Genomic DNA, 44,968 nt, shown 5'->3' on the forward strand with positions numbered 1-44,968 from the left:
TTTCCTGGTGGTGATGGCGATGTGGACCCACACTCATCCATCCCGAACTGAGTGGTGAAACGCATTTGCGGCGACGATAGTTGGAGGGTAGCCTCCTGTCAAAATAGCTAACCGCCAGGGTATCATTAGAAAGAAAGCTCTCTAACGTTTTGTTTAGAGAGCTTTTTGACTTAAGTCTTCAAAAAAATTCTTGTTTCTTCAATATGCATTCATTTGAGTGCGATCGAAAAATCGTTAAGTCGCACTCAAATTATTTTTTGGATAGCTAGTGTGTTGCGAAGTTGTTAGTCGATACTGGTTTCGCGATCGTCCTCTAGCTTCACGCGAATCGTATGAGAGAAATTATCGCCTCTTGGATCGCCGAAGTAAAACTCTAGTGAATCACTTGAGAGCCGTTCTAAAGATTTCAACATTGCTCTTAGATGGGGGGTGCTAGCGCCTGTATCTTCGTAGAGCTTCCCAGATAGAGAATTAACTCGTTTCCAAGTTGTGTAGAGTTTGACGATCGCAGTTTCTAATTGTGCAGCTTGATTTACGAGTTCTGCGGCAGAATTCAAACAACCGAGTCGCATTGCTTCATCTAAAGCATTTTCAATGTCGATCGATTCGTCGTTTAATGCTTGAACTTGTGGGGCTGCTTCAAGATAGCGAGACAAAGATCTGGCTTCTCCAGTGGCTTGCTTTAAGGTGTCGAGATCTGGCTGTTCCGCGATCGCTTGGCGGATTGATGATTGATGGGCTTCGGGAAGCTTTTCTAAATGTTTCACTAAAGGTGCAACATACCGAGTCGGGATAGTTTGATCGACAACTTTTTCGCGAATCTCTTCAGGTAATAAGTCTGAACTCATCGCTGTCCAGTCATCTGAGAGTTGTCGGACTTCTCGACGAGTAATGCGATCTCCCCGTTTGACGGCATCGCCTACAAGCTGCTGAACTTCTGGTTCTGCTTGCGCTGTTTCTACAAAGGCTTGTTTGCTGAAGTGATTGATGTCTTCAGGTTCAATATGTCCGCCTTCTAAGAGAGTATCTGCACTATCTGCAAGCTCGATGAGCCTGTAGGCTTGAGTTTTACTAATTTCGCGATCGCTTAACCAGTTTAAAAAGCTGCGTCTAGGTTTTTGTTGTTCAGATGAGCTTCGCTGTACGTAGTGTTCGCGAACGGCTCTGAGAATTCGTCCACGCCAAATATCAGTTTGCAAATCGAAGCGATCGCAAACGAGCCAGGCTTGATCAATTTTTTGCTGAAATTCAAGTTCTTCAATGTGATCATTCGTTGGATCGGGAAGATCAAACTTGAATTCAGTGGGTTCTAATGCATCAAGCGTGAGAGGTCTGGGTGAGCGTGGCATTGGGACAATCTAAAAACAGCCGCATCATTATTGCACCTTTATCGGAAGATAGCATTCCAAATTGATCCGATCAGAAAGATTGTTAAACCGCTGAGTGCAAGCACGATCGATAAAAAGACGACAACTAATAGAGCAACAAATAGATAGTCTGCTTTTTCTTGCTGTCTGGATTGAGCTAAATGGGCTTCAATCAAAGCCAAATTTTTAGAATTCGCTTTCCAAGCAAGATCAACAAAATCGCCTGCCATCGGAATGATGCCTAAAAGAGCATCTAAAATCAAATTCCACATCATTCGTGCAAGAGAAGCACGGGGAATGCCCAAACGCGCCGCTTCTACAACGATATAAACTGAGACGAGTGACATTGCGACATCTCCTCCGCCTGGAAGTAATCCAATCAAAGGATCGATGCCGACGCGATACTTCGTTCCAGGAATTGGTAGGGCATTGTCTAGGAGATGCGTTAGCGATCGTAACCGTGCGATCGTGCTTTCTCGATGTTGAGTTTGCATAGATTATAAACAAATTACCTCTAAAATCTTAATCGCGAAAGATCTCGCTAAGATCAAGATTCTAAGTTGGGTAAAAGTTGTGAAAGTCGTTGTGATTGGCGGTGGGGCGGCAGGATTTTTTGGGGCGATTTGTGCAGCGCAGGCAGGAGCAGAGGTGACTTTGCTCGAAGCTGGACAGAATTGTTTGTCAAAAGTCCTCATCTCTGGAGGTGGTCGCTGTAATGTGACGCATTCTTGCTTTGAGCCAGCCTTACTTGTGCAGCATTATCCAAGAGGGGGGAAGGCACTGCGAGGGGCATTTTCACAGTTTCAGCCGAAACATACGATCGCGTGGTTTACCGATCGCAATGTGAAGCTCAAAACAGAAACAGATGGGCGGATTTTTCCGATTACGGATGATGCTCGCACGATCGCAGATTGCTTGTTGAATCAAGCAGCCGATTTAGGAGTAAAAATCTATACGCAATCTCCGGTTAAAGCAGTTGCAAAAGTAGAAGATCAGTTCCTGATTACGCTGCGGTCTGAGCAAGTGTTAACGGCGGATCGGGTGCTGATCGCGACTGGAAGTAATCCAAATGGGTATCAATTTGCACGATCGCTTGGACATTCAATGATTGATCCGGTTCCATCATTGTTTACGTTTAACATTCGAGACGATCGCTTGACGGATCTTGCAGGTGTTTCAGTTGATCCGGTGCGGTTGCGATTACAAGTTGGAGAAGCAAAGTTTGAACAGGCTGGAGCATTGCTGATCACGCATTGGGGAGTCAGTGGGCCTGCCGTGCTTAAACTATCGGCTTGGGCAGCGCGGGAATTGCATGATGCTCGCTATCAAGCAAGATTTTCGATCAATTGGTTGCCGAAGCAGAATCCAGACCAGTTACGCCAAGAGTTGACAGCCGTGAGGAATCAGATTCCTCAGAAAACGATCGCGGCAAATTGTCCGGTCATGCTGCCACGGCGACTATGGGAAAGGCTAACTGAAGCGGTAGGCATTCAGAAAGAGCGACGCTGGGCAGAACTCTCGAATAAGACTTTGAATCAATTGATTCAAGAACTGATGCAGGGTAGCTATCAGATTTCGGGCAAAGGAGTCTTTAAGGAAGAATTTGTGACTTGCGGGGGAGTGAATCTGAAAGAGATTGACTTTAAAACAATGGAGAGTCGTTGCTGCTCAGGGCTTTATTTTGCGGGCGAAGTATTAGATATTGATGGGGTAACAGGTGGCTTTAATTTTCAGAGCGCTTGGACGACGGGTTGGATCGCGGGGAATGCGATCGCAAAAGTTTCAGCTTCGGTGCATCGACCTCAGTAAACTCTACATTTGCTTGGTGATGTTATGTACAGACTGATTTCTGGATTGGTTGCTGGTGCAATTTTGCTGGCTCCAGTGTTGCCAGCGCGTGCTGATTTTGGAATTCGCTCTTCTAGTTCTGGAGTAACAATTGTCACACATCCCTCATTTGGGCAACATCCCCGAGGATTCCGCCGTAGCTACTATCCTTACGGGGGGAGTGGAGTTGTGATTCGCAGTACGATCGATAATTCCTACTACAACTATGGACAACCTAAATATTATTCGCCAGGATTTCCAACGCGGACGGTGATCGTGGCTCCGAAGGTTCGCACGATCATTCTGAATCCGGTGTATCCTAATAATCCCTATCCCAATAATTCCTACCGTCAGGGTTGCGGCAGTGTGATTTATGGTAGCCCGATTTCGTCTCCGATTCCGGTTGATCCCTATACAGGAGTTGCTTGTCGTTAAGCGCGTCCTGTGCAGGAGAGTCCTTCAACGATCGCAGATGAGGTATGACACGAGCCATTCCATTCTGCATCGTTGCCGAGTTCAACGAGATTCTTGAGTGCGGTATAGACGCTTCCGGCAACCATTGTGTCTTTGACTCGTCCGACGATTTGTCCTTTTTCGATTCGATATCCCAGGTCTACGTTGACGGAGAATTCGCCCGAAATTCCGGCTCCTCCACCTAGCATTTGGTCGAGAATCAAGCCATTGTCGATCGAAGCAATTAGCTCGTCTAAAGATTTTTTGCCTGGTTCTACGAGCAAGTTAAATAAGCCAGGAGTTGGATAGCTTCCTAATCCTGAACGAAAGCCGTTTCCGGTGGTTCCACTGCCTAAGCTTTTTCCGGTTGTGAGGTCGGTGTAAAACAGTTGCAGTTCACCGCGATCGATAAAGGTAATCGCTCTCGTCGGGGTTCCTTCGTCGTCAAACGGGCAGCTAAATGGGCCTGCTTTGGGCTGTTGAGAGACTGTAATGCGTTCTGAAGTGACGAGGCTACCGATGCGATCGCTCCAAGGGGATGCGCCTTCGATCACTTGTTTGCCATTTAAGGCGGCTTGGACTGTGCCCCAAAGCATGTCGATCGCTTTTGAGGTGAAGAGAATTGGAACGCGCCCAGTCGGAGGGGTGGTGTTTTCTTTTGCCCACTCTAGGCGTTGTAAAACTTGTTGGGCGATCGCGATTGGGTCGAGTTGATTGCGTTCGGTTTGTCCGTCTGAGACATTGAGAAAGTCGTCGCCTCTGATCCATTCCACTTCTAGAAAGCCGCTGAGGGTGGTGTCGGTGTAGCCGCAGTCTAAGCCGTTGGAGTTGATCAGGCGTGTGGTTTCTGCTTCACAGTCCCAGCCGCTGGAACAGAGTACGTCGGGATAGCGATCGCGAATTTGTGCGATCGCGAGGTTGCCCCATTCGACTAATTGTTCAATGGGAACGGATTGACCGACATCCGGGTAAGACAAGTGTGATTCTGAAGCGAGTTCGACTTCTTCGGGGTCGTTGAGTTGGCTGATGGCGATCGCGCGATCGACGAGGGCTTGAGGTTCAACGGCTCCGTAAGCGACGGCTAAGCCGGGTCGCCCGTCTTTCCAGAGTCGCAGGGCGGTTCCTTCGGCTTCGGTGCTTTCGAGTTGTTTGAGGCGATTGGCTTCAAAAAAGACGGGACGAGAGAGAGATTGGGATTGAAAGACTTCGGCGCACTCAGCTCCGGAGCGTTTGGCGCAGTCTAGGAGTTGTTCGGGTAGGGAATCGATCGACATAGAAATCTAGGGACAAGGAAGGGGATCTGAACCCTTGATCACTGTACGCTAAATTGATTTCTTGTTAGCGATCGGGTTGAAATTTATTGAATCGTGCTTACGGATGAAATCTATGAGTAGACTTCACTACGATGTCTAATCCGAATCACTGTGATGAGTTGTTCTGTTCGGCTGAAATCATATAGCACTCGATAATCTCCGACCCTAAATTTGAAGAAATCAGAAAAATCTCCTGTCAGGGCTTGTGGCTTGATTTGGTCAAAATTGTTCGACAGCCAGTTAATCTTGGTCAGGATGCGTTCTCGAATCGTTTTATCTAGGCAGTCGAGGTCTTCGATTGCGTTTGGTTCAAATTCGACTGTATAGCTCATTGCCAGGTTAGACCAAATCGCTGGGCGACTTCCTCGGCTGGAATTCCCCGCTCACCATTCTCTCTACGTTTGCGAGATTCAAGCAACTGCTGTTTCACTTCGGGTCTTAGCGCTTTGCCTTGATCTGGGTCTTCCAGATATTCTTCTAAGATCTCTTCAATGGTTTCTCGAATCAAGGCTTTCAGTTCGTCAGTGGTTAAGTCTTTCACTTGCATAATTGATATTTCAGCCTGAACTGTTCTCTCATTTTATCTAGGATCGAATGGCTTTTATCATTACAAATCGCTCATGGCGGCGAAGTGGTCTTGTAAGAGTTTGTGGATGAAGCGATAGCGACCGCCGATGCGCTGGAGGAACATTCGCTCTGTAGCATAGTTGAGAAAGCGGGCGTAGTTCCAAGGTGCAAGCCGATTAAACCATAGTACTAAACGAAGAGTAAAGTGCTTAATCAATGGTAAAGATGTGAAGATAAAGAGACAGACTACTAGCAGAGAAGTAAAATAAGTCCATTGGGGGTGCATCCCCTTGAAAGCGAAAAGAAAATAGAGGTAGATAGATTGAAGAAAAGCAAAGAATATTGCTATCTTCAATCTTTCACGTACTCCTTGGTTAGGAACATCTGCCTTTTCAATGGATTCTGAGAAAAGTAGAGAGATAAAACTAATCGGAAGGAATAGAAGAAAGAACAGGAAGCCAAGCGGTATTCTAACCAAATCAAAAAATTTATTTATTGCTTGATTGCCTCTAGATCTAAGCAGCAGCAGATATCCTAGTGCTAATCCTATTAGAAAAAAATGGTGTGTGTAAGGAGAATCAGAGCTTTCCCTAAGGATAAGCTCAACTTTATGGTTGACTTTTCTAAGGTTTATTCTCAAAATTCTGTTGAATCTTCTAAAGTTTAGTAGATAAGATGTAAGTATAAGTAAAACGTGTGTCAGAGTAATGATTGGCGTTAATGGTGTGAAAAAGAATATTGAAAGTAATCTTGACTGCCATTTCAGTGGCTCAATGCAGTCTTCTATAACTGTCTGAATTGAAGGAATTGCTATACGTAGTCTAGATGATAAATCGATAGAGTGCAAAACAGGAAGATGTTTCGGAGACTTCAGTAGAAGGTTACGATTGAATAACAGGCAAAAAAGAACAACAATAGGGGAAATAATTAACCTCGCTGCATCAGCTTTAGATTCAGTTGAAGCGATAAATCCAATTAATGAGCTAAATAATAGAACATTCTGAATACTGGATAAGTTTTTGACATAATTAGGTGATTGTGAATAGGGTAGAAGGCTAATCATAATAATAAGCCCGCTACATAAAGAAGCGACTACAAAAAGAGTTAACCAGTATTGCCATTGCTGTGTCTTTTTCTTAAGCCTATAAGGCTGAATCTCTTCAATCAAAAATTCAGTTTGCGACTCTTCTGCCATGTCTTGTGCTAAAAAAGCTATCCATGATTTCATTTGTCTGGTAGAAGGTTCTCTCCCTAAATCAAACATTTGGCTATTGATACGTTTGCTTACCATTGTGTCAACATAAGAATCAAGCAAGAACTTAACTCGTTCTTGCGTAGAACGTAGCGATTCCCAACTTTGAGTAATCTCATTACGGTACGCTATCAAAGTAATGCTTAATAGTAAGGGTTGGCGAACGAGTTTACGCAGTTCTACATCTGCATTTAAAACCTGCCAAAGAGCAGGACGTTCGATTTTTATTAAATAGCTTTCAATTTGTTCGTCATTCAGTTCTTGCAGATGAATTGCACCGTTAAGATTCAGTTTGTCAGGATGTAGTTCATATTCCTCTTGGCGACTACATACAACAATGTGAGTAGGGCAATATGCACTGTTGAGAAATTCGTTAATTGCCTGTATACAGACAGGTTGAAGTTCGGGTTCAACTTCATCAAGCCCATCAAACAATGGCAAAAACTTCTGAGCTTCTAGCCATCGTTCACTTAGATCAGAACTTATCCTGGCAGAACCCCAACCCCTTATCAGTTTTCTAGTTGCCCAATCTCGAATGCTTTGCTTCGGATCTTTCCAAGACGATAAGTTCAACAAAAACGGCATCGGTTCGCTTGGATCAGCGATCGCTCTCCGAACTAACGCTCTTGCAAGCTCTAATAACGTTGTTGTTTTCCCCGCTCCTGGTTTTCCTAAGATCAACAACTTGCCCGCAATCGTCGGACGATCGAAGACTTCTACGATCGGCATCTCCGGCGAGATCGTTTCGGTGATCTGTCCGCTCTTGATCTCCATATCCCAGAGCCGATGCACCTGTTCTGGTTGTGCCTGCTTGCCGAGATTAATCAAAATTTGATTGTGCAGCGAGGTTGCTAATCGACCCTCAACTTCTTTTTCAAATGCTTTGAGCCACGTCATTTCTCGATCAGGACGTTTTCTCGATCGAGCTTCACCAACATAGACATCCCGCGCATGCTCAATATTGAATTGATCGCGTCCTTGATTGTCATATCTCCGCGCCACAGCTAAGACCCACCCAACTTAGGATTGCCAGTAATGTTCTCAATGTTGAATTGATCTCGCCCTTGATTGATGTACTGGCGCTCCGCAGTATTTTGAGTATTGGTGATCTGACGTGCTAGCTGCTGTAACGTTTGAGCAAAAACCGGATCATCCATTTCATCTTCTAAATAAACAGACAGCTTAGTCAAAGCTTCAGGCGATCGCTCGTTCTCAATTTTGTCGATCGCTTCCTCCGCTTTCGGATGCTTCCCTTTAAACCTTTCCTTAATCACAGACTGTAATTTCTCGATCGTCCCACCGACAGTTTTCTTGGCAACCTCTCCCGCTCCAGATTTGACAAACTCATCGAAAGCAATTTTCGCGATCGCTGCTCCAGTCAAGGTCAAAGCATCCATAAGCTACAGCCAGAAGATTACATTTTTGTTGTAACTAATTCTCCCGCTCCTGTGTGCCAGTTTCCGAAACATTACAGAATTAATCAAATTTGCGGCAACTATTAACGCGATCGCTGTATCACCTAACCTCTTCACCGCAAACAGGTTTGTCATCATTACGAATCGGTTCCCTGTCGTCACGAATGAGATCTCATTCCCCGTGAAAACCGCAGCATTTGCCGTAAATGTGAACCCGTTCGTCACAAATGGGTTAGCTGTCGCGACGAACGGGTTAATTTTTTCGGTAACGCTACGGAGTCACCTCAGATCGACTCGAAAATTCACGACCTCTATCATTAAAACTTTATGAAATTAATATAATCTTTTGCGCGATTCACTCAACCGAATATCCGATCTAGAGAGACAAACTAAAACTATCCTCTAGATTGACAAGGAGCATTTCATCATGCCGCGCTTACAACGCACCTCACGCATCCTCGAAAAAGGACAATTGCGAATCTTGAAGCTCAAAGCCATCGATCCCTATTTCAGCGTCTCTAGCGATCGCAGTGTTGTCACCCTCGAACAACAGATCGACGAATTAAACACCAAACTCAACGAATACAACTCCACCCTTGCCGCACTCGACAGTGCCAAACAAGAAATCGAGCAACTCGAAAAGAACATGGGCAACCTGCTCGATCAACTCCTACAAGGGGTCGCCACAAAATATGGCAATGATAGTCGCGAATATGAAATGGCAGGCGGAACTCGCAAGAGCCAACGGATTCGCAAAAGCGCCCAAACCCGCACCAGAACCACCGCTCTGAAAAAACTCTTAAACGCAGAGAACAATTAGCGCTTCGATCCTCTCTCAGTTAGAGACATTCCTCTCGAATCTGAGATTACTATACCTCTCAAAGTCCCCCAGAATGGGGGATTTAGGGGGCTACACCCACTCCCCACGCAGCGACACCCTAACTCCCTGGCTTCAAGTAATCCAACAATCGATCGCCCGAATCTGCCCGTACTAATCCCACTGCAATATCGGGCAGCATTCTCCGACTTGGAAATACTAAATACCGAGGCTCCCAACGCGGACGAAATTTCTCTTTAAACTGATGCAGTCCCTTAAAGTTATAAAACTGATTCAAATGCTCAAAAAAGTAATGCAATCCCTTCTCCACTCGCTGAGCATCCGAAGCCTCTCCCACTCCCGCTAAAGGCGACAAACTAAAATTAAAACTGTCATACCCTTCCTGCTGAAAATGCTTGAGCATCTCCGCAAATAGAAAATCCATCGTGCCTTTCTCAGCTCGATTCAAATGGCGCATCAAATCCACAGTGACTTCTTTGCGATTGTAGCCAGAGAGTAAGTTAGAAAACGCGATCGCTTCCCCATTTCCATCTTCAACTACCGCAATATGGCACTCTTTCAAATAGTCGGGATTAAACCAGCCGATCGAGAACTGCTTTTCTGATCCTTGCTTGGATTTTAACCATTCATCACTCACAGGTTTTAATCGCGTAATTAATGAATCCGCGATCGGCGGATGATAGACCTGAAGGCGATAACCCGATTTCGAGAGCTTATTAATCGCTGTTCTAAAGTCCTGATTTGCTTTGCCTTTGAGATTAAACGTATGCAAATCAATAATTGCCTCTTCCCCAATCTGCACCCAGCGATATCCTAAAGATTGATAAATGGGCAACGTCTCAGGTAGCACCTCGTAAAACGTGGGAAACCAATCATTCTGATTGCAAAATTCTCGGAAACTCACGATCGCTTCTTGCAAGTCTTCAGGATGCCCAATCGGATCTCCTAACGTAATGGCAGCCCGCCCCTTTGCCACGTAAGCAATCACACTCTTACCAGACGGACTGAAGTAATACGATTTATCAGGCAGCAACGATAACCGAGCGAGTGAAGTCTGACCATACTCATCAATGATTTGACGCGCTTTTTTACGATCGTGCAACGTTGCGGGATCGCCTCGAAGTAACACAGGACGCAACAACATTAACAACGCATACGTCATCGTGACGAGACCCACAGCATAGATCGAATTCGCAAAGAAATCGCCATAGCGTCTCCTCGGTTCCAATCCCGCATTATCTGCTGTAAAGAACATCGCTAGCGTCTGTAAAATCGATTCCCGAAAGCTGAAGTTAATCGGCTGTCCATTGACATTGAAGTAACCATCGAGAATATAAAACCCGATCGTTCCATAAGCCAAAGTAAATAAAATCGCAATAATGAGCGCGCGAATCCCTTGCGCGATCGACGGAGGATCGGACTTCGCAGTATAAGCTTTGCGTAATACAAATAGCTGAATCAATAGAACCGTTGCCAGAATCCCTTCTTCAATATCAAAGCCCTTGATCAAATGGCTCAGAATCGACAAAATCAGCAAACCAACCGTGAGATACCACGCAACTTTTTTGCGTCGCAACAGATTTGCAGCTAGGGTCAACAAAACAAACCCCGCCAAAGCCGCAAACAAATGTCCTCCAGCCCGCACCGAAAACGGAAGAAAATGCTTTAACCAAGCGGTTCGCTCTGGATAGCTCGGCACGATCGCAGACCATAAATTCACCAATCCCATCACACCCGTCAAAATCCCGGCTGACCAAATGCCGATGCGCGTCTTACGATCGACATTGCTGGAGTAGGCTGTATAGCCTGAAGAAGTCTGCTGCATGAGATTAAAAGTGTTGATGTTTTTTTTGCGTATGGATGTGCTGAAACTGTCGTCCAACAAAACTGAGTGAATCGGTGAGATGCTTTCTCCAATAGTTCCAACCGACATCTTGTCCAACAATTCCATGTCCACCAGGAAATACACGAAACTCGTTATAGATTCCTAAGCGATCGAGAACTTTGTGAAAATCGCGAGTGGCATCTAGATACTTCTCATCCCCTTCACCTGCATCTAGATAAGCTCGAATTCTCCGACGCTCAGCTTGAGAAATCTGTGTAACGAACAGTTGAGGACTATTTTCAGCACCACTTTTGTCAATAAAGTATCCGGTATGGCTAAAGAAAATCGTAAATTTGTCTAAGTGTCTTAACCCAATATTAAACGCGCCCCAAGCTCCCGAAGAAAGTCCACCCATCGCCCAATAGTGCGAATCCTCGATCGTCCGAAACTGCACTTTCACTTCGTTCACTAAATCCTCTGCAATATAAGTTGCCACCTTCCCATTCGCGCCATCAAAATAATCCGAATCCCAAAATGGGCTTGTTCCCCGCTGATCATTCCCATCCGGCATAATCATTAAAGCCGCAGGTAGCAATTTCTTTTGGTACAAATTTTTGAGTGTTGCAGTGATCCCGGCTTTGATGTAGTAATCTCGTTCGTCTCCATGTCCGCCATGCAGCAGAAAAATCACAGGATACCGTCGTTTCGGGTGCTTCTCATAACCCGGAGGTAAAACAACTCCGTACTGTCGCTGTTCTGCCATGGCGTTACTATAAAAACTTTTGACCTGAAAATTTATCCCGGCAACTTCTTCAGGTGGAGGCGTATCTAACTGGGGCGCACCTGCGATAAATACATACCAATATCCGACTGCCGCCAGGATCAAAAGCGCGATCGCGCTGATCATCACAGCCGAGATTCGATTTTTTTTGCGTTTGGGCTTGAAGGCTAGCGGCATGGGTAAAAGCAAACACTCACTTTTTGAGCACTGTACTGCGAACGAAACAGGATGAGGCGTATTTGAAATTGCTTTGGCAGGATATAGATGATCCTCTTCCTTCCTCCTGATTTTAATCAGAGCGATTGCGTTATAACACACGGTAGGAGATTGGGGGAAACTCATGTGTGCTACAACTTATCGCGAACGAGCAGATGCCGGAATGGCGACGTTACAGACGTTCTACAATCCTGCAACCGGATTATGGAAGACCACAGGGTGGTGGAATGCTGCCAATGTTTTAGAAACAACAATCGATTACTGCACCTTTACAGATTCGCTAACTTACCGCACAAACATTTTTAATACATTTGAAAAAAACAAACGCAATCGTTTCTTAAATGAGTTCTATGATGATCAGGGCTGGTGGGCGCTGACTTGGATAAAAGCTTTTGACCTAACTGGGGAAGTCCGCTATCTAGAGGCAGCGCGCGTGATCTTTACAGACATGACGAAAGGATGGGATAACACCTGCGGTGGCGGAATTTGGTGGAATAAAGAACATAAATATAAGAATGCGATTTCCAACGAATTATTCCTATCGATCGCGGCTCGATTGTTCCTGAGAACGCGCGATCAAAGATATCTCGACTGGGCACAGCGCACTTGGACTTGGTTTAGTAAAACGGGCATGATCAACGCTCGCCACTTGATTAATGATGGGCTGAATGCTCAATGTCAGAACAATGGTCAGCCGACTTGGACTTATAACCAAGGTGTAATCTTAGGCGGGTTGATTGATTTATATCAATGTACGAACAATCGAGCATTACTAAAAACTGCGGAAGCGATCGCGGATGCTGCGATTCAAAACCTTGCACCAAATGGCGTACTTAAAGAACCTTGTGAACCCAATTGTGGATTAGATGGACCTCAATTCAAAGGTATCTTCATTCGCAATCTTTCTGATCTGTATCGAACCATTCACAAGCTGACTTATCGCGATTTCATTCTGCGCAATGCCGATTCAATCTGGGCAGAAGCGCGCAATCCTAGGAATCAATTTGGCTTATGTTGGGCACAGAAATTTGATCAAGCCGATGCGGCTCGACAAAGTGCAGCCATGGATGCTTTGAATGCGTCGATCGTCGCCAGCCGTACCCCGATTGTCTTGCAAGCCGAAACGGCTACCTTGCACGATTTAGCGCTAGAAGCAGTGTATGCAGGCTATGAAGCAGGAGGTTATGTCGCAGGCTGGAATCGAGATGGACAATGGGTGGATTTCAATTTCACCTTGCCGAGCGCTGGACGATTCGATTTGATTTTTCGCTATGCCGCAGCAGCAGGAAATGCCGCGCGATTCATCTTTGTCAATGGCAGAGCGATCGTGAATACTCAACTCTTTCCGGGAACTGGAGATTGGGCAGTTTGGAGTACAGTCACGCTTCCTAATGTCGCGCTGCAAACAGGAAACAATACAGTTTCTCTGATTTTTAATCAATCAAAAGGAAGTCGAAACTGGCTTAACCTCGATCAGCTTATAATCCTTTGATTGATACTGTTCTAGCGAGCTATGAAATCTCGAACTCGACGCTCTCATCAAGTCAAAATCCATGTTGAAAATGGGCGGTTTCAAATTGAGGGCATGAATACCTGGTTCTCCTATTGGCGTGATCCTTATCATTTGGTCTTAACGCTACCTTGGACTGGAGTTGCTGCCTTCATTTTCGTGATCTATCTGGGTATTAATGTTGGATTCGCTCTACTCTATATGCTCGGCGGAGATAGCGTTGCCAATGCGACACCGGGAGCATTTTGGGATTACTTCTTCTTCAGTGTGCAAACCTTTGCTTCCATTGGGTATGGAGCAATGTATCCCCAAACGTTTTACTCGAATACGTTAGTCACGATCGAAGCAATCAGCGGTTTGCTTGCGATCGCCATTCTCGCTGGACTTGCTTTTGCTCGCTTTTCTCGCTCTACGGCACGAGTTGTGTTTAGCAAGATTGCGGTGATTACACCGCATGAAGGTGTTCCAACTTTAAGCTTTCGCGCTGCTAATAAACGGCGCAATCTGATCTTAGAAGCCCAGATGCGGGCCTATCTTTTCCGAGATGAAGAGACCGCAGAGGGACAACATATCCGGCGAATTCATGACTTAGCGTTAGTACGAAGTCAAACGCCCGGATTTGCGCTGACTTGGCTTGTGCTGCATCCTATTGATCAATTCAGCCCGCTTTATGGCATAACGCCTGAAGAGATGATTGAAAGCAATTGTGTCATCCAAGTTAACTTAAGCGGCATTGATGAAACAGTGACTCAAGTGCTGCACGATCGACATAGCTACGTGCCCCAAGAGATTCTATGGAATCATCGGTTTGTTGATATTGTCCATAAAACACCGGATGGACATCGGGTTATCGATTACGCGCACTTTCATGATTCCGAACCGCTTTAATCTGTGGGTCGGATTGAGTCCTGCGGTGGCTCAATCGGGCGCACCACAACACGACCGTTTTCAATGGTTGTACAAAGTTTCTGTTGCTTGGGAGCGACGGAAGCACAACCATGCTCGGGTGATTCTTGATGCTGAATCACAGATTGTTGATCATTGAGAACCTTAACACAGCCAGTACAGGCTGGAACTGAAGCGGGAGACATAGATTTAAGTGACTCTACTTCGATTATGATGCATCTCTGTAGAAAATCAAGTTCGGGTAATACATCAAGTTCGGGCGCTTTGATCGACAATTTCACGTTGCACTTGCTCAAATGCTAAAGCTCCAAGTACTTTATGTGCGGTAGCAGTCGGATGGATTCCGTCCCAAAATAGAAAGCGATCGCAGTTTGTCGCAGTCTCTAAACAGGCATTCGTCACATTCGTAAAGCCATACTGGTTTGGATCGTTCAATGCAGTTTGATAGATATGAAATACATCGAGTTCGGAGATGGCTAGACCTGGTTGTTCGAGCTTTTCAAGCGTTACTTTGAGTGCTTGATTATATGCGATCGCAAAGTTGGTCAACTTCTGAGCGTTCTCTTGCTGGCGTGTTGCAGGCAGCTTTCCTAGATCTGGTAAATTCGCAACCAATAATCGTTTTGCACCTTGGTTTAAAAGTAATTGCAGCGATTCGTTGAGATTATCAATCGAAACAGTCGGCGTTTCTGTACTAAAGAGATAATCATTTGAACCTGCCCAAACGACAAACAAAGCTTGCGGGTTAAGTCTGGGCAGGTTTTTGAGAAAAGCTTGAACTTGAGCGAGTATGCCTGGAACCTGATTCATCCCCACTTCTCCGGTGGTTGCTCCGCCCCAAGCAAAATTGCCAACACGATCGGCACTTAAATTTAACTTGTCGGCTAGCTCTTCAACCCAAACCTTTCCGTTAGAATGCCGACCCTGATAGTACGGTGGGGCTGGCACTGCACCGTTCGTTGCCCGAAACACATTCCCGACATCTGAAAGACTATCGCCAAATACATAAAGTCGATCAATGGGCTGAACGGCGCGTTGGAATTGAGGCAGCATTACTGGAAGCGTAACCGCGATCGCGGATAAGAAAAAAGCAAGGATCAGCCACATTGCTCTCTTCGAGTTCAAAATAGTTCGTCTCATTTCCAGGATTTCCAGGCACTAGTGATAAACCTAGCAAATGAATCAAAAATCCACTTTAACGATAGAGAGAAATCGCTGCAAATTAATCTCTCTTTGGACTAATGTAATATCACCGTACTCTTACATACAGTGTAGAAGAACAATATGGGTCAGTAATCGGGGGTGCTACATTGCTACACCCCTTTTGTATGTCTTTTGTATATTGTGCTGTGTGAATTAAGTCGCAACCTGAACTCGATCGCTCATCTCATCGCGCTGAATCAAAGGCTTAATCTTAGCAAGATCGACATAGCGATCGGCAATATTGACCAAACTATCGCTCGTCATCGACTGCAAACTTACAACTTCAACCTGCACACCCCGATACGAGACACTATTCACGACATAGGTTAGATCTCCATCTCCACTGAGCAAAACCATTGTGTTGCAGTACTGCGCCAATTCCAGCATATCGACTGCGATTTCAACATCTAAATTGGCATGTTTCGATCCATCTGGGTGTTGAATCAAGTCTTTCGTCACCACTCGATACCCATGGCGACGCATCCACAACAGAAAGCCTTGCTGCTTCTCATTCCCCGGATCGACTCCCGTGTAAAAATAAGCGCGTAACAGCCTTCTCCCGCCTGCTAGATATTTCAATAACTTCGAGTAATCGATCTCTAATCCAAGCTGCATTGCAGCATAAAAAAGATTCGAGCCATCAATAAAAATTCCAACCCGATCGCTGCTGAGCGAATCCTTTGAACCAGACGGCGAGAATAAATCGCCTGAGTCGTAACCATCTTCCGGTTTGGGTGAAGATGCCCGACGGTTTGCACGTGGCACAAGTTGCATAAAAATTATGGTGAATTGTATAAACTAAGCTCGAATTCCAGCTTCCATATCACAATCAGTTTCGGTGAGGAGCGTGGGGTATTTTGGCTTCGACCTAGCCAGTGTGCGAATCAGGAGCAATACCCTACGCTGCGTCACCTGCTGGAAAATTCAAGACTATCTTTAGGTTTTACCGTGCTTTCCAAGATTGCAGGAGATTATGAAGGCACGAAACACGATTCGTTACATTTATTCTTCTTAGTTCAGAAATAAACCAAATGTGAAGAGTAAGCGAGTTTTGCAAAATTCTTTATAATGTTTTAAGATTCAAATGTCATGGATAAAAAAGGCTTCAATTCTATAAGAGAGCCTCCAAACCTAGTTGCTCGGAGGTAGATCAGATGGAACATGGATGCCCCTTTGGCAGAAATAACAAGACGATTTCAGGCGAATCAGGCGACGGTATTATTCGCGATGCAGAACGGTACGATCGCGGTGGAGCAAAGCAGCAAGTGCATGACTATCAGCGAAAGCGCGATCGCAGCACAATTAAACTTCGACCCTAAAAAATTAATTTATTGCAGAATGTAAAGCAGTTTTCTTAAACTTTCTAACAAACTGCGGCGGAATTTGCGACGAAACATGATGCTCTGAATACGAATACTATTAGGGTTCCAAATCGGTCTCCTAGCAAAACCCAAGCTTTCTGAACTCTGAGTGCCGCCGGCATCTGCCTGGGCAAGTCCTTTGATATGAACAGCTCACCTGATGCAAAATAAGACATTATTTTGCCTTAGGGGAAATTATCTGCTGAACGCGATTCATGATCCAGTTAGTACGAGAACCGGACGGTGTGGAATCATCCCTTCCCCAAGCCCCGGAAAATTCCTCTGAACAGTTACCGCTACTTTTTCCTGAAGAATTCGACGAAACAGATGCCCCAATCCATTTGCATCGAGGTCGATTGATGCTGTTTATTGATGGTGCAAATTTATTCTATGCAGCATCACAAATGGGAGTTGAAATTGATTATGCAAAATTGTTGAACTATCTTCAGCAGCAAAGTACTTTAATCTATGCGTTTTTCTATACGGGGGTTGATCCGAGCAATCTCCGCCAACATGCATTTCTCACTTGGATGCGGCGAAATGGCTACCGTGTGGTGACGAAAGATGTTGTTCTGAATCCATCAGGGTCGAAGCGCGTCAGTAGTATGAATGTTGAGATTGCGGTCGATATGATGCGCTTTGCACAGGATTGCGATACGGAGATCTTGATCAGTGGTGATGGAGATTTAGCCTATGCGGTGAATGCTGTTTCGCATGTAGGGACAAAGGTTGAAGTGATTTCTTTGCGATCGATGACGCACGATCGCTTAGTAGCGGTTGCAGATAACTTTATTGATATCCTTAGCCTTCGTGATGCGATTCAGAAGTCTCCAAGATCTTAGCGAATTGCGATCGCAACAGTTGCAACTGATGATGTTTTGGGATTTCAGATGCAATGGGTTTGAGTTCAAACTGCAAGATAGGGGTTGCGGATTGTTCGTATTGGTCGATCGCGGCTAAATTTAACTGACTAAAATGCGTGAAATAGGTTTGGATGAGTTCTTGATAGGCTTCTAATAAGTGCTGCGGATTAGGTCTTTTCATCGGTTGATCATCGAATAAAAATGAGGCACTTTCTCGCATTACAGAGGCGATCTTCCGACCAAATAGCAAATCGAGAGTGGAAGAGTCGTCACCCGATTCCTGGATCTCAACGAGTTCTTGCTTGATCGGTGGAAATGTGAGGACAAGTTGTTTTGGGCGAGGTTGATCAAAGAATTCGCAAGCTTGATGTACCCATTTCACGAGTTCTTGCTGGTAGTCGATCGCGCTTCGCTTAAAGGCTCCAGTTTCCCAGCTTCTAAAAGTTTGAGTCTGCAAGGCGAGGCTTGCTTCGAGCTGGTATCGCGAGAGCAGTCGATCGAGAGTTAACCAATCGCGGAATTCTTGTAAGCTCGATTCAAAGCCTTTTTGAATCAATCCTTGTGCTTTTTGCTGAATTTGAAATCGTTGATTGAGCGTTTCTGTTTCAGTACGAATTTCCGATTCTAGATCGCTAATTTTCTGCTGGAGTTGTTGTTTGATTTGAACCGCGATCGCTTGAATTCGTGCCGTCTGAGTGGTGCGTGAATTTTGGAAATGAGCGGCGATCGTTTGTAATGCAGATTCAAAAATCGGCAATCCTGATGCTTGTGCGGCAGAACTTTCACCTTTCAACCGAGCGCGTAGCGCTGGGAGTGCATCGACTCGATAGAGATTACTGATTCCGGGCGGTAAGTGCGATCGAAAACTTTCTGCTACAAATCTGAGGCGTGTATAAACTTGCTTTTGATCATCAGGGTCAAGCAGATTCAGGAAATTGACGACGAAAATGACGGTTGTAATACCGCGATCGAGTAACCAATCTCGAAGCTGTTCCCGCTCTCCCAAGGTCATTAGCTTCCGACCATCGAGCACTTGAATGATGACATCTGTGCTCAGGAGTTGATTTTTGACTAAAGTATCTTGAGCTTCGCGATCGTCGGTTCCAGGTAGATCAATGAATTCAATCCCAGTTTTGAGAAAAGGATGGGGACAGAATAGTTCAACAGATTTGACATCTTCGCGCATCCGCCGATCGTTATCTAAAATGGCAAACTGCTTGAGAAGGTCAGTTCCGGTTTCGGTAATCGTGCGATCGTCGTTAAATTGAATCGTGGTTTGTAGCGTCTCACCGTATTGGACTCGAATTGCTGCGCCTGTGGTTGGAATCAGGTCAATTGGTAAAGCGCGTTCACCCAAGATTGCGTTCAATAAAGTAGATTTGCCGTAATTGAAGGGGGCGAAGACGGCGATTCGGAGATTGTCGGAGTCGCGTTGACAGATGAGTTCTAGGTCTTGTCGAATGGAATGGTTAGGGGGAAGTTCGAGTGTGCCGATCGCAGATTTGATAATTTCAATTTGTGATTCTATTGACATATCTATCACTCAATCGATTCCTCTGAGTTTTAGAGTTTGATTCCCCTGAGGTAAGGCAGAGTTGATTCTTCGGAGAAAAGCGATTCTGTATTCTGGGTTGGATTTCGACCGCGCTCAATCCCTGAAGATTCTCAAACTAGAGCACTGAGCGAAGTCGAAACTTTCTCTATCCCAACAACGATCGATAAATTGATTCCACCCGATCGCAGTGTTGATCAATCTGTGATCGTACCTTCATCAATCGATCTACTTCCACATCTCGATCAATCTGCCGCGATTCTTTCTGTTGAACCAAATTATCCAGTTCGGATTTTCTCGATTGAATATCATCGTCAATCCGCTGAATAATTCCATCTTCATACGCCTCGAAACATTCCTGCACCGAATGATAAATCGGTTGCCATTGCTCCTGAGCAACGCTCGGTAAATAATGCACTAATTCTTTTTTCACCGCTTTCGCAAATCGTTGGCGCGCATCATCGGCTTGAAATGCTCCGATCGCAAGACCCGCAAGCAAGACTCCAAATGGGCCTAAAATCGAGCCAAACAAAAACGCAACGCCAACCGTCGCCACTAAATTCAGCGTCACGGTTCCAAAATCAAATCCACTAATCGCTAGTGCTGCTCCTGCCAAATTTCCGCGCGACAACGAGAACAATCCCATCGCCCATTTTGCCCAACTGGGTGCGCTCTCTTCTTTCTCACTAGAGTGCAATCGAGCTTGAATCCCAGTCATCTTTTCACTAATTTGTGCTGTCACTTCGCTATAGCTTGCTCCGTGTTGTTCAGCGCGCTGAGACAATTCAGAGAATGCAGCTTTCAGTTCTTGATCTGCTGTTAATGCCCAAGCTGCACACTTATCATTCAGATACTGCTGAAAACCTTGCTGAGACTTGGCATTAAAGCGCTCTCGCTTCGACTCACTAAAGAAATCAAAAAACTGCAGCTCATTCGGCTGATATTTGAGAAAATCCTGTTCAAAGGTCGCTTCCATGCCCATGAGATACGTCCGAAACGAATCCGCGATCGCTCGTGCCTTTTTATCTTCTAACTGGCGAATCTCATCTCGAAAGCGATCGCGAATCTCTGAAAGCTTCTGAAACTCCGGTTCTACCGAATCAATGCGTTGCTTCAATTCTTGAAGATCTTGGTCTAATAACGGAATCCGCAAGTCGATCGATTCTTGCACTCGATGCTGAGCTTGCCGCGCCAAAGTTCTTGCTTTTCTCATCTCAGAAACAGCCCGTTCCTGCGTCAAGAACGTATTCAACGCTGCGAGAAATTCAGGGAATCCAGTGCCATCTAGATTGGCATCCGGATTTTTGATGCGTCGTCTCAATGCTTGAATTGCAGAGATTTCAAACAGCCGCTCATTATAGAGATCATAACCATCAATGTTGCAATACTCGGCTAAGTTCGATCGAAAAACTCGTCTCAATTTCGATTCAGCCTGCGCCAACTCTTCAGCATCATCTGGATCAATCAAACTCTCTTTCACCTGATCCCAAGCATTGATCAAGAAGAAGACAGACAATCCGCGATCTTTAATGTAATTCTCCAGATATCGACGTTCTCCAAGGGTGCAAGGCTGCGTCGATCTCATCACAAACAAAATTGCATGACAGTTGTGAATGTAGCCGAGTGAGAGTTCATTCCGGGCTTCAGTATCATTCAATCCGGGACTATCAACAATTTCAACGCCTTTCTCAAGTAACGCTAAAGGATACTCAACGACTGCGTGACTAATATCTGGAAAAGCTTGCTGATTGTTTTGTTCTAATGTTTTTGCTTCTTCGGGAGCGATCGTATATTGCTCCTTAAACGTTCTGAAATCGGTTTGCAACGGCGACTTACCATCATTAAAATGAATCGTCACGCGCTTTTCAGTCCCGTATTTCAGCACGGTTAGCAAAGCTGTGCAAGGATTCACATCACTAGGCAATAAGTTCTCACCCAGTAACGCATTGAGAAACGTACTTTTCCCACGTTTCATATCTCCGAGGACTAACAGGCGAAATACACCTGCTTTCAGAATCTCCCCTGCATTTGTCAAATCTTCGATCTCGCGTTCTAGCCCTAACTGACCAGACGCGCCTGCACTTTCAGTCTCAACCTGTTGCAATGTCGCCGCGATCGCGCTGATCTCATCTGCCATCGCAGCTCGATTCTGCGCCACTCGATCGAGATCGTCGAGAAAATTCGTTGTTTCAATTCGCATTAGAACTTTTGCCCTTCGATAAAAACTTTGTAGAGCGCAAACGCGATCGCAACCACAATGAAGATAGTCGCCAAAGCACTTGCAATCCGAATCGCTGCAATCACGCCGATGACGATGCCAACAAAACTGGCAATCTTAATCGCATTGCGTTTCCAGCGCTGAAATCGCGTTTCTGGGGGCTGATGTTTAACGGTTTTATGGAATGGGGGCTGATTCACTTCTGCTTCAAGCTCACGCAGTCGCATGGCTAGTTCGCGTTCTTCAAGCTCTTTTTCACGCCGACGCAACTCTTCTTCTCTCGAATTGGCAGAACTCATGATCAGGATCGATTAACGTATGCCTCTTTAGCATTCCCACGATCGCTGATCTCTAAATCGACCTAAATTTCTACATGGATCGCCGAATCTCCGATCGCAATTTCTCTAACTCCGGATCAACTGGCTGGCTCTGCGGCAATGCCCCCTGATTGATCTGACCTTTCATTGCGGCGAGTTCAGCATCGATTTCGTCACCTTGACCTAATGCCTCAAACCGCTTCTCCAAGCTATCTCCACTTAATTCTGCCATTGCTTCCGATCGCGCTTCGAGCTGTAAGACTTTATCTTCCATCCGCTCAAATGCATTCATAGCGCTACCCGTGCCGACTCGATTCAGCATTTCATTTAATTGCTCAGACGCTTTTGCCGATCGCGCGCGCGCAATGTACATATCTTTCTTCGTCTTCGCTTCTGAAATCTTGCTCTCAAGCTTCATCATGTTCTGCTTCAGCTGAGTGACGATCGCGCCTTGCTGGCTTAACTGCGCTTCCATTGCACTTGCCGTTTCTACGTAACTTTTTCGTCGTGCTAATGCTTCTCGTGCCAAATTCTCATCGCCTTTTTGCAGCGCTAACTGGGCGCGACGATACCATTCCTCTGAATTCGTGCGAGCTTGAGACGCTTGGCGTTCGGTGCGTTTTTGAGTCGCGATCGCTTGTGCGACAGCTTGGCGAAGCTGAATTAGGTCATTCTGCATGTCCAAAACGGTCTGCTCCAGAATTTTCTCTGGATCTTCCATCTTGCCAACCAGGTCATTTAGATTTGCACGAATCACGCGCCAAATTCGGTCAAACAATCCCATAGCAGCATCTCCGCAGAATGATGAAGGGGTAAACCCCTCTTTTCACTTCACTCAATCCTACCGCACGTTACCGAGCCGTGGCTCTTCTTAGGGTTTGACTTCTGCTGCAAGACCAAGATTTTTCAGTTCTTGAGCTTTACGTTGTGCTTCAGCCTGGTCGCCGAATGCTGCAAGCTGAATCTTGCCATCAGGACGGACAAACGCATCCGGGACAACTTGACGAGCTGCGGCTAAAGATTGATCACCTGTGAATGGAGCCTCAACTTTATATTGATAGGCGTTATTTTCAGGAGCAGTCGTTGCGGGCGATTTGCTGACGCTGACAGATGGCAATAGCACTGAGGAGCCTGCTGAGACTGCAGATTGAGCAGCAGCAGTGGGTGATGGTGATGTGCTTGGCGTTGGGGCAACTAAGGCAGCTGGTGCGCCGGGAGTTGGAGTCGGAGTAGGAGAAGCAGCGACTGTGGGAATTGGTGTCGGTTTAGTTCGCAAGGTAGACAGACTGTCGAGTCCTAATTCCGAGAATTCATCACGATCGAGTCTGGGTGAATTCTCGGTTAATCCGGTTGGAGACTCGCTCGAATTCGATTCACTGGTCGTTTCAGCAACTTCCTGAGTGCTCAGATTTTGCCAGAGTCCACTGACGATCGCAGGATTCATAATCACGTAACCTAACATCGCGCTTGATACTAACAGCGTCAGCATTGAGCCAACGCCGAAAGGCGTTGATAAGCTCTGTAGAAAGCCTCGTTCAACTTCGACTTTCGCTTCTTCTCGCTTCAAGCTTTTGAGCAAATGCTCAGAGGACTCTAAGTAGTCGTCGGGCGGAGTTGACGCTTCTGCGGCTATGTCATAGAGCGATTCGCCTGCGGTTTCTGCGGCATAGGGAATCATTGCACTGTCGGCACTCTCGCTTGCATCCCCTTCTTCAGTTGCAAGCTCATGCATCGCTGCAACTCCTAAATCAAATGAGATTGCTTTCGGTGGCTCGGTCAGCGTTGGTGTTTCTGCTGGGGGAGTACTGCCGAATGACATTAAATCCAGTGGTTTTTTCGCGGGCTGCTTTGGACGGAGCACGATTGGGGAAACGCTTAAACCAGCCCGTTGTCGTCGATAGCGGGTCAATTCATCTTCGAGACGGAGATCCAAACAGCCTAAAGCCTCTTGTAACTTGGCACTGGGGGCACTCTTTGAGGTTGCTCGATCAGGACGCATAAGGGATAGACTCCTCGATTGAAAGCCGTGAAAAATCGTGAACACCGGGAACTGGAAAATCTGAGATTTCAGTGTAGTTCAGAGTTTTCAATTCGACGCAAAAATCTTGCTTTGCAAGTCACAATAGATCTAAAGCTTGCGGTCAGTACTATGTCGTTTCAAGAACTTCAATCCATTTTGAGTGCGATCGAGCCACACTATCATTCGGCAGAACGCCAGCAGCTTCGGCGAATTCTCGAACACTGGATAGATTTGATTGGTGCAGATCTCGCAGCCCAAGCTCAACCCATTGCGATTCAGCGCAACATCCTAGAAGTCGCGACTTCCAGCCCCGTCTGGACACAAACCCTAGTCTTCAAACGACTCAGCATCTTGAAGCAAATTCGCGATCGCTTTGCCATTGATCTGAGCGACATCCGCTTCTCAACTGTGCAATGGAGATCTCAACAGAACCAGCCTGTGATCGAAGGCGATCTCTGGCAAAATCATCCCAGCCGATTGCCTGTGGCTTCTCAAGCCGTCACCCAGTTGACGCTCTTACATGACAGCCGTACCGCATTTGAACGTTGGTCATCTTTGATCCAGAGTCGATCGCAACACTTACCTCTTTGCCCGAACTGCAAGAGTCCAACTCCGCCCGGTGAACTTGAGCGTTGGACGGTCTGTAGCCTCTGTGCAGCGAGGAATGCCTGATCTCATACTTTTTTTATTTTGTATACCGTCCAAATACTGAAGCGAAATTCCTCCTCTTTTTAGAAGTTTAAATTGACTTCAAGGGTGACACTTAGATCATCCGTTTTTTGAGAAATTAAAATAGGTTTGAATCAAAAAATTGTCTTTAGATTCTCATAATTCTTGAGACATCTAAATCTGTATAAAAGGGTTTTTTCTGCATTCTCTCTGATCCCCAAAGCGTTTTTCGTGAAACAAAATGGGTTTCTTTGAGATTTAAGAATTTTTTTCTGATAACTGCCGAGCGATCCCCAAAATATAAAGACAATATGAAAGGCGTTTCTCAAAACTAATCTCTGGAACCAAGTTGTATCAACGATTTTAGGGATTTCTTTAGACGAACTGCACTCTGAATTTAATTCACAATAAGAACCAGAAAGTGCGTCTTCTTAGCGATCTCGCGCTCGGTCGCGGCTAATCTCACAAAATTAAATTAATTGAGATTGGTTAACTTATTTCACTTAATGTTGCTTACTCGTTTCCATCAAGAATAAAACTGAAGATTTTGTTAAGAAATCCGAGGCATTCTTTCACAATAGTAATCACTCGTCCGAAACAATGAAAAGTAACGATGCCTTCACCTCAACTTGTCGCCACTGCCGATTTTATTCACCCGAAGGACGGCGTGGCGGGCACTGTGACCAGCTTAATGTTGCAGTGCGAAGCGGATGGAAAGCCTGTCCGCTGGCGACTCCAATCTTTGAACCCGAATGGGAATTTTCAGGGATTTCTCTATGGCATCGCGAGTCCTCATTTGCCCTTTCTACCCATCCTGAAGGCATCACATTCACTCATACGGTAGAACCGACGACTTCTGAGGCTGAAGTGAAGATTTAGAAAGCCCTATCCCAACGAATCGCATCCTGAACGGAGGGTGCGATTTTTTCACGCAAAAACCGCCGAAATGGTTGTCATCTCGGCGGCTTGCTCAAACTAGAGTCGTCCTAAACAGTTCTAGGTAGTCCTAAATCGGTTGCGAAATTGGGGAATAGGAGAGCAATTTCTCCTTGCCCTCAAGTTGCAAGATTTTACAAATCAAACAGGAACGCTATAGAGCGTCATTCAGGGATTTTGAGCCGGAGTTGCTTGTGCTGTTTGTGCCGGTGGCTCAACATCACCCAGAACCACCATCCGTGAATCCGGCGGCATCACATTGGCTTGCTCTTGGGCAACCTTAGAAGCTTGATGAGGATCAAAATTACGATTAAAGGCAGCTTTGAGGCGACTGACTCGCGTATCTGCTGTTTTTACTTCGGTCTGTATTTCTTTCAGTTTTGCCTGTTGGGTGACCCCATAAGGAATAAGCTGCGTTAGGGCTGCGATCGCAGCAGTAGAAATTAAAGCATTAACACTAAGTTTAATCAGAGCTTCGGCAGCGAGCACCCGAGAACGCACTTGACGGCGGAGCGGTTGCTGAGCGCGTGAGCGGCGAGGTTTTTGGGATTCAGGCGGCTGTGGTAGAGGAAGTGCGTTCATGGATTCATATGACGGGACAGCATCGGAAACGACTCAAGCACGGATCAGAGTTCACTCAAAACGGTGTGACGTGTGAGCAATGTTGAAGCCTGATAGATGTTCTTCGCGTCATGAATTACGAAGAAGATCGAACCCTCAGTAGGTCAAAGAATTGATTTACTGGCGGTAGAGCTAACCCAAGATTACAAATCTGGAACCCAAAATCAAGGCGTACGAGTGAACTAAGCGTGGGTAACAACCCGGAAAATGGGGCAAAACTGCCAACCATTTTCGTGCACTTTATTGAGCAGTTTTCTAATCCAACCTGTCTGGGGGAATCCCTTTCAGGCTGGAAACTTGCCTAAATAGTCTACTCGCTGAATTAAGAAATGAAGCACTGAATTTACAGCTTTCTTTTCTCATATTTGCGAATTGGCATCGGGGCAAGTTTCCAGCGATGGGGTTAGACCTTACTTATAAAGCTCGGTTGATAACCGGAACGCCAAAACTCCCGGAATGAGAGCAATGACGAGTGCGACCAGAACTTGAGTATCGGATAAAGGCATGTTTGAAACTCCTTATCTCAGGGTTATAGTTCCTCAATGTGAACGAAAACGCACATTTCGGAAAGTGTTTGTAACAAGATGCAACAGAGAAAGCGCGTAGATTTGTACTCTTTGCGGCAATTTCGGAATCGTTAATCTCGCAGCTAGGGGATGAATTCAGCGGTTGTCCTGTGGAATTGCGGAAACTCTAGCGCGATCGTGCCTGGGCTGCATTCAAGACATTCAAAACTTCTGCCTTAGTCATGCCTGGCTTCAGTTCGGGCATGTACAGCATCCGGATCACGGCTTTATCGATTTCTGAGAAGCGAGTGATATCTGTCCAAGGCTGATAGAACATGCTGTTGGCATAGCGGTAAGAATCGCGCATTAACCCAAGCGATTGAGTTAATTCTTCTCGGATGAGATGCGATCGCTCTTGCTGGGTGACACCTGTCGTGGTGATCAAGATATTGGCGGAATTGATGATGCCGCGGTGATTCCAACGGGTGACGAAGAAGCCGAAATTGACTGGAACATAGGCAGGCTCAAGCTGCCTGAACTGCGTTTCTGGCGCAAAATGCATCCTGATGTTGGGACTGCGATCGACGAATTGCAGGCGGATTGCGCCATTTGCTAGGGTGTTCAACTCGCTGATCACGGTTTCTAGAGTTCTAAGATCGGCTTGGGTCGGTTTCCCTAGTACTTGAATGCGGATATTGCCGCTCCATTTGCGAATTTTGGGAATCGATTCTTGGTTGTATTCTGACCCGATGGCGACTTCCATAAAGTAATCAATCTGCTCTCGATTGAATCCAGAACTGGGACGAATCGTTTTTGCTTGAGAAATCTGCATCGGATTTGCAGTATTTGATGAGATCGAACCTCCGCCCATTGTAGAGTCGTCTTTTTGGAAAGAAGAGAGCGATCGCCCAATGCCTACTGCCAAAATGCCCAATGTCAAAGCGCCAGTCAAGATCAAGCTGTGACTGACCAGTTGCACCTTCGATTTCATCAAATTCTCCTTGCTTCGGCAGACTCTTATGTGCTTCTATGTGCTCCTTAGAGTTCCCTGCCTCTTTATCGATCTCATCTGTTCTAAGCTTCTAAGGATTAGGACGCAATCGGGACAGTCTGCTGAATCGGAATTTGAATGATAAATTCTGTGCCTTCTCCCAAAGTTGAGACGTAATCTAACTTGCCACCGTGTTTCTGATTAATGATTTGATAGCTAATCGACATTCCCATGCCAGTGCCTCGACCCACAGGTTTCGTGGTGAAGAATGGGTCAAAGATCCGCGATCGCGCATGTTCAGGAATGCCACACCCATTGTCAGAAATGGTAATTTCAACCCATCTAGAATGGAGAACAGAAGTCCGAATTTTGATCTGAGGATTCGGTATAATTTTGTCTTCGAGTGCGTCGATTGCATTTGCAATCACGTTCATAAAGACCTGATTCAGTTGCCCGGCGTAACACTCAATCAAAGGCAGATCATCATAGTCTTTAATAATTTGAATGGGTTCGCACTTGTGCTTCTCTAATCGATGCTGCAAAATCAGCAAAGTACTCTCAATCCCAGCGTGAATATTGACTTTCTTGAATTCAGCTTCATCCATGCGAGAGAAGGTTTTTAACGATAGGACAATCTGTCGAATTCGCTCTGTTCCAAATCTCATAGAGGACATGATTTTGTTGAGATCCTGCTGAACAAAATCCAAGTCAATGTCTCGGCTATTCTCAAATTCAGACGTGATTTCAGGGCATTTCTCCCGGCATATCTCTACAAGTTCAACGAGATCTTTGACATAACCTTCTGCATACTTTACATTGCCATGAATGAAGTTGATAGGATTATTAATCTCGTGTGCAATCCCCGCAACAAGTTGTCCTAAACTGGACATCTTTTCGCTTTGAACCAGTTGTAATTGAGTTTGCTGTAATTCTTGAATCGTTGCTTCTAAATCGAGTGCTTGTTGTCGCAAATGTGCTTCAGATTCTCTCAGATCCATTTCGATGATGCTCCGCTCTGTGATCTCAGTTTCTAATTTCTGATTGGTGACAGTCACTTCTCTGCTGCGATCGAGCAAAGCAGCATAAGAGTCTTGCAGCCGATCTGCCATATGGTCGAATTCGTTGGCTAGATGCTCAATTTCATCGCCTGTTCTAAAATTCAATCGATAGTTGAGATTGCCTTTTGCGAGTTCGGATGCACCAAATTGCAGTTGTTTGATCGAACGAATGACAGGCATCAAAATCAGCCAATATTGTGCTCCTAATACGAGAAGAATCAGTGCTAGGGCTGCATAAGTGACAACTTGATCGATTCGTTTTAATCGACCTAATTCTTTGCGACGTTCCGTATCTTCTTGCAGAAATTTTTTGAGAATCTTATCTAAGTCAGCGCTAATTGCGTTCTCAGACTCGCGAATTGTTCTGAAATCTGTCCGAACACGTTCTATCTTTGCATCAGGCTCTTGCAGTGTTTTAGCACTGAGATTCTTTAATAATTTGAATTGAGTTCTGATTTGATCAACTTCAGGGCTTGAGCCGAAAGCCCTCTCAAATTCGCCGATCTCTTTGAAAAATTTCTGCTGTTCTCGCTTTAAATCTGAGTCTTGGCTATCAAGTAAAACGACATCTTTGAGTTGACTGATTTGCCCTTTGAGATTTGCGCGCATTTGATGAACTTCTTCTAATCCATCGCTCAATTTCTGCCGCTTCTCAAAGATATCTTCTTGTGCTTGGCGCACCCAATATTGTCCACCGACCAACACCACAGCCATCACGGTTGTAATTACGATCGAGGAGCTTGAGAACTTACGAGAAATCTTCATGACTCTAGGCTCCCATCATTTCAGAGCGAGCTAGAGGTTTAGCATCGAAAAAATGCTGAGTGTAAGAGTGCTTCATGGGGGCAACGAAACAAAATATTCTGAAAGAGTTCCCTGTCGAAAAGCAACTCAAACACTCAGGAAATTTTTGATGGATAACGATCTAGAACCCTAACAACGCTTTAGATCCGCGGTAATAGGTTGCCCAGCGCTTTGCATCAGGACGAGTTTGCCACTGCGATCGCGTCACCCAAACCGACACCACAGGTGATGCCATACCGCCGTTGCGCCCGACGACGACTACCGAAACCTCATTAGCAAGCAAATCTTGATCGAATCCTCTTTGAATCGCTGCTCGCGCCACATTTTCTGCGCGCCGCACGATCGCTTCATAGGGTTCATTGGAGGCACGATCAAGCGTGACATCAATCCGTGCGGTATAAGCCTGTGCGGGAGTTGGAGCTAGCACCATATCAATTCCCCAAGCTGTGACACCGCACCCAAAGGTGAAAAAGCCTACAAGCAAAGAATTACGAAGTTTCATAGGACAAAGAGTGACAAAACGAACAAAGCAATCGAAATCAAGGGAGTTGGGATTCATGTTAGTTCTTTGTTGCAGAAAAGCAATTTTTTTCTATGATGTGGTAGCGCAAGCGGTTCATATATAGTCTTCAATTACAGATGAGGTGTTGGAATGAGCAATTTTTGGGCGATCGCCGTTGGGATAAATCACTACCAGTTCCTTCAACCTCTTCATTTTGCCCAGTCGGATGCTCAATTTCTCTGTGAAAGCTTAGTTGGTGATGCAGGGTTTTCACCGGAACAATGTCTGTTGATTACGGATACATCTCCAGATTTTGCTGACCACTCCACTCATCCCACGCATGAGAATTTGCAGTACTGGACAACGAGTCTAAAAGATAAGCTTCAGCCAGAAGATTCGCTTTGGTGCTTTTTCAGCGGATACGGAATTTGTGTCGATGGAGAAGATTATTTATTACCCATTGATGGAGATGTTTCCCGAATTAAAGAAACAGGGTTCTCAGTGCGATCGCTGTTTCAAACTTTGAAAACTTTGCCCACTCAAAAAATTCTCGTTTTACTCGATATCAATCGAGCCGCTTCCGGTTCTCATGAGAAAGTTGGGACTCAAACGGTTGCATTGGCACGCGAGGCAGGGATTCCGACGTTCTTATCCTGTCGTCCTGAACAGTTTTCTCACGAAGCGCCTGCGTTAAATCATGGTCTGTTTACTCAGACATTGCTCGAAGGATTGCGATCGCATCAATGCTCAACCTTAGCGACGTTAGAAGACTTTTTGAAACTGAGATTGCCTGAGCTTTGTGATCACAACGATCGCCCGCGTCAAGATCCAATTCTGGTTGTGTCTGATCCAGAGCAGCTTTATCAAGTGATCATGCCAGTCAACTGGTCTGAAACCGAATCTTGGGTTCCTGCAACGACTAATCCATTTTCTGTAGAAGGTGATTTATATCTCAATGCCTTAGAAAGTGAGGCGAGTTCCAACTATGGCTTCCAGCCGACTGTGATGGGAGCGACTGCAACTGAAATTCCCGACAGTTTTGCGCTGAACCCTAGTGAATACGAATACGAGCCGATCCAAGCAGATTTGACTCTGCCTGAATCAGAACAGACTGAAGAACTTTCACCTGCGGCTTCTCCAGTGCCCGAAGAGTCGGATGCCCCCGATCAAATGTTTTGGGAACGGTTGTTGTTTGGAGGGAGTGCGCTCTTATTAGTGTTGCTGCTTGGCGTGCTGTTCCGCAACTGGTCGGCGTTTATGGGCGGGCAGCAAACGGCGAATACTCAACCTTCTCCTGCGCCTCAAGCTGTGGCATCACCGAGTCCTGATTCTGGAAAGATCTTGAATGAAGCCCGATCGTTAATCAAACCCACGCTAGCATCAGATGCAAGTCGCGCGATTGATCGGGCGCGCGCAATCCCACCGAATGATCCCCTCTATGCTGAAGCGCAACAAGACATCGATCGATGGAGTCGCAATATTCTAGAAATTGCGCGCAAACGAGCAGAGCAGAAAGAGTTTCAACAAGCGATTTCAGCCGCTCAACTCGTTCCAAAAGATCGACCTCAAGTTTACGCTGAGGCACAGAAAGCGATCCAGCAGTGGCGCAAAGCTCGTTAGACTAAGAATCAGGAAAATTCGCGAAACGATTACATCGAGGAACCCCAATGATTAGCCCGGATCAGGTTGAGGCAATGATCAAAGCAGGATTGCCGGATGCCCAAGTGCAGGCAAACAGTCCTGATGGGGAGCATTTCGAGGTGACAGTCGTCTCCTCAGCCTTTGCTGGGAAGCGTCGCGTTCAACAGCATCAGCTTGTGTATGGTGCGGTTCAACAGGCACTCTCCACCGAAGCCATTCATGCTCTCTCACTGAATACGTTCACGCCCGAAGAATGGGCAACCAAAAACTAACTCTCTTACCCCTTGAACTTACTTATGACTACCTCAAACCGCATCAAATCGATCGTCGATAGCGACAAAATTGTCGTTTTCATGAAAGGCAGCAAACTCATGCCAATGTGCGGCTTTTCTAATAACGTTGTGCAAATTCTCAATACGCTGGGTGTCCCCTACACGACCGTAGACGTGCTAGAAGACCCTGAAGTCCGTCAAGGCGTGAAAGAGTTCTCGAACTGGCCAACGATTCCCCAAGTGTATGTGAATGGGGAATTTATTGGCGGTTCGGACATCATGATTGAGATGTACCAGAGTGGCGAATTGCAGCAGCTTGTAGAAGTTGCACTTGCCTCGTAATGAGGTGGGGAGTGGGGAGATGGGGGAAGATTGATTCTTACTCCCTACTCCCTACTTTCACCTCTGCGACTGACCAACCAAATCAAAAAGGGGCGCACACGCACCCCTTTTCCCATTTCTATCGGTAGTCTGGCTCTGGCATCACCATGTCGAAATTCGACGGATCATAGATGTAGCGAGTAATCTCCTCTTCCAGACGATTGATCTGGTACGGCTCTAGCACGCTAGCATGTCGGAGCGCGGACAAGTACCCGTCTAAGTAGAGACGCAGGTCATCGTAACGATAGCCCCGGTTCCAGAGTTCGACGAGAGCGTCGGAGAGGCGTTGATAATAGCGAATCGTCAAAGAATCTTGAAGCATATGCGATGACGCGAAAACAACAGATGCCGTTTGGCATTCCACTCACTGAGCTATGACTTTAGCTTAACATTACACTCGCTATTCTCTCGGTTTGTATCGAAATTCTATAGAAAGACATACTCCGATACGGAACGTTGTGTAGGCGGAGTACATATGGGTAGCACCCGTTACAAATCAAAACTAAGAAGCTTTGATACCCTTAACTCAAGCATTTTGAGGTCAAGTTGCCCCCGTGGGAGCCATTAATATACAAATCGTTGAAGGAAATCCGCACCTTCGATCGCTGCTAGGATGGCATCTTCAGCAGGCGGGCTACCAAGTCCACCAATCGGCTGATTTGCACCAAGCGCGTGAGATGTTTCTGGTGCGGCAGCCCAATCTCATGATCCTTGATTCTGAGATGCCCAGTGGCGATGGGTTGGAGTTTTGTCGCTGGTTGAGTCAGCAGCAGACGGCGCTGATTCTGATGCTGTCTGCCCGGACAACTGAATCTGATATTGTCGCAGGGTTGCGATCAGGGGCAGATGATTATCTGACGAAGCCGTTCGGGATGCAGGAGTTTTTGGCGCGAGTGGAGGCGTTGTTGCGACGACAGCGGACGGCGGCTCCTCCGGTCAATCTCGATTTCGGGGATCTGAAAATTGATCTGGTGCATCGGCGGGTGCGATTTAAGGGTGAGTTGATTGAGTTGACCCCACAGGAGTTTAGTTTGCTCTATGTGCTGGCTCAGGCAGGCGGAACCGCTTTGAGTCGGGCAGATCTGCTGCAACGAGCTTGGCCTGATGAGATTGATAATCCTCGAACTGTGGATACTCACGTCCTGTCTTTGCGTAAGAAGGTGGAGATTGATCCGAGGCAACCGAATTTGATTCAGACGGTGCGGAATGTGGGGTATCGGTTGAATTTGGAGATTTTGAACGCGCCTCCGGTGCATCAGAATAATGGGCAATTGCCTCGTAAACCAGCAACGGCTTCAATGTCGAGAATGGCAGCGGTTCAACGTCCTCGGATTTAGGGAAGAATTTCGACGATCGCGCCAACTTGGACGATGTTATAGATTTCATCAATGTCTTTGTTTTTCAGAGCAGGGCAGCCTAACGTCCAATTAGTACGGGTTTCGATCAGGGCATCTTGCCCTATCGGTACGCCATGAATTCCGACTTCACCTCCAATCGCGCTAAATGCGGGGATTTCTCCTCGCTGTTTGGATCGCTGATGTTTGCATTGAGATTGAGCATTGGGGTAGTCCAACCATAAGAATTTTGACCAATCTGGATGGGGATATTTATCCTGAATTCGCAAGATTCCTTCGGGGGTTTTGCGATCGCCTTCGCGTCGCTTGTCCCCTTGGGGATCGCCAAATACGACTGAGTAAGATTTGATCGGTTTTTGGTCGTAATACAGCGTTAGGCGATGATTTGACTTTTCAATCAAGATCGATGTTTTGGAACGATCAAAATTTTTAGGCAGGATGTCTAAAATTGACTGATTGGCGTTCAGAAAGGTTTGTGGCGGGGTATGTAGGGTTGCATCGGCTGGGCAGGTGATCGGGGGCAGTAGGTAGACGAAAGGAAGGATTCCGCGTTGATGCGCAAACCAGTAGATGAGGGATAGAGCTGCGATCGTACAGGCTAAAGTCCGCAGTTGAGATGACTTGAGTTTTTTCCGTGTCATAGCAATTGAAGCTGCTTTGACTGTAATTACAGCCGCGCAACTTAAAATTCCTGTTTGTCAGATGAACGGTCCAATGGAATGCAATCACCAGTGTTGCCAAAATCTGTGGGGTCGATACACTTAGGAGAATCTATGACGGTTCTGGGTCATGATGCTGCGTTTTTTATTGCTTGCGACTTTAGGATTTGGAACGGTTACTGCGTGTAGCCATCCGCCGAATATACAGATCGAACAACGTGCGATCGCCAGTGATCTCTTCGAGATCGATCATCAATTTGACACTGCAACTGATTTTGCTGAGGGAACCGCGCTGGTGCAATTGGGGCGGGAATTTCGCTATATCGACCGTTCGGGACGCGTCAGTGTTACGCCGAAACAAGAGTTTGAAGCGTATTCGCCCTTTTCGGAAGGCTTAGCGGTGGTGAAATTAGGGGAGCAATATGGATTTCTGAATCGTCGCGGAGAAGTGGCAATTCCGCCGAAATTTGAACGGGTGACGCGATTTCGAGAAGGATTTGCAGTCGTGCAGATGGGACGGCTTTACGGATTTATCAAACCGACTGGAGAAGTTGCGATCGCGCCTCAGTATCAACTGACTTCGGGCTTTTCTAACGGATTAGCGGCGGTAAAGAAGGGCGAGAAATATGGCTATATAAATGTGTTGGGTCGAACTGCGATCGCGCCGAAATTCGATGATGCTTGGCAGTTTTCTCATGGACTTGCTGCTGCCAAAATTGGTCAAAAATGGGGCTATATCAACCAAACTGGGCAATTTGTTGTGCAACCTCAGTTTGATGGCGCGTTCAATTTTTCGGATTCGATGGGTCGGGTGCGCGTCGGAAGTCAATGGGGATTTGTCGATACGAGTGGGAAAATTGCGATCGCGCCTCAATATCAATTTGCGTCTGATTTCTCGAATGGGTTAGCACTCGTTGAACAGAATGATCGATGGGGCTATATTCAGAAATCTGGCAAGTTTGCGATCGCACCTCAATATCAATTTGCTGGAAGTTTTTCAGATGGATTAGCGCCCGTGAAAATTAAAGAGAAGTGGGGCTATATCGACACAACGGGCAAAATTGCGATCGCGCCTCAATTTGATGAAGCAGGAGATTTTAAAGAAGGCTTAGCGCGAGTGCAATTAAATGAAAAATGGGGATACATTCGTAAGCCTTGAGGGAGAGACGGGATCTATCATCAGATCAATAGGTCTAGCTTAAAACACAAGTACAGTGAGCATAAATGCGAACTGGGGATGAACTTGTGAATGTCTATATTCTCGATCTCTTAGTGATTGGAGTTTTGTTGTTAATCGTAACTTTGGGATCAGGTTGGATCGCGCGGTTGCCTCTATCTTATGCGCTGATTTATTTAATCGTTGGCATTGTGCTGAGTCCGTATGGATTTAATCTGATTCAGGTTCGCCCAGAGGCAGAGTTTTTAGAGCGAGTTGCAGAACTGGTTGTTTTAATTTCGCTGTTTAGTTGCGGGTTGAAAATGAATCGACCCATGCGTTTCTTTGCATGGCGATCGACGACTCGGCTGATTGGTTTATTGATGCCGATTACCATTTTTTCAGTTGCCGCGATCGCGCACTTTATTCTGAAATTAGATTGGGGATTATCGATTCTTTTAGGGGCAATTTTAGCGCCGACTGATCCCGTTTTAGCGTCTGAAGTTCAGCTTTATGACTCTCGCGATCGTGATGAATTGCGGTTTGGGATTACTTCAGAAGGTGGGTTAAATGATGCATTAGCTTTTCCATTTGTTTATTTTGGGATTCATTGGATAGAAAAAGGCAATTGGCAAAACTGGTTTCGGGAATGGGTTTTAGTCGATGTGATTTGGGCGATTGCAGCAGGATTAGCCGTCGGCTTTGTGATTGCGAAGGGAATCAAACTCGTTGATAAACGCTTAGAACCGTTTCGGACTCCAGATGATTTGATGGAAGATTTCGTTGCACTCAGCACAATCTTTATTGCTTATGCTGTAACCGAAGTGGTGAATGGGTATGGATTTCTTGCCGTCTTTGTCGCTGGAATGGCAATGCGGAGAAGACGGAATTCTGAATATACAAGAAATCAACTTCACTTTATTGAGCGCTTAGAGAAGTTAGCAGAAATTGGCACGATTTTATTGCTGGGATCGATGCTGCGATTTCAGCCGATGTTTGCCTTTGCAGGAGATGCATTTGTGATTGCATTGAGCTTGATTTTCGTGATTCGACCGATTGGGGCTTGGATCAGTACGATCGGTTTAAATGTCAATCCGGCAACGCGCTGGCTCTACGGTTGGTTCGGCATTCGCGGAGTGGGATCGATTTACTATCTCGCTTATGCATTTGGCAATGGCTTGAAAGGGGAAGATGGCGAGCAAATTGCTTGGATTACCTTTTGGACGATCGTCATTTCTGTTTTATTACATGGGGTCACGTCAACGCCTTTAATGCAATGGTATGAACGTAATATTGAACACAATCGAGAAATCGAGCCGAAAGCAGCCCAGCATGAGGAACAGGGCACATAACGCAATTCAACTTAATCGATCGCTCAACTCCTCAAATGGCTACAGCAAGAGACCTACTTGCGCTAAGATACGTGAGCCAATTTCATTAATGCCTGCCATGCAAGCCCGTCGCATTGCCCGTGAACTCGCACTTTTAAGCTTGAGTCAGATCTCTTCTGATCCAAAGAAAATTAACAGTCAGAGAATTCAAGAACTTGTTGTCGAATCCGTTCGTACCCTTGCAGAAGAAGCGCGCGACAACTTAGAAACGGCGGCAGCAGAATTACAACGAGGCGATAGCCAATTGCTCAATAGCCAAACTCGGGCTGGCAATATCGATAGCGCTCGGGCAATGGTGCAAGAAGCGATCACCCTGGCTCAAACAGCGATCAACCGACTCGGAGGTGCGATCGAACTGCCTGAATTTATTCAACTGGCAAATCAGACTGAGGTTCGAGCCTACACGATGGAAATTATTACCCGCTTCCACGCTGAGCGAGAAACAGTCGATAAGTTGCTGAATGACATTTTAGTGGATTGGAATTTGGATCGCTTAGCCACACTCGATCGAGACTTATTACGGATCGCCACCACTGAAATGATGTTTTTGGGAGTGCCAAATCGAGTGGCAATTAATGAAGCCGTCGAACTTGCCAAACGTTACAGCAACGAGGATGGACATAAGTTTATTAATGGAATTCTGCGGAAAGTAACTGACGCGATTCATGGCAGTGAGACACACGTGAGTGGCTGATTTCCGCTAAATTTAGATCTAGCAATCTGGGAATTTGGACATGGCTTTTAATTGGTTCAATCGATTCAACAAAAAAGAAGAAGAACAGCAGCAACCCGAATCTGCTCCCGTTGAACCAACTCCAACTGCGGAGCCTTCTGAATCAGAAGCCCAAAGTGACACTTCAGAAGAAGATGCCCGGATTGCCAATGCAAGAGCGATCGTCGAAAATTTCCGCCGCAAGCAACAAGAAAAAGCCCAAGCTGAGGCGGCGACGGCTGAAAAATCTGAGCCTGTCGAAGTTTCTGACTCGATCGAGCAAGCTGAAACCGAAGTTATCGAACAACTTGGCGAAACTTCAGTTGAATCCGTTGAAACCGAAGTTATCGAACAACTTGCTGAAGACACGATCCCATCAGCCGAATCGGAAACAATTGAGCAATTCGATGAAGCACCCGTTGCAGAAGCCGTTCAACCGGAAGTAGAACCTGTTTCAGAAGAGACAGAAGTTGAAGCTGTTCAACCGGAAGTAGATGTCGTAGAAGAGACGGAAGTTGAAGCCGTTCAACCGGAAGCAGAACCCCAACCCGCAGCAGTCCCATTCTGGGCACAAGCTGCCGAAGCCGATCGACAAGCTCGGTTAGAACGACTAAGAGCCAATGCGATCGAGGAAGTTGAACCCGAACCACAGCCTGTTGCGACTCAAACCGCGCCCGAAATTCCGCCTGAGTTTGTAATCGATGAAGGCTTCCTCTGGTCGGCAGAAGTGCTTTCTGCGATGGGACGGCGCGCAGAAGATGTCTCGATCGAAGAAATTACCTGGCTGAAGCGGCTCCGGCAAGGGTTGGATAAGACGCGGCGGAGTTTGGTTAATCAACTCAAAGCGATCGTTGGTCAAGGCCCCCTGAATGAAGATGCAGTTTTTGAAATTGAATCGCTGCTTCTGCAAGCCGATGCAGGCGTTGAGGCTACTGACAAAATTATTTCAGCCCTGCAAGCGAAATTGAGGCAGGATGCATTACCGCCCGATCAAGCGATCGCGTATCTCAAACAAATTCTTAGAGACTTGTTAGATCAACCCTTGCAGGGATCGCACTCTGCTTTCTTCGCCCCCGAGAAAGATACGTTCAATATCTGGTTAATGACTGGGGTCAATGGCGCAGGGAAGACGACCACGATCGGAAAACTCGCTCACATTGCCAGCAAATCGGGCTACAAGTGCTTAATTGGAGCAGCGGATACGTTCCGAGCGGCAGCAGTCGAACAGGTAAAAGTCTGGGGACAGAGAAGTAATGTAGAGGTGATCTCGAATCCTGGACAGAATACTGATCCGGCAGCGGTTGTGTTTGATGCCATTAGTGCAGCGCAGGCGCGGGGAACAGAACTGCTATTGATTGATACAGCCGGACGACTTCAGAACAAGAAGAATCTGATGGATGAGTTGAGTAAGGTACGTCGAATTATTGACAAGAAGGCAGCAGGCGCGAAAGTGGAATCACTACTCGTCTTGGATGCGACCCTGGGACAGAATGGGCTGAGACAAGCAGAAGTTTTCGCGCAGGCAGCCCAGTTAAGTGGAGTCGTGTTGACGAAACTGGATGGAACAGCGAAGGGCGGGATTGCCTTAGCCGTGGTGGAACAGTTGGGATTGCCCATTCGATTTATTGGGGCGGGAGAAGGGATTGAGGATTTACGACCTTTTTCAAGCTATGAGTTTGTCGAGGCTTTGATCAGCGGGTAGTTCTGCGGCTCGCGGAGTAGGGAGGGGGGAGAACCCAAACTTAGATTGTTTCCTATCTATCCCCCTATCCAATTTTCTTGGATGCGGCTCAATCCGCTTTAAATTGCTAACTTTGCTGAATTTCTGGAAGTTATCGACTGTAAACATGTCGTAAAACAGGGAACTGTGTATAATCAGTGCCAACAACCCCGATCGCGGTTTTGTTCGATCAGATGAGCTTTTCTCCTAATCGCGCAAAACGCAGATCGATTCAAGCGGTCAGCACCTCGCAAAACTCTGTAAAGGGGGGCAGCGAAATGTAGCACTGTCCGCTAAGATTGGTTTTCACAATCAACGATCGTGTTGGTTCCCTTCGTTCACTTTAATCGCCCGAATGACTGCTGTGCCCCTTCCTCGTCCTTCATCTCAACCGCCTGAGCGCAATAACTCAGGGTCTGCTGACGTAACACCAGTGTTTGCCCTTAAGGAACTGGTGGCACGCCTGAATCGGGAGCAGCACAAAATTCAAGACTTACTGAGTTCGCTTGGATTTGCCCTCCGTAGCTTCAGCAATTTGAATCAATTTCTGGAACTTATTCCGCTGATGGCAAGTCGAGTTACTGATGCTGACGGCGGTGCGCTCGTTTTGTTCCGCCCGAATGGACAAGTGAAATTAGAACGACTCCACTGTCAGGATGCAAGATGGGGTCAAGAGCTACGCAAAGGCTTAGAGACAGCAACTCGCCAGACGACGGCTTCTTTGACCGGATTGCCCCCTGGAGAAGCCTTAGCGCGATCGTCCCAAGTCGTCGCGATGTTAGATCATCAGTTGACGCGACACTTAGGCGGCGAAATTCAGATTTTTGGAACCGGGATTCTGGTGAGAAATCAGGAGCGGGGGCGGCTTTATGTCTTTAGCCGTGAACCGGATTACGCCTGGACAGAGACGAGACAAAAACTTGTGCGACTCGTCGCGGATCAAACGGCAGTTGCGATCGAGAACGATGAACTGACGGTCGAATTGAAGAAGAAAGAAAGACTCGATCGAGAATTAGAGATCGGAGCCGATATCCAATTGCGATTGTTGCCGCGTCAATGTCCTGCGATCGAGGGGATTGAACTCGCCGCGCTTTGTAAAACGGCAAATCGAGTCGGTGGCGATTATTACGACTTTATTCCAGCTAGCTACGGTGAGGCTCGTAAGACCAATCCTGATAACTCTCAGGAAAAGTGGAGCGTCACGATCGGGGATGTGATGGGCAAAGGCGTTCCAGCGGGTCTGATTATGACCATGACGCGCGGAATGCTGAGAGCAGAAGTCTTGAACGGGCATTCTCCCGCTCGAATTTTGCAGCATTTGAATCAGGTCATGTATGCCGATTTGGAGAACTCGAATCGGTTTGTCACGCTGTTTTATTCGGAATATGATCCAAAGACTCGACTGCTGTCTTATAGCAATGCAGCCCACAATCCACCATTACTCTGGCAAGCGGACAGCGATCGCATTGTGCGGCTCGATACGATGGGAATGCTGATTGGCTTGGATATTGAGACACAGTTTCAGGATGCTCAGATTCAGTTAAATCCGGGAGATACGATTATTTACTACACCGATGGGTTTACGGATGCAGCGAATCAGTATGGTCATCGGTTTGATGAGGAAAATCTGACGAGCGCGTTCCGGTGGGCTTGTCAGCATTTTGATGATCCGCAGCAGATTTTGAAGTATTTGTTTGATTGTGTGCAGCAGTTTATCGGGATGGGGAATCAGAATACCGACGATATGACGCTCGTTGTGATGCGGGTCAAGCCAAATTGATTGATTAGTCGCAACTCTTCTCAGTGTGAATAAAATGCGTCGAGTTTGAGCTTTCAAGAACTCTGACGCATCCGCTCGATCTCGCGCAGAACTCGATCGCGGCTTGCATTCAGATGAGTCACAACCATTTGAGTGGCTTGTTCTGGAGAACGAGACGAGATCGCGGTGTAGATCTCGCGATGCTCTTTGCGGATTTCGAGCACCTTGGGATTCTTTTGTAGGGTTTGAATTCTCAGCAATGCCATTTGGTCAAACACTTGATCTAACAGCGAGACGAGCCAAAGATTTTTGGAACTGCGGGCAATGGAGCGATGGAATTGATAGTCTAAATCGAGCAGTTGAGCATGGGTGGAGTTTTCGCGATCGCTTTGTTCAGCAGTCAGCACTAATTGATGCAGGTTGTCTAATTCTTCAGAAGTCGCATTTTCACACGCGCCTGCAACGGAAAGTTGCTCTAAAGCAATCCGGCAGGTATAAAGTTGAACCGCATCCTGCATCGATAGGGTCGCAACTCGCAGCGTGCCAGCGATATCACTAGTGACGAGGTTCTCTTGCTGAAGTTGGCGAATGGCTTCTCGAATCGGAGTGCGACTGACTTGGAGTTGTTTGGCAAGTTGCGTTTCGACGAGCCGGGTTCCAGAGGGTAACTCTCCCGATAAAATGGCAGCGCGCAACGCTTGGTAGGCTTGCGCCTGCAAAGATTGTCTGCGGGCGAGTGGAGCCATCCGATCGAGTTCTCCGGAGACTGAAGATTGAGCTATCTCGTCGTTGCCTGGATACAAACTGCCGTCCTCGCCTTTCTCTAACTGCTATCCCTGAGACTGCTTTCTCTTCGATTTCTAGAAAGTCCGCAATTCTCGTTTTTCCATAGATGAGAATTATTGCAGAAACTTGAACCCTTTGACTAAAAAAATAGCTGTTTTTGCATCCTGTTTTTGCGATCTTTGCATGTATACCGAATACATTTTATATTCCTGTTTCTACTTGTTTTTAGTGTCTAGAAATCGCCACTATTTTAGGTTTAAATGCTGATTGAATTTTTTGAGTAAGTAATGGGGTCTTTGTGTTGTGATCGAGTATCCGATATAGATCAGAAAAGATGAGATTAAGACAACCGGGAGCGAGAGCGGAAGAAAGACAAGATGCCGGATATCTCGATCGCGCATTTTCCGAATCCGGTCGATAAAGATCTCCAGTTTTCCTTTGATGCCAGACATTGTAGGCTCAGCATTTGTCGCCGTTGGAATTAGTTTTTTCTGCCAATAATAGTCGTGCCCAATTAATAGAAATCGCCAAAAGAAATGATCTAACCCATTCGGGGGAGAGTGAAGTACTTGCGCTAATGGCTGTTGCCAAATTGTTACACCAGATTGAACTAATTCATGGGTATGAACGGCACAATTTCCGCGATAAAGGGGCAAATCTGTGGGGATAGGATGGCTCAGTAAAAACGAGCGCCGAAATGCCACATTGTTGAGAAAATAGCTTTTTCCAGGCGTTAATTCTGTACGTCCTGAATACTGTGGAAAAATATATCCTAATGCCATTGCAGTACCATAGATTCCCACTCCATTCGTCGTAGTTTCACCTGCAACAACTTGAATCTCTGGCTGTGAGAAGGGATCCAATATTTTTCTCATCCAGTCTGGTGCATAGATGCAATCAGAGTCGTAATAGACGATGATTTCTCCGGTGGCGAGTTCTGCACCGAGCATTTTGGCTTGATAGTATTCGGTTCCGGGTGGGGCAGGACACACTTTGATCCAGGGATATTGCTGACACAACTGAGCCAAAAGCGTTTCGGGGATATCGCCACTGTCGATGAGCAGCACTTCATTCGCGGCTGTTGGAGGCGGATCTTGAGCTTCCAAACTGGCAAGCGATCGCAATAATCCGGCTAAATCAGCCGTCTCAAGATTTTCGGTTTCTAGCACGATCGAGAAATTGAATGCTGCGGACACGTTCTCACCTTCACCCTGTCAATTGTGAAACAATGCGGTAGTCTAGGTTAGCTTTGGAATTCTACCTATGACTTCTCCCTTAATTCAGAAAATCTACACCGATGGCGCATGTTCCGGCAATCCCGGTGCAGGAGGTTGGGGAGTAGTTGTCTACTTCGAGAATGGTACAGTGCAGGAGTTAGGTGGAGGATCGCCAGAGACGACCAATAATCGGATGGAGATGCAAGCTGCGATCGCGGCATTGAAATTTTTTAAGGATTCTGGACAGTCGAAGGTGATTGCTCTGTATACCGATAGTGAGTATGTGAAAAATGGAATTACGAAGTGGCTACCTGGTTGGAAGAAGAAAGGGTGGAAGACTTCGGCGGGCAAGCCTGTACTGAATCAGGATCTCTGGGAACAGTTGGATGAACTCGATTCCCCTAAAGTGGAATGGCGTTATGTGCGGGGGCATTCCGGTGATCCAGGGAATGAACGCTGTGATGTGATTGCGAGAGCGTTTTCTCAAGGTAAGATGCCTCAGTTGAAAATGCCTGATTTGCAGGTTTCTTTGACCCTTATCCCTAATGCTGCTGAGGTTGTGATGTCTGAGACTCCTAGTTCAATCGATGCGATCGAGGTTGTTCCGCGTGAAGTGCGAGTCGAACAGTTACGGAATTTGGTTGATATGTTACATATGGCAGATGAGATTGCCAGTAAGGGGTATTTGATTTCAAGTTCTGAACTGGCGGATTTGATGGATATTAATGCGAATGCTGTGACGAGCCGGGGGGATCATTGGGTGTGGCGAAATTGGGTCGTGTCACGAGTCAGACGCGAGGGAAATCAGATTTTGTGGCAGTTAGAACGAGTGGATTAAGATGAATTTGGTTGTTGAATTTTGGATTGAATTTTATGACGACTCCGAAAGAAACGATTTCTAGTCTCCTGACTCAACTTCCAGATGATTGTACGTTGGAGGATATCCAGTACCATCTCTATGTTTTAACGAAAGTTCAGCAAGGATTGGAAGCTGCAAAAACTCAAGGGACTGTTTCTCAAGAGCTTGCTGAGCAGCACTTAAATAAATGGCTTATCAAGTAGTTTGGTCACCGAAAGCGATCGCAGATGTAGATGCGATCGCAGAATACATTGCAGATCGCAGATGTAGATGCGATCGCAGAATACATTGCAAGAGATTCTCCGGCATATGCCAGTTCAGTTGTCGATCAGATTCTCAAGACAACCCGCAGTTTAGAAAAATTTCCGCTATCAGGGCGAACTGTCCCAGAATTCGGGGATGAACTGCTGCGAGAAAAAATTGTCTATAGTTATCGCATTCTTTATCAGGTGGCTGATGATGAAGTGACGATCGTGACAGTGATTCATGGAAAGCGAACGCTATAGCTCAAGTGATTAGCATCAATTTACTGAAGTTTGGTTGATTCAAAAGTTAAAGCGATGATTCTCGACAAGGATCATCGCTTTAGTTTTTTTACAGGGTGGCAAGTAAAGCCCACCTCATTCATGGGTGGGATGTAACGCTTTGCACTTTTAAGTGCTGTTCAGGTATGCGAAGATAGTAGTTATGAAGACGTTGAAATTCAAGCTTTACCAACACAAGCGGAATCGGTATTTGAAGCAAGACATCAACATTGCGGCAAATATCTATAACCACTGTATTGCACTCCATAAACGGTACTACCGGATGTGGAAAAAGCATTTGAATTGCGCGAAACTTCAAAGCCATATTGCCAAGTTGAGAAAACGTAAATCTCACTGGCAACGAATCGGCTCTCAAGCGGTACAGGATATCTGTCAACGCATTGAGAAAGCCTACCAACTGTTCTTTAAGCACCACAAGAAAGGAGTTAAGCCACCGGGCTTTAAGAAAGCCAAGAAGTACAAATCGTTCACCCTGAAACAAGCAGGATACAAGTTCTTATTAACCCGGCAATGATTGAGAGTGCATTGTACTAAGCTGCGTAGGCAATCTTGGGATGCTGAAAGTAGCTTCTGACTCTTGCAGGTAACTTTTGCAGCTTATGAAGATGACTCCGTAACCGCTGA

Annotated in this window: 48 protein-coding genes and 1 rRNA gene; 23 read left to right on the forward strand and 26 right to left on the reverse strand. The window is 46.2% G+C overall.

Annotated features, from left to right (window positions below):
* Positions 1-3 precede the first annotated feature (3 nt).
* A 5S ribosomal RNA gene (gene rrf, locus J0L70_RS29420) occupies positions 4-120 on the forward strand.
* 164 nt (positions 121-284) lie between these two features.
* Here rrf and J0L70_RS29425 read toward each other — a convergent pair.
* Both J0L70_RS29425 and J0L70_RS29430 read right to left on the reverse strand, forming a co-directional pair.
* Positions 285-1,349, reverse strand: a complete 1,065-nt coding sequence (locus J0L70_RS29425) for a hypothetical protein (protein WP_287456938.1) — start codon at positions 1,347-1,349, stop codon at positions 285-287.
* 38 nt (positions 1,350-1,387) lie between these two features.
* Positions 1,388-1,861 carry a DUF4112 domain-containing protein gene (locus J0L70_RS29430; RefSeq protein ID WP_017289159.1) on the reverse strand — a complete coding sequence of 158 codons (474 nt, stop codon included), beginning with the start codon at positions 1,859-1,861 and terminating at the stop codon, positions 1,388-1,390.
* Between the two features lie 79 nt (positions 1,862-1,940).
* On the opposite strand from J0L70_RS29430, the gene J0L70_RS29435 reads away from it, so the two are divergent.
* Together J0L70_RS29435 and J0L70_RS29440 are read left to right on the forward strand one after the other, a co-directional pair.
* Complete coding sequence (locus J0L70_RS29435) at positions 1,941-3,176, forward strand: BaiN/RdsA family NAD(P)/FAD-dependent oxidoreductase (protein ID WP_287456939.1); 1,236 nt, start codon at positions 1,941-1,943, stop codon at positions 3,174-3,176.
* 24 nt (positions 3,177-3,200) lie between these two features.
* Positions 3,201-3,629 (forward strand): hypothetical protein, encoded by a 429-nt coding sequence (locus J0L70_RS29440; protein ID WP_190652642.1) that lies wholly within the window; start codon positions 3,201-3,203, stop codon positions 3,627-3,629.
* On the opposite strand, the gene J0L70_RS29445 is transcribed toward J0L70_RS29440, so the two are convergent.
* From J0L70_RS29445 to J0L70_RS29465, 5 genes are all read right to left on the reverse strand, one after another.
* Positions 3,626-4,921 (reverse strand): TldD/PmbA family protein, encoded by a 1,296-nt coding sequence (locus J0L70_RS29445; protein WP_287456940.1) that lies wholly within the window; start codon positions 4,919-4,921, stop codon positions 3,626-3,628. The two genes, J0L70_RS29440 and J0L70_RS29445, sit on opposite strands and share 4 nt — an antisense overlap.
* 110 nt (positions 4,922-5,031) lie before the next feature.
* Entirely contained in the window at positions 5,032-5,292 is a 261-nt protein-coding gene (locus J0L70_RS29450; RefSeq protein ID WP_190652644.1) for a type II toxin-antitoxin system RelE family toxin, read from the reverse strand.
* On the reverse strand, positions 5,289-5,507 hold the full coding sequence (locus J0L70_RS29455) for a hypothetical protein (protein ID WP_190652645.1): 219 nt from the start codon (positions 5,505-5,507) through the stop codon (positions 5,289-5,291). Before J0L70_RS29455 ends, J0L70_RS29450 begins: the two co-directional genes overlap by 4 nt.
* Positions 5,508-5,567: 60 nt before the next feature.
* Positions 5,568-7,781, reverse strand: coding sequence for an NACHT domain-containing protein (locus J0L70_RS29460; protein ID WP_190652646.1), 2,214 nt, complete (start codon positions 7,779-7,781; stop codon positions 5,568-5,570).
* A gap of 2 nt (positions 7,782-7,783) precedes the next feature.
* Positions 7,784-8,176: a hypothetical protein gene (locus J0L70_RS29465; protein WP_190652647.1), complete on the reverse strand. Its 393-nt coding sequence runs from the start codon at positions 8,174-8,176 to the stop codon at positions 7,784-7,786.
* 445 nt (positions 8,177-8,621) lie between these two features.
* On the opposite strand from J0L70_RS29465, the gene J0L70_RS29470 reads away from it, so the two are divergent.
* Positions 8,622-9,014, forward strand: coding sequence for a hypothetical protein (locus J0L70_RS29470; RefSeq protein WP_190652648.1), 393 nt, complete (start codon positions 8,622-8,624; stop codon positions 9,012-9,014).
* A gap of 118 nt (positions 9,015-9,132) precedes the next feature.
* Here J0L70_RS29470 and J0L70_RS29475 read toward each other — a convergent pair whose 3' ends face one another.
* Together J0L70_RS29475 and J0L70_RS29480 are read right to left on the reverse strand one after the other, a co-directional pair.
* Positions 9,133-10,857, reverse strand: a complete 1,725-nt coding sequence (locus J0L70_RS29475; protein WP_017289165.1) for a phosphatidylglycerol lysyltransferase domain-containing protein — start codon at positions 10,855-10,857, stop codon at positions 9,133-9,135.
* Between the two features lie 4 nt (positions 10,858-10,861).
* Positions 10,862-11,815 carry an alpha/beta hydrolase gene (locus tag J0L70_RS29480; protein WP_287456941.1) on the reverse strand — a complete coding sequence of 318 codons (954 nt, stop codon included), beginning with the start codon at positions 11,813-11,815 and terminating at the stop codon, positions 10,862-10,864.
* Between the two features lie 163 nt (positions 11,816-11,978).
* Here J0L70_RS29480 and J0L70_RS29485 point away from each other — a divergent pair, with 163 nt between their 5' ends.
* On the forward strand, positions 11,979-13,346 hold the full coding sequence (locus J0L70_RS29485; RefSeq protein ID WP_190652650.1) for a glycoside hydrolase family 76 protein: 1,368 nt from the start codon (positions 11,979-11,981) through the stop codon (positions 13,344-13,346).
* Positions 13,347-13,367: 21 nt separating this feature from the next.
* Positions 13,368-14,252, forward strand: coding sequence for an ion channel (locus tag J0L70_RS29490; RefSeq protein ID WP_017289168.1), 885 nt, complete (start codon positions 13,368-13,370; stop codon positions 14,250-14,252).
* Here J0L70_RS29490 and J0L70_RS29495 read toward each other — a convergent pair.
* From J0L70_RS29495 to J0L70_RS29505, 3 genes are all read right to left on the reverse strand, one after another.
* Positions 14,249-14,455 carry a hypothetical protein gene (locus J0L70_RS29495; RefSeq protein WP_017289169.1) on the reverse strand — a complete coding sequence of 69 codons (207 nt, stop codon included), beginning with the start codon at positions 14,453-14,455 and terminating at the stop codon, positions 14,249-14,251. The genes J0L70_RS29490 and J0L70_RS29495 overlap by 4 nt on opposite strands.
* A gap of 64 nt (positions 14,456-14,519) precedes the next feature.
* Positions 14,520-15,377 (reverse strand): SGNH/GDSL hydrolase family protein, encoded by an 858-nt coding sequence (locus J0L70_RS29500; RefSeq protein ID WP_287456942.1) that lies wholly within the window; start codon positions 15,375-15,377, stop codon positions 14,520-14,522.
* A gap of 249 nt (positions 15,378-15,626) precedes the next feature.
* Positions 15,627-16,247, reverse strand: a complete 621-nt coding sequence (locus J0L70_RS29505) for a LabA-like NYN domain-containing protein (protein ID WP_287456943.1) — start codon at positions 16,245-16,247, stop codon at positions 15,627-15,629.
* Positions 16,248-16,627: 380 nt separating this feature from the next.
* Between J0L70_RS29505 and J0L70_RS29510 the strand changes: the two genes are divergently transcribed.
* Both J0L70_RS29510 and J0L70_RS29515 read left to right on the forward strand, forming a co-directional pair.
* On the forward strand, positions 16,628-16,792 hold the full coding sequence (locus tag J0L70_RS29510; protein ID WP_287456945.1) for a hypothetical protein: 165 nt from the start codon (positions 16,628-16,630) through the stop codon (positions 16,790-16,792).
* Between the two features lie 257 nt (positions 16,793-17,049).
* The gene (locus J0L70_RS29515; protein WP_017289173.1) at positions 17,050-17,676 is read left to right on the forward strand and encodes a LabA-like NYN domain-containing protein; all 627 of its coding nucleotides are present in this window, start codon (positions 17,050-17,052) and stop codon (positions 17,674-17,676) included.
* Here the strand turns inward: J0L70_RS29515 and J0L70_RS29520 are convergent.
* From J0L70_RS29520 to J0L70_RS29540, 5 genes are all read right to left on the reverse strand, one after another.
* Positions 17,636-19,231, reverse strand: coding sequence for a dynamin family protein (locus J0L70_RS29520; protein ID WP_287456946.1), 1,596 nt, complete (start codon positions 19,229-19,231; stop codon positions 17,636-17,638). The two genes, J0L70_RS29515 and J0L70_RS29520, sit on opposite strands and share 41 nt — an antisense overlap.
* A 166-nt stretch (positions 19,232-19,397) precedes the next feature.
* The gene (locus J0L70_RS29525) at positions 19,398-21,449 is read right to left on the reverse strand and encodes a dynamin family protein (RefSeq protein WP_287456947.1); all 2,052 of its coding nucleotides are present in this window, start codon (positions 21,447-21,449) and stop codon (positions 19,398-19,400) included.
* Positions 21,449-21,766: a hypothetical protein gene (locus J0L70_RS29530; RefSeq protein WP_017289176.1), complete on the reverse strand. Its 318-nt coding sequence runs from the start codon at positions 21,764-21,766 to the stop codon at positions 21,449-21,451. The genes J0L70_RS29525 and J0L70_RS29530 overlap by 1 nt, the downstream gene beginning before the upstream one ends.
* Before the next feature lie 70 nt (positions 21,767-21,836).
* Entirely contained in the window at positions 21,837-22,568 is a 732-nt protein-coding gene (locus J0L70_RS29535; RefSeq protein WP_017289177.1) for a PspA/IM30 family protein, read from the reverse strand.
* Positions 22,569-22,655: 87 nt separating this feature from the next.
* Positions 22,656-23,783 (reverse strand): hypothetical protein, encoded by a 1,128-nt coding sequence (locus J0L70_RS29540; protein ID WP_287456948.1) that lies wholly within the window; start codon positions 23,781-23,783, stop codon positions 22,656-22,658.
* A 150-nt stretch (positions 23,784-23,933) separates the two neighbouring features.
* Here J0L70_RS29540 and J0L70_RS29545 point away from each other — a divergent pair, with 150 nt between their 5' ends.
* Together J0L70_RS29545 and J0L70_RS29550 are read left to right on the forward strand one after the other, a co-directional pair.
* Entirely contained in the window at positions 23,934-24,476 is a 543-nt protein-coding gene (locus J0L70_RS29545; protein WP_287456949.1) for a DciA family protein, read from the forward strand.
* Positions 24,477-25,073: 597 nt separating this feature from the next.
* Positions 25,074-25,352, forward strand: a complete 279-nt coding sequence (locus J0L70_RS29550) for a hypothetical protein (RefSeq protein ID WP_287456951.1) — start codon at positions 25,074-25,076, stop codon at positions 25,350-25,352.
* Positions 25,353-25,577: 225 nt separating this feature from the next.
* On the opposite strand, the gene J0L70_RS29555 is transcribed toward J0L70_RS29550, so the two are convergent.
* The 5 genes from J0L70_RS29555 to J0L70_RS29575 all read right to left on the reverse strand — a co-directional run bounded on the left by J0L70_RS29555 (position 25,578) and on the right by J0L70_RS29575 (position 29,891).
* On the reverse strand, positions 25,578-25,991 hold the full coding sequence (locus tag J0L70_RS29555) for a slr1601 family putative cell division protein (protein ID WP_287456952.1): 414 nt from the start codon (positions 25,989-25,991) through the stop codon (positions 25,578-25,580).
* Between the two features lie 449 nt (positions 25,992-26,440).
* Positions 26,441-26,536, reverse strand: a complete 96-nt coding sequence (gene psaM / locus J0L70_RS29560) for a photosystem I reaction center subunit XII (RefSeq protein ID WP_071596177.1) — start codon at positions 26,534-26,536, stop codon at positions 26,441-26,443.
* Positions 26,537-26,723: 187 nt separating this feature from the next.
* Positions 26,724-27,527, reverse strand: coding sequence for a DUF2927 domain-containing protein (locus J0L70_RS29565; RefSeq protein WP_287456954.1), 804 nt, complete (start codon positions 27,525-27,527; stop codon positions 26,724-26,726).
* A gap of 98 nt (positions 27,528-27,625) precedes the next feature.
* Entirely contained in the window at positions 27,626-29,350 is a 1,725-nt protein-coding gene (locus tag J0L70_RS29570) for a sensor histidine kinase (protein WP_287456955.1), read from the reverse strand.
* Positions 29,351-29,510: 160 nt separating this feature from the next.
* Positions 29,511-29,891, reverse strand: coding sequence for a hypothetical protein (locus J0L70_RS29575; protein WP_036046185.1), 381 nt, complete (start codon positions 29,889-29,891; stop codon positions 29,511-29,513).
* 150 nt (positions 29,892-30,041) lie between these two features.
* On the opposite strand from J0L70_RS29575, the gene J0L70_RS29580 reads away from it, so the two are divergent.
* Genes J0L70_RS29580 through grxD form a run of 3 tightly spaced genes read left to right on the forward strand, consistent with a single transcriptional unit; the run spans position 30,042 to position 32,146 of the window.
* Positions 30,042-31,511 carry a caspase family protein gene (locus J0L70_RS29580; RefSeq protein WP_017289184.1) on the forward strand — a complete coding sequence of 490 codons (1,470 nt, stop codon included), beginning with the start codon at positions 30,042-30,044 and terminating at the stop codon, positions 31,509-31,511.
* Between the two features lie 47 nt (positions 31,512-31,558).
* Positions 31,559-31,804, forward strand: coding sequence for a BolA family protein (locus tag J0L70_RS29585; RefSeq protein ID WP_017289185.1), 246 nt, complete (start codon positions 31,559-31,561; stop codon positions 31,802-31,804).
* Positions 31,805-31,828: 24 nt separating this feature from the next.
* Entirely contained in the window at positions 31,829-32,146 is a 318-nt protein-coding gene (gene grxD, locus J0L70_RS29590; protein WP_017289186.1) for a Grx4 family monothiol glutaredoxin, read from the forward strand.
* Positions 32,147-32,264: 118 nt separating this feature from the next.
* Here grxD and J0L70_RS29595 read toward each other — a convergent pair whose 3' ends face one another.
* Entirely contained in the window at positions 32,265-32,507 is a 243-nt protein-coding gene (locus tag J0L70_RS29595; protein ID WP_017289187.1) for a DUF6761 family protein, read from the reverse strand.
* 232 nt (positions 32,508-32,739) lie between these two features.
* Between J0L70_RS29595 and J0L70_RS29600 the strand changes: the two genes are divergently transcribed.
* On the forward strand, positions 32,740-33,522 hold the full coding sequence (locus J0L70_RS29600) for a response regulator transcription factor (RefSeq protein ID WP_017289188.1): 783 nt from the start codon (positions 32,740-32,742) through the stop codon (positions 33,520-33,522).
* Here J0L70_RS29600 and J0L70_RS29605 read toward each other — a convergent pair.
* Positions 33,519-34,181: a L,D-transpeptidase family protein gene (locus J0L70_RS29605; RefSeq protein WP_287456958.1), complete on the reverse strand. Its 663-nt coding sequence runs from the start codon at positions 34,179-34,181 to the stop codon at positions 33,519-33,521. The two genes, J0L70_RS29600 and J0L70_RS29605, sit on opposite strands and share 4 nt — an antisense overlap.
* A 148-nt stretch (positions 34,182-34,329) precedes the next feature.
* Here J0L70_RS29605 and J0L70_RS29610 point away from each other — a divergent pair, with 148 nt between their 5' ends.
* From J0L70_RS29610 to J0L70_RS29630, 5 genes are all read left to right on the forward strand, one after another.
* Positions 34,330-35,358 (forward strand): WG repeat-containing protein, encoded by a 1,029-nt coding sequence (locus J0L70_RS29610; protein WP_287456960.1) that lies wholly within the window; start codon positions 34,330-34,332, stop codon positions 35,356-35,358.
* 65 nt (positions 35,359-35,423) lie between these two features.
* Positions 35,424-36,707 (forward strand): cation:proton antiporter, encoded by a 1,284-nt coding sequence (locus J0L70_RS29615; protein WP_017289190.1) that lies wholly within the window; start codon positions 35,424-35,426, stop codon positions 36,705-36,707.
* Positions 36,708-36,804: 97 nt separating this feature from the next.
* The gene (gene nusB / locus J0L70_RS29620; protein WP_036046192.1) at positions 36,805-37,440 is read left to right on the forward strand and encodes a transcription antitermination factor NusB; all 636 of its coding nucleotides are present in this window, start codon (positions 36,805-36,807) and stop codon (positions 37,438-37,440) included.
* A 40-nt stretch (positions 37,441-37,480) separates the two neighbouring features.
* Positions 37,481-39,160, forward strand: a complete 1,680-nt coding sequence (gene ftsY / locus J0L70_RS29625) for a signal recognition particle-docking protein FtsY (RefSeq protein ID WP_287456961.1) — start codon at positions 37,481-37,483, stop codon at positions 39,158-39,160.
* Positions 39,161-39,533: 373 nt separating this feature from the next.
* A complete protein-coding gene (locus tag J0L70_RS29630; protein WP_017289194.1) occupies positions 39,534-40,958 on the forward strand; it encodes a PP2C family protein-serine/threonine phosphatase in 1,425 nt (474 codons plus the stop codon).
* 53 nt (positions 40,959-41,011) lie between these two features.
* Here J0L70_RS29630 and J0L70_RS29635 read toward each other — a convergent pair whose 3' ends face one another.
* A complete protein-coding gene (locus J0L70_RS29635; RefSeq protein WP_287456963.1) occupies positions 41,012-41,683 on the reverse strand; it encodes a GntR family transcriptional regulator in 672 nt (223 codons plus the stop codon).
* Positions 41,684-41,968: 285 nt separating this feature from the next.
* A complete protein-coding gene (locus J0L70_RS29640) occupies positions 41,969-42,919 on the reverse strand; it encodes a glycosyltransferase family 2 protein (protein ID WP_287456964.1) in 951 nt (316 codons plus the stop codon).
* Between the two features lie 67 nt (positions 42,920-42,986).
* On the opposite strand from J0L70_RS29640, the gene rnhA reads away from it, so the two are divergent.
* From rnhA to J0L70_RS29660, 4 genes are all read left to right on the forward strand, one after another.
* Positions 42,987-43,778, forward strand: coding sequence for a ribonuclease HI (gene rnhA, locus J0L70_RS32165; protein WP_017289197.1), 792 nt, complete (start codon positions 42,987-42,989; stop codon positions 43,776-43,778).
* Positions 43,779-43,813: 35 nt separating this feature from the next.
* Positions 43,814-44,002, forward strand: coding sequence for a hypothetical protein (locus tag J0L70_RS29650; protein ID WP_268243197.1), 189 nt, complete (start codon positions 43,814-43,816; stop codon positions 44,000-44,002).
* Positions 44,003-44,032: 30 nt separating this feature from the next.
* Positions 44,033-44,305, forward strand: coding sequence for a type II toxin-antitoxin system RelE/ParE family toxin (locus tag J0L70_RS29655; RefSeq protein ID WP_287456965.1), 273 nt, complete (start codon positions 44,033-44,035; stop codon positions 44,303-44,305).
* Between the two features lie 181 nt (positions 44,306-44,486).
* On the forward strand, positions 44,487-44,858 hold the full coding sequence (locus tag J0L70_RS29660) for a hypothetical protein (RefSeq protein WP_287456966.1): 372 nt from the start codon (positions 44,487-44,489) through the stop codon (positions 44,856-44,858).
* The last annotated feature ends 110 nt before the right edge of the window (positions 44,859-44,968 follow it).

The sequence above is a fragment of the Leptolyngbya sp. UWPOB_LEPTO1 genome (assembly GCF_017302695.1).
Classification (GTDB): domain Bacteria; phylum Cyanobacteriota; class Cyanobacteriia; order Leptolyngbyales; family Leptolyngbyaceae; genus Leptolyngbya; species Leptolyngbya boryana.

Bases quoted from the DNA above. Each gene is read 5' to 3' on its own strand.
- J0L70_RS29650 (WP_268243197.1), top strand. From the start codon at position 43,814: ATGACGACTCCGAAAGAAACGATTTCTAGTCTCCTGACTCAACTTCCA.
- J0L70_RS29545 (WP_287456949.1), top strand. From the start codon at position 23,934: ATGTCGTTTCAAGAACTTCAATCCATTTTGAGTGCGATCGAGCCACAC.
- J0L70_RS29465 (WP_190652647.1), bottom strand. From the start codon at position 8,176: ATGGATGCTTTGACCTTGACTGGAGCAGCGATCGCGAAAATTGCTTTC.
- J0L70_RS29475 (WP_017289165.1), bottom strand. From the start codon at position 10,857: ATGCAGCAGACTTCTTCAGGCTATACAGCCTACTCCAGCAATGTCGAT.
- J0L70_RS29485 (WP_190652650.1), top strand. From the start codon at position 11,979: ATGTGTGCTACAACTTATCGCGAACGAGCAGATGCCGGAATGGCGACG.
- J0L70_RS29630 (WP_017289194.1), top strand. From the start codon at position 39,534: ATGACTGCTGTGCCCCTTCCTCGTCCTTCATCTCAACCGCCTGAGCGC.
- psaM (WP_071596177.1), bottom strand. From the start codon at position 26,536: ATGCCTTTATCCGATACTCAAGTTCTGGTCGCACTCGTCATTGCTCTC.
- J0L70_RS29565 (WP_287456954.1), bottom strand. From the start codon at position 27,527: ATGAAATCGAAGGTGCAACTGGTCAGTCACAGCTTGATCTTGACTGGC.
- grxD (WP_017289186.1), top strand. From the start codon at position 31,829: ATGACTACCTCAAACCGCATCAAATCGATCGTCGATAGCGACAAAATT.
- J0L70_RS29570 (WP_287456955.1), bottom strand. From the start codon at position 29,350: ATGAAGATTTCTCGTAAGTTCTCAAGCTCCTCGATCGTAATTACAACC.
- J0L70_RS29455 (WP_190652645.1), bottom strand. From the start codon at position 5,507: ATGCAAGTGAAAGACTTAACCACTGACGAACTGAAAGCCTTGATTCGA.
- J0L70_RS29660 (WP_287456966.1), top strand. From the start codon at position 44,487: ATGAAGACGTTGAAATTCAAGCTTTACCAACACAAGCGGAATCGGTAT.
- J0L70_RS29430 (WP_017289159.1), bottom strand. From the start codon at position 1,861: ATGCAAACTCAACATCGAGAAAGCACGATCGCACGGTTACGATCGCTA.
- J0L70_RS29535 (WP_017289177.1), bottom strand. From the start codon at position 22,568: ATGGGATTGTTTGACCGAATTTGGCGCGTGATTCGTGCAAATCTAAAT.
- J0L70_RS29530 (WP_017289176.1), bottom strand. From the start codon at position 21,766: ATGAGTTCTGCCAATTCGAGAGAAGAAGAGTTGCGTCGGCGTGAAAAA.
- J0L70_RS29605 (WP_287456958.1), bottom strand. From the start codon at position 34,181: ATGACACGGAAAAAACTCAAGTCATCTCAACTGCGGACTTTAGCCTGT.
- J0L70_RS29540 (WP_287456948.1), bottom strand. From the start codon at position 23,783: ATGCGTCCTGATCGAGCAACCTCAAAGAGTGCCCCCAGTGCCAAGTTA.
- J0L70_RS29520 (WP_287456946.1), bottom strand. From the start codon at position 19,231: ATGTCAATAGAATCACAAATTGAAATTATCAAATCTGCGATCGGCACA.
- J0L70_RS29515 (WP_017289173.1), top strand. From the start codon at position 17,050: ATGATCCAGTTAGTACGAGAACCGGACGGTGTGGAATCATCCCTTCCC.
- J0L70_RS29440 (WP_190652642.1), top strand. From the start codon at position 3,201: ATGTACAGACTGATTTCTGGATTGGTTGCTGGTGCAATTTTGCTGGCT.
- J0L70_RS29450 (WP_190652644.1), bottom strand. From the start codon at position 5,292: ATGAGCTATACAGTCGAATTTGAACCAAACGCAATCGAAGACCTCGAC.
- J0L70_RS29470 (WP_190652648.1), top strand. From the start codon at position 8,622: ATGCCGCGCTTACAACGCACCTCACGCATCCTCGAAAAAGGACAATTG.
- J0L70_RS29510 (WP_287456945.1), top strand. From the start codon at position 16,628: ATGGAACATGGATGCCCCTTTGGCAGAAATAACAAGACGATTTCAGGC.
- J0L70_RS29425 (WP_287456938.1), bottom strand. From the start codon at position 1,349: ATGCCACGCTCACCCAGACCTCTCACGCTTGATGCATTAGAACCCACT.
- J0L70_RS29505 (WP_287456943.1), bottom strand. From the start codon at position 16,247: ATGCAACTTGTGCCACGTGCAAACCGTCGGGCATCTTCACCCAAACCG.
- J0L70_RS29655 (WP_287456965.1), top strand. From the start codon at position 44,033: ATGCGATCGCAGAATACATTGCAGATCGCAGATGTAGATGCGATCGCA.
- J0L70_RS29555 (WP_287456952.1), bottom strand. From the start codon at position 25,991: ATGAACGCACTTCCTCTACCACAGCCGCCTGAATCCCAAAAACCTCGC.
- J0L70_RS29480 (WP_287456941.1), bottom strand. From the start codon at position 11,815: ATGCCGCTAGCCTTCAAGCCCAAACGCAAAAAAAATCGAATCTCGGCT.
- J0L70_RS29610 (WP_287456960.1), top strand. From the start codon at position 34,330: ATGATGCTGCGTTTTTTATTGCTTGCGACTTTAGGATTTGGAACGGTT.
- J0L70_RS29490 (WP_017289168.1), top strand. From the start codon at position 13,368: ATGAAATCTCGAACTCGACGCTCTCATCAAGTCAAAATCCATGTTGAA.
- J0L70_RS29525 (WP_287456947.1), bottom strand. From the start codon at position 21,449: ATGCGAATTGAAACAACGAATTTTCTCGACGATCTCGATCGAGTGGCG.
- J0L70_RS29595 (WP_017289187.1), bottom strand. From the start codon at position 32,507: ATGCTTCAAGATTCTTTGACGATTCGCTATTATCAACGCCTCTCCGAC.
- nusB (WP_036046192.1), top strand. From the start codon at position 36,805: ATGCAAGCCCGTCGCATTGCCCGTGAACTCGCACTTTTAAGCTTGAGT.
- J0L70_RS29635 (WP_287456963.1), bottom strand. From the start codon at position 41,683: ATGGCTCCACTCGCCCGCAGACAATCTTTGCAGGCGCAAGCCTACCAA.
- J0L70_RS29550 (WP_287456951.1), top strand. From the start codon at position 25,074: ATGAAAAGTAACGATGCCTTCACCTCAACTTGTCGCCACTGCCGATTT.
- rnhA (WP_017289197.1), top strand. From the start codon at position 42,987: ATGACTTCTCCCTTAATTCAGAAAATCTACACCGATGGCGCATGTTCC.
- J0L70_RS29585 (WP_017289185.1), top strand. From the start codon at position 31,559: ATGATTAGCCCGGATCAGGTTGAGGCAATGATCAAAGCAGGATTGCCG.
- J0L70_RS29500 (WP_287456942.1), bottom strand. From the start codon at position 15,377: ATGTGGCTGATCCTTGCTTTTTTCTTATCCGCGATCGCGGTTACGCTT.
- J0L70_RS29495 (WP_017289169.1), bottom strand. From the start codon at position 14,455: ATGTCTCCCGCTTCAGTTCCAGCCTGTACTGGCTGTGTTAAGGTTCTC.
- J0L70_RS29575 (WP_036046185.1), bottom strand. From the start codon at position 29,891: ATGAAACTTCGTAATTCTTTGCTTGTAGGCTTTTTCACCTTTGGGTGC.
- J0L70_RS29615 (WP_017289190.1), top strand. From the start codon at position 35,424: ATGCGAACTGGGGATGAACTTGTGAATGTCTATATTCTCGATCTCTTA.
- ftsY (WP_287456961.1), top strand. From the start codon at position 37,481: ATGGCTTTTAATTGGTTCAATCGATTCAACAAAAAAGAAGAAGAACAG.
- J0L70_RS29580 (WP_017289184.1), top strand. From the start codon at position 30,042: ATGAGCAATTTTTGGGCGATCGCCGTTGGGATAAATCACTACCAGTTC.
- J0L70_RS29445 (WP_287456940.1), bottom strand. From the start codon at position 4,921: ATGTCGATCGATTCCCTACCCGAACAACTCCTAGACTGCGCCAAACGC.